This window comes from Candidatus Pelagibacter sp. (assembly GCF_052048095.1).
Classification (GTDB): domain Bacteria; phylum Pseudomonadota; class Alphaproteobacteria; order Pelagibacterales; family Pelagibacteraceae; genus Pelagibacter.
Map to the genome: position 1 here is coordinate 457,351 of NZ_JBNAKG010000001.1, position 57,671 is coordinate 515,021.

53 protein-coding genes, 3 tRNA genes and 1 other RNA gene (2 of these 57 only partly in view) are annotated in these 57,671 nt (G+C 28.0%); 36 read left to right on the plus strand and 21 right to left on the minus strand.

Going from position 1 to position 57,671, the window contains the following annotated elements; all coding sequences use genetic code 11:
* Positions 1-2,872, minus strand: the 5' portion of a protein-coding gene (gene carB, locus ACTT9P_RS02425; protein ID WP_440909104.1) for a carbamoyl-phosphate synthase large subunit. The gene continues 353 nt to the left of window position 1, outside the view; 2,872 of the gene's 3,225 nt are visible here — the first part of the coding sequence; its start codon is at positions 2,870-2,872; its stop codon lies off the left edge, out of view.
* Entirely contained in the window at positions 2,850-4,046 is a 1,197-nt protein-coding gene (gene carA / locus ACTT9P_RS02430; protein ID WP_440909105.1) for a glutamine-hydrolyzing carbamoyl-phosphate synthase small subunit, read from the minus strand. The genes carB and carA overlap by 23 nt, the downstream gene beginning before the upstream one ends.
* A gap of 127 nt (positions 4,047-4,173) precedes the next feature.
* On the opposite strand from carA, the gene ACTT9P_RS02435 reads away from it, so the two are divergent.
* The 5 genes from ACTT9P_RS02435 to ACTT9P_RS02455 all read left to right on the plus strand — a co-directional run bounded on the left by ACTT9P_RS02435 (position 4,174) and on the right by ACTT9P_RS02455 (position 8,501).
* The gene (locus ACTT9P_RS02435) at positions 4,174-4,635 is read left to right on the plus strand and encodes a GatB/YqeY domain-containing protein (RefSeq protein ID WP_440909106.1); all 462 of its coding nucleotides are present in this window, start codon (positions 4,174-4,176) and stop codon (positions 4,633-4,635) included.
* Positions 4,635-6,410, plus strand: a complete 1,776-nt coding sequence (dnaG, locus tag ACTT9P_RS02440) for a DNA primase (protein ID WP_440909108.1) — start codon at positions 4,635-4,637, stop codon at positions 6,408-6,410. Before ACTT9P_RS02435 ends, dnaG begins: the two co-directional genes overlap by 1 nt.
* A gap of 66 nt (positions 6,411-6,476) precedes the next feature.
* Positions 6,477-8,294 carry an RNA polymerase sigma factor RpoD gene (gene rpoD / locus ACTT9P_RS02445; protein ID WP_440909109.1) on the plus strand — a complete coding sequence of 606 codons (1,818 nt, stop codon included), beginning with the start codon at positions 6,477-6,479 and terminating at the stop codon, positions 8,292-8,294.
* Positions 8,295-8,297: 3 nt separating this feature from the next.
* Positions 8,298-8,372 (plus strand) — tRNA-Val (locus ACTT9P_RS02450).
* Between the two features lie 52 nt (positions 8,373-8,424).
* Positions 8,425-8,501 (plus strand) — tRNA-Ile (locus tag ACTT9P_RS02455).
* Positions 8,502-8,510: 9 nt separating this feature from the next.
* On the opposite strand, the gene ACTT9P_RS02460 is transcribed toward ACTT9P_RS02455, so the two are convergent.
* Genes ACTT9P_RS02460 through ACTT9P_RS02470 form a run of 3 tightly spaced genes read right to left on the minus strand, consistent with a single transcriptional unit; the run spans position 8,511 to position 10,412 of the window.
* Positions 8,511-8,990 (minus strand): hypothetical protein, encoded by a 480-nt coding sequence (locus tag ACTT9P_RS02460; protein WP_440909110.1) that lies wholly within the window; start codon positions 8,988-8,990, stop codon positions 8,511-8,513.
* 18 nt (positions 8,991-9,008) lie between these two features.
* Entirely contained in the window at positions 9,009-9,605 is a 597-nt protein-coding gene (locus tag ACTT9P_RS02465) for an MlaC/ttg2D family ABC transporter substrate-binding protein (protein WP_440909111.1), read from the minus strand.
* Between the two features lie 24 nt (positions 9,606-9,629).
* A complete protein-coding gene (locus tag ACTT9P_RS02470; RefSeq protein ID WP_440909112.1) occupies positions 9,630-10,412 on the minus strand; it encodes an MlaA family lipoprotein in 783 nt (260 codons plus the stop codon).
* Positions 10,413-10,479: 67 nt separating this feature from the next.
* Between ACTT9P_RS02470 and ACTT9P_RS02475 the strand changes: the two genes are divergently transcribed.
* The 20 genes from ACTT9P_RS02475 to ligA all read left to right on the plus strand — a co-directional run bounded on the left by ACTT9P_RS02475 (position 10,480) and on the right by ligA (position 32,547).
* A complete protein-coding gene (locus ACTT9P_RS02475; protein ID WP_440909113.1) occupies positions 10,480-11,214 on the plus strand; it encodes an N-acetylmuramoyl-L-alanine amidase in 735 nt (244 codons plus the stop codon).
* A 42-nt stretch (positions 11,215-11,256) separates the two neighbouring features.
* Positions 11,257-11,614, plus strand: an RNA gene (gene rnpB, locus ACTT9P_RS02480) — RNase P RNA component class A.
* A 159-nt stretch (positions 11,615-11,773) separates the two neighbouring features.
* On the plus strand, positions 11,774-12,229 hold the full coding sequence (mraZ, locus tag ACTT9P_RS02485) for a division/cell wall cluster transcriptional repressor MraZ (RefSeq protein WP_440909114.1): 456 nt from the start codon (positions 11,774-11,776) through the stop codon (positions 12,227-12,229).
* A gap of 14 nt (positions 12,230-12,243) precedes the next feature.
* Complete coding sequence (gene ftsZ / locus ACTT9P_RS02490) at positions 12,244-13,704, plus strand: cell division protein FtsZ (RefSeq protein ID WP_440909115.1); 1,461 nt, start codon at positions 12,244-12,246, stop codon at positions 13,702-13,704.
* A gap of 18 nt (positions 13,705-13,722) precedes the next feature.
* Positions 13,723-14,733 (plus strand): 16S rRNA (cytosine(1402)-N(4))-methyltransferase RsmH, encoded by a 1,011-nt coding sequence (gene rsmH / locus ACTT9P_RS02495; RefSeq protein ID WP_440909116.1) that lies wholly within the window; start codon positions 13,723-13,725, stop codon positions 14,731-14,733.
* A complete protein-coding gene (locus tag ACTT9P_RS02500) occupies positions 14,730-15,026 on the plus strand; it encodes a cell division protein FtsL (protein ID WP_440909117.1) in 297 nt (98 codons plus the stop codon). Before rsmH ends, ACTT9P_RS02500 begins: the two co-directional genes overlap by 4 nt.
* On the plus strand, positions 15,019-16,701 hold the full coding sequence (locus tag ACTT9P_RS02505; protein WP_440909118.1) for a peptidoglycan D,D-transpeptidase FtsI family protein: 1,683 nt from the start codon (positions 15,019-15,021) through the stop codon (positions 16,699-16,701). Before ACTT9P_RS02500 ends, ACTT9P_RS02505 begins: the two co-directional genes overlap by 8 nt.
* 2 nt (positions 16,702-16,703) lie before the next feature.
* Positions 16,704-19,565 (plus strand): UDP-N-acetylmuramoyl-L-alanyl-D-glutamate--2,6-diaminopimelate ligase, encoded by a 2,862-nt coding sequence (locus ACTT9P_RS02510; protein WP_440909119.1) that lies wholly within the window; start codon positions 16,704-16,706, stop codon positions 19,563-19,565.
* Entirely contained in the window at positions 19,555-20,640 is a 1,086-nt protein-coding gene (gene mraY / locus ACTT9P_RS02515) for a phospho-N-acetylmuramoyl-pentapeptide-transferase (RefSeq protein WP_440909120.1), read from the plus strand. The genes ACTT9P_RS02510 and mraY overlap by 11 nt, the downstream gene beginning before the upstream one ends.
* On the plus strand, positions 20,637-21,953 hold the full coding sequence (gene murD / locus ACTT9P_RS02520) for a UDP-N-acetylmuramoyl-L-alanine--D-glutamate ligase (protein WP_440909121.1): 1,317 nt from the start codon (positions 20,637-20,639) through the stop codon (positions 21,951-21,953). Before mraY ends, murD begins: the two co-directional genes overlap by 4 nt.
* Positions 21,931-23,055: an FtsW/RodA/SpoVE family cell cycle protein gene (locus ACTT9P_RS02525; protein ID WP_440909122.1), complete on the plus strand. Its 1,125-nt coding sequence runs from the start codon at positions 21,931-21,933 to the stop codon at positions 23,053-23,055. Before murD ends, ACTT9P_RS02525 begins: the two co-directional genes overlap by 23 nt.
* The gene (locus ACTT9P_RS02530; protein ID WP_440909123.1) at positions 23,055-24,113 is read left to right on the plus strand and encodes a UDP-N-acetylglucosamine--N-acetylmuramyl-(pentapeptide) pyrophosphoryl-undecaprenol N-acetylglucosamine transferase; all 1,059 of its coding nucleotides are present in this window, start codon (positions 23,055-23,057) and stop codon (positions 24,111-24,113) included. The genes ACTT9P_RS02525 and ACTT9P_RS02530 overlap by 1 nt, the downstream gene beginning before the upstream one ends.
* On the plus strand, positions 24,110-25,504 hold the full coding sequence (gene murC, locus ACTT9P_RS02535) for a UDP-N-acetylmuramate--L-alanine ligase (RefSeq protein WP_440909124.1): 1,395 nt from the start codon (positions 24,110-24,112) through the stop codon (positions 25,502-25,504). Before ACTT9P_RS02530 ends, murC begins: the two co-directional genes overlap by 4 nt.
* Positions 25,504-26,412, plus strand: coding sequence for a UDP-N-acetylmuramate dehydrogenase (murB, locus tag ACTT9P_RS02540; protein ID WP_440909125.1), 909 nt, complete (start codon positions 25,504-25,506; stop codon positions 26,410-26,412). The genes murC and murB overlap by 1 nt, the downstream gene beginning before the upstream one ends.
* 1 nt (position 26,413) lies before the next feature.
* Positions 26,414-27,325 (plus strand): D-alanine--D-alanine ligase, encoded by a 912-nt coding sequence (locus tag ACTT9P_RS02545; protein WP_440909126.1) that lies wholly within the window; start codon positions 26,414-26,416, stop codon positions 27,323-27,325.
* A complete protein-coding gene (locus tag ACTT9P_RS02550; protein WP_440909127.1) occupies positions 27,303-27,980 on the plus strand; it encodes a cell division protein FtsQ/DivIB in 678 nt (225 codons plus the stop codon). Before ACTT9P_RS02545 ends, ACTT9P_RS02550 begins: the two co-directional genes overlap by 23 nt.
* Complete coding sequence (locus ACTT9P_RS02555; RefSeq protein WP_440909128.1) at positions 27,970-28,668, plus strand: hypothetical protein; 699 nt, start codon at positions 27,970-27,972, stop codon at positions 28,666-28,668. Before ACTT9P_RS02550 ends, ACTT9P_RS02555 begins: the two co-directional genes overlap by 11 nt.
* A 63-nt stretch (positions 28,669-28,731) precedes the next feature.
* Positions 28,732-29,649 (plus strand): UDP-3-O-acyl-N-acetylglucosamine deacetylase, encoded by a 918-nt coding sequence (gene lpxC / locus ACTT9P_RS02560; RefSeq protein ID WP_440909129.1) that lies wholly within the window; start codon positions 28,732-28,734, stop codon positions 29,647-29,649.
* A gap of 45 nt (positions 29,650-29,694) precedes the next feature.
* A complete protein-coding gene (locus tag ACTT9P_RS02565) occupies positions 29,695-30,528 on the plus strand; it encodes an outer membrane protein assembly factor BamD (RefSeq protein ID WP_440909130.1) in 834 nt (277 codons plus the stop codon).
* Positions 30,529-32,547, plus strand: a complete 2,019-nt coding sequence (gene ligA, locus ACTT9P_RS02570) for an NAD-dependent DNA ligase LigA (protein WP_440909131.1) — start codon at positions 30,529-30,531, stop codon at positions 32,545-32,547.
* Here the strand turns inward: ligA and ACTT9P_RS02575 are convergent.
* Both ACTT9P_RS02575 and ACTT9P_RS02580 read right to left on the minus strand, forming a co-directional pair.
* Positions 32,539-34,230, minus strand: a complete 1,692-nt coding sequence (locus ACTT9P_RS02575) for a M24 family metallopeptidase (protein WP_440909132.1) — start codon at positions 34,228-34,230, stop codon at positions 32,539-32,541. The genes ligA and ACTT9P_RS02575 overlap by 9 nt on opposite strands.
* On the minus strand, positions 34,227-36,266 hold the full coding sequence (locus tag ACTT9P_RS02580; RefSeq protein WP_440909133.1) for an ATP-dependent helicase: 2,040 nt from the start codon (positions 36,264-36,266) through the stop codon (positions 34,227-34,229). The genes ACTT9P_RS02575 and ACTT9P_RS02580 overlap by 4 nt, the downstream gene beginning before the upstream one ends.
* A 35-nt stretch (positions 36,267-36,301) precedes the next feature.
* Here ACTT9P_RS02580 and ACTT9P_RS02585 point away from each other — a divergent pair, with 35 nt between their 5' ends.
* The gene (locus tag ACTT9P_RS02585) at positions 36,302-37,816 is read left to right on the plus strand and encodes a hypothetical protein (protein WP_440909134.1); all 1,515 of its coding nucleotides are present in this window, start codon (positions 36,302-36,304) and stop codon (positions 37,814-37,816) included.
* On the opposite strand, the gene fumC is transcribed toward ACTT9P_RS02585, so the two are convergent.
* Positions 37,804-39,192, minus strand: coding sequence for a class II fumarate hydratase (fumC, locus tag ACTT9P_RS02590; protein WP_440909135.1), 1,389 nt, complete (start codon positions 39,190-39,192; stop codon positions 37,804-37,806). The two genes, ACTT9P_RS02585 and fumC, sit on opposite strands and share 13 nt — an antisense overlap.
* 67 nt (positions 39,193-39,259) lie before the next feature.
* On the opposite strand from fumC, the gene ACTT9P_RS02595 reads away from it, so the two are divergent.
* Positions 39,260-39,631: a phosphoribosyl-ATP diphosphatase gene (locus ACTT9P_RS02595; RefSeq protein ID WP_440909136.1), complete on the plus strand. Its 372-nt coding sequence runs from the start codon at positions 39,260-39,262 to the stop codon at positions 39,629-39,631.
* Here the strand turns inward: ACTT9P_RS02595 and nadC are convergent.
* Positions 39,628-40,458: a carboxylating nicotinate-nucleotide diphosphorylase gene (gene nadC / locus ACTT9P_RS02600; protein ID WP_440909137.1), complete on the minus strand. Its 831-nt coding sequence runs from the start codon at positions 40,456-40,458 to the stop codon at positions 39,628-39,630. The genes ACTT9P_RS02595 and nadC overlap by 4 nt on opposite strands.
* 6 nt (positions 40,459-40,464) lie before the next feature.
* The gene (gene nadA, locus ACTT9P_RS02605; RefSeq protein ID WP_440909138.1) at positions 40,465-41,454 is read right to left on the minus strand and encodes a quinolinate synthase NadA; all 990 of its coding nucleotides are present in this window, start codon (positions 41,452-41,454) and stop codon (positions 40,465-40,467) included.
* A 55-nt stretch (positions 41,455-41,509) separates the two neighbouring features.
* Here nadA and ACTT9P_RS02610 point away from each other — a divergent pair.
* Positions 41,510-41,595, plus strand: a tRNA-Leu gene (locus ACTT9P_RS02610).
* A gap of 601 nt (positions 41,596-42,196) precedes the next feature.
* Here the strand turns inward: ACTT9P_RS02610 and ACTT9P_RS02615 are convergent.
* The gene (locus ACTT9P_RS02615; RefSeq protein WP_440909139.1) at positions 42,197-42,865 is read right to left on the minus strand and encodes a hypothetical protein; all 669 of its coding nucleotides are present in this window, start codon (positions 42,863-42,865) and stop codon (positions 42,197-42,199) included.
* 36 nt (positions 42,866-42,901) lie between these two features.
* Between ACTT9P_RS02615 and ACTT9P_RS02620 the strand changes: the two genes are divergently transcribed.
* Together ACTT9P_RS02620 and ACTT9P_RS02625 are read left to right on the plus strand one after the other, a co-directional pair.
* Positions 42,902-43,840 carry a hypothetical protein gene (locus ACTT9P_RS02620; protein ID WP_440909140.1) on the plus strand — a complete coding sequence of 313 codons (939 nt, stop codon included), beginning with the start codon at positions 42,902-42,904 and terminating at the stop codon, positions 43,838-43,840.
* Positions 43,840-44,613 (plus strand): hypothetical protein, encoded by a 774-nt coding sequence (locus tag ACTT9P_RS02625; protein ID WP_440909141.1) that lies wholly within the window; start codon positions 43,840-43,842, stop codon positions 44,611-44,613. The genes ACTT9P_RS02620 and ACTT9P_RS02625 overlap by 1 nt, the downstream gene beginning before the upstream one ends.
* Here the strand turns inward: ACTT9P_RS02625 and ACTT9P_RS02630 are convergent.
* The 7 genes from ACTT9P_RS02630 to ygfZ all read right to left on the minus strand — a co-directional run bounded on the left by ACTT9P_RS02630 (position 44,610) and on the right by ygfZ (position 49,647).
* A complete protein-coding gene (locus ACTT9P_RS02630) occupies positions 44,610-45,020 on the minus strand; it encodes a hypothetical protein (RefSeq protein ID WP_440909142.1) in 411 nt (136 codons plus the stop codon). The genes ACTT9P_RS02625 and ACTT9P_RS02630 overlap by 4 nt on opposite strands.
* Before the next feature lie 217 nt (positions 45,021-45,237).
* Positions 45,238-45,582, minus strand: coding sequence for a hypothetical protein (locus tag ACTT9P_RS02635; RefSeq protein WP_440909143.1), 345 nt, complete (start codon positions 45,580-45,582; stop codon positions 45,238-45,240).
* Complete coding sequence (locus ACTT9P_RS02640) at positions 45,582-46,778, minus strand: S1C family serine protease (RefSeq protein ID WP_440909144.1); 1,197 nt, start codon at positions 46,776-46,778, stop codon at positions 45,582-45,584. Before ACTT9P_RS02640 ends, ACTT9P_RS02635 begins: the two co-directional genes overlap by 1 nt.
* A 99-nt stretch (positions 46,779-46,877) precedes the next feature.
* On the minus strand, positions 46,878-48,095 hold the full coding sequence (locus tag ACTT9P_RS02645) for a S1C family serine protease (protein WP_440909145.1): 1,218 nt from the start codon (positions 48,093-48,095) through the stop codon (positions 46,878-46,880).
* Between the two features lies 1 nt (position 48,096).
* Positions 48,097-48,354: a hypothetical protein gene (locus ACTT9P_RS02650; protein WP_440909146.1), complete on the minus strand. Its 258-nt coding sequence runs from the start codon at positions 48,352-48,354 to the stop codon at positions 48,097-48,099.
* Positions 48,355-48,400: 46 nt separating this feature from the next.
* Positions 48,401-48,625, minus strand: a complete 225-nt coding sequence (locus tag ACTT9P_RS02655; RefSeq protein ID WP_440909147.1) for a hypothetical protein — start codon at positions 48,623-48,625, stop codon at positions 48,401-48,403.
* 131 nt (positions 48,626-48,756) lie between these two features.
* Positions 48,757-49,647, minus strand: coding sequence for a CAF17-like 4Fe-4S cluster assembly/insertion protein YgfZ (ygfZ, locus tag ACTT9P_RS02660; protein WP_440909148.1), 891 nt, complete (start codon positions 49,645-49,647; stop codon positions 48,757-48,759).
* A gap of 43 nt (positions 49,648-49,690) precedes the next feature.
* Here ygfZ and ACTT9P_RS02665 point away from each other — a divergent pair, with 43 nt between their 5' ends.
* On the plus strand, positions 49,691-50,998 hold the full coding sequence (locus tag ACTT9P_RS02665; protein WP_440909149.1) for a dihydroorotase: 1,308 nt from the start codon (positions 49,691-49,693) through the stop codon (positions 50,996-50,998).
* Here ACTT9P_RS02665 and ACTT9P_RS02670 read toward each other — a convergent pair.
* On the minus strand, positions 50,991-51,323 hold the full coding sequence (locus ACTT9P_RS02670; RefSeq protein WP_440909150.1) for a DMT family transporter: 333 nt from the start codon (positions 51,321-51,323) through the stop codon (positions 50,991-50,993). The genes ACTT9P_RS02665 and ACTT9P_RS02670 overlap by 8 nt on opposite strands.
* On the minus strand, positions 51,316-53,217 hold the full coding sequence (locus tag ACTT9P_RS02675) for a propionyl-CoA synthetase (RefSeq protein WP_440909151.1): 1,902 nt from the start codon (positions 53,215-53,217) through the stop codon (positions 51,316-51,318). The genes ACTT9P_RS02670 and ACTT9P_RS02675 overlap by 8 nt, the downstream gene beginning before the upstream one ends.
* Before the next feature lie 213 nt (positions 53,218-53,430).
* Between ACTT9P_RS02675 and ACTT9P_RS02680 the strand changes: the two genes are divergently transcribed.
* From ACTT9P_RS02680 to ACTT9P_RS02695, 4 genes are all read left to right on the plus strand, one after another.
* Positions 53,431-54,198 (plus strand): bacteriorhodopsin-like, encoded by a 768-nt coding sequence (locus ACTT9P_RS02680; RefSeq protein ID WP_440909152.1) that lies wholly within the window; start codon positions 53,431-53,433, stop codon positions 54,196-54,198.
* Positions 54,199-54,284: 86 nt separating this feature from the next.
* Positions 54,285-54,605, plus strand: coding sequence for a 2Fe-2S iron-sulfur cluster-binding protein (locus ACTT9P_RS02685; RefSeq protein WP_440909153.1), 321 nt, complete (start codon positions 54,285-54,287; stop codon positions 54,603-54,605).
* Positions 54,605-55,621 carry an NAD(P)/FAD-dependent oxidoreductase gene (locus ACTT9P_RS02690; RefSeq protein ID WP_440909154.1) on the plus strand — a complete coding sequence of 339 codons (1,017 nt, stop codon included), beginning with the start codon at positions 54,605-54,607 and terminating at the stop codon, positions 55,619-55,621. Before ACTT9P_RS02685 ends, ACTT9P_RS02690 begins: the two co-directional genes overlap by 1 nt.
* Entirely contained in the window at positions 55,618-56,244 is a 627-nt protein-coding gene (locus tag ACTT9P_RS02695) for a glutathione S-transferase family protein (protein ID WP_440909155.1), read from the plus strand. Before ACTT9P_RS02690 ends, ACTT9P_RS02695 begins: the two co-directional genes overlap by 4 nt.
* Before the next feature lie 2 nt (positions 56,245-56,246).
* On the opposite strand, the gene ACTT9P_RS02700 is transcribed toward ACTT9P_RS02695, so the two are convergent.
* Positions 56,247-56,798, minus strand: a complete 552-nt coding sequence (locus ACTT9P_RS02700; RefSeq protein WP_440909156.1) for a TraR/DksA family transcriptional regulator — start codon at positions 56,796-56,798, stop codon at positions 56,247-56,249.
* Positions 56,799-56,880: 82 nt separating this feature from the next.
* On the opposite strand from ACTT9P_RS02700, the gene ACTT9P_RS02705 reads away from it, so the two are divergent.
* Positions 56,881-57,671, plus strand: partial view of a glycosyltransferase family 39 protein gene (locus tag ACTT9P_RS02705; RefSeq protein WP_440909157.1) — the 5' portion only. The gene runs 595 nt beyond the window's last position; the window shows 791 of its 1,386 coding nt (coding positions 1-791); it begins with the start codon at positions 56,881-56,883; the stop codon falls past the right edge of the window.

Sequence of the window (57,671 nt, forward strand, 5' to 3'; positions counted from 1 at the left end):
CATCTTTATGAGAGTTTTTAAGTGATATAAATGCCAATCCTTTAGTAGGTAAAGAATTGTAGGCTGATATTTGGCTTTTTGCGTAGGCAATACCAAAGTCTTTATCAAATCCCATTACTTCACCTGTTGATTTCATTTCTGGACCAAGAAGTACATCACTTTGAGGAAATTTATTAAATGGGAAAACTGCCTCTTTAACTGCGTACATATTTTTAGTTTTTTCTTTTAATGAGAATTTAGACAATTGTTCACCAGCCATAACTCTCGAAGCTATTTTTGCAAGTGGCAATCCTTTTGCTTTAGATACGAATGGAACAGTTCTGCTAGCCCTTGGATTAACTTCGATTACATAAATTTCATCTTTTTTAACTGCAAATTGAATATTCATAAAACCTTTAACTTTAAGTGCTAACGCTAATTTTTTAGTTTGGTTTTCAATTTCTTTAACCAAATAGGGTTTAATTGAAACAGGAGGTAAACAACAAGCTGAATCCCCTGAATGTATTCCTGCTTCTTCTATATGTTGCATAATTCCAGCAACATGAACTTCTTTACCATCTGAAATTGCGTCCACATCAACTTCCATTGCATGATCTAAAAATTTATCAATTAAAATTGGATTATTATCTGCAGCTTTAAATGCTTCTAATACGAAATTTTTAAGCTGGCTTTTGTCATGAACAATTTCCATGGCTCTTCCACCTAAAACATAAGACGGTCTCACCATTAAAGGAAGACCAATTTTTTCAGCAATTTGAATTGCTTGATTATATGTTTTGGCTATACCGCTTTCTGCTTGTTTTAATTCTAATCTATTTAATAAGTTTCTAAATCTGTCTCTATCTTCAGCTAAGTCAATTGATGAGTATTGTGTCCCTAAAATCGGTAATTTATTATCGTGTAAAAATTTTGCTAGTTTAATTGGTGTTTGACCGCCGAATTGAGCTATAACTCCGATTAAATTGCCGTTTTCTTGTTCCTTTTTAATTATATTAAACACGTATTCTTCTTTTAGTGGTTCAAAATATAATCTGTCACTAGTGTCGTAATCTGTTGAAACTGTTTCTGGATTACAGTTTACCATAATAGTTTCAAAACCTGCGTCTTTTAACGAAAAGCTTGCTTGACAACAGCAATAATCAAACTCTATTCCTTGTCCTATTCTATTTGGACCACCTCCAAGAATAATGATTTTTTTCTTAGACGATGGATCTGCTTCACATTCAGTGATTAGTGAAAAATTTCTTTGATATGTAGAATACATATAAGGTGTAAAAGATTTAAATTCTGCTGCACATGTATCAACCTTTTTATACACAGGTAATACATTTAATGCGGACCTTCTTTTTCTAATGGCATCTTCAGAAATGTTTGTGAGCTCAGATAATTTCTTATCTGAAAATCCTATTGATTTTATTTTATTAAATTCTTCAAAATTCTTTGGCAAGCCTTTTTGTTTTAGCTTTATTTCATTGTCGACTATTTCTTTTATTTGCTCCAAGAACCATGGATCAACTTTTGATAAACTATATATTCTTTTAAGATTTATTTTTTTTCTTATTGCTTCAGCAATTAAGAGTATTTTGTTTGGAATATTTTCTTTTAGTTTTTTCTCAATTTGGTTTTTGTTTAAATCAAAAATTCTATCTAAACCAGAAAAACCTGTTTCCAATGACACTAATGCTTTTTGAAGAGACTCTTTAAAGTTTCTTCCTATCGCCATTGCTTCACCAACAGATTTCATTGATGTACCAAGTTCAGCTGGTGACGTTTGAAATTTTTCAAAGGTAAATCTTGGAATTTTAGTTACAACATAATCAATACTTGGTTCAAATGAAGCAGGTGTTACTTTTGTTATTTCATTTTTAAGTTCATCCAAAGTGTAACCAACAGCAAGTTTCGCTGCAACTTTAGCAATTGGAAAGCCTGTTGCTTTAGAGGCTAAAGCAGAAGATCTGGAAACTCTTGGATTCATTTCTATAACAACCATTCGTCCATTTTTTGGATCAATTGCAAATTGAACGTTTGAACCACCTGTCTCAACACCAATTTTCCTTAAGCATGCAATAGAAGCATTTCTCATTACTTGGTATTCTTTGTCTGTTAGTGTTAAAGCAGGAGCGACTGTAACAGAGTCTCCTGTGTGAATTCCCATTGGATCAATATTTTCTATGGAACAAATAATTATACAATTATCTTTTCTATCTCTAACAACTTCCATTTCAAATTCTTTCCAGCCTTGTAAACATTCTTCTACTAAGACTTGGCTTACAGGAGACTCATGAAGACCATTAGATACAATTTTGATAAAATCTTTTTTTGTTCTTGCTATACCACCACCAAGACCACCAAGAGTAAAAGCAGGTCTTATTATTGCAGGTAAACCAATTTGTTTTAAAGCTTTTGATGCTTGTTTAATGTTGTTTACGATTTGTGACTTTGGTAAGTCCAAACCAATATCTAACATATTTTTTCTAAACTTTTTTCTATCTTCAGCATTTGAAATAGCTTTTGAATTTGCTCCAATTAATTCAATTTTATATTTTTTCAGAATTCCTTTTTTTTCAGCATCCATTGCAAGATTAAGAGCTGTTTGACCTCCCATTGTCGGTAAAATTGCATCTGGTTTTTCTTTTTTAATTATTTTTTCTAAAACTTCTAAAGTAATCGGTTCTATATAAGTTTTATCTGCAACATCTGGATCAGTCATAATTGTTGCTGGATTGGAGTTAATCAGAATTACCTTATATCCTTCATCTCTTAATGCTTTACAAGCTTGAGTGCCTGAATAATCAAATTCACATGCTTGACCAATAATAATTGGACCAGCTCCTACGACTAATATTTTTTTAATATCTTTTCTTTTTGGCATTTTTTTTCATTGAGTTAATAAATTCTTGAAACAAATAAACACTATCTTGAGGACCAGGATTAGACTCTGGATGATATTGAACAGAAAAGACTGATTTATTTTTTAATCGTATTCCTTCAATTGAGTTATCAAATAAAGATTTATGAGTTACCTCAATATTTTTTGGTAAGCTTTCTTTAACAACTTCAAAACCATGATTTTGACTTGTGATCTCTACTTTATCATGAATAAGATTTTTAACTGGATGATTTGCACCTCTATGGCCTAATTTCATTTTTTTTGTTTTACCACCTAGAGTTAGAGCTAAAATTTGATGACCTAAACAAATGCCAAATATTGGTAAATTTTTCTTAATTAAATCTTTTACTATTTGAATAGCATATTTTCCTGTAGCAGCTGGATCTCCTGGGCCATTAGATAAAAAAATACCACTAGGCTTAAGCGCTAAGATTTTATCAGCCTTTGTATCACAGGGAACAACAGTAACTTTACATCTAAAGTCTGAAAAATATCTTAAAATATTTTTTTTTATTCCATAATCTATAGCAACAACGTGATATATATTTTTATTATTTTTTTTAAAGCCATCTTCTTTTTTCCAGGTCTTTAAACCTTTCCACGTAAAATTTTTCTTTGTGCTTACTTCTTTTGCAAGATCTAAATTTTTTAATCCACTCCAATTAATAGTGTTCTTGGTTAAGCTATTAAGATTAAATTTACCATTTTTCGAATGAGAAATAGTCCCTTTTGGTGCTCCTTTATCTCTAATGAAGTTAGTTAAACTCCTAGTATCTAAACCTGTAATACCAATAATTTTATTCTTTTTAAGCCACCTATCCAAATGAGATAAAGCTCTATAATTAGAGGGATCAGTTATCTCTGAGTTTATTATCACACCTCTGGTCCAAATTTTATCAGACTCAACATCTTCTTTATTTGTCCCAACATTTCCTATGTGCGGAAACGTAAAATTGATTATTTGACCAGCATAAGATGGGTCAGAAATGATTTCTTGATAACCTGTAAGCGATGTGTTGAAACACACTTCTCCAGTGGCAGTTCCATAGTAGCCTAAACCAATTCCTTTAAATATTTTACTATTTTCAAGAACTAAAACGCCTGTATGTAATTTTGTGATTTTTTTTGAGTTAGTTTTTTTTCTTTTTTTAATCAATTACAACTCATGAGTTAAAGGTAATTACAATAATTGAATTATTATCGCAACCGATATGTATTATAAAACTGTGAAAAAACAATTTTTTCTTTTGACCATTTTTATCTTTCAAGTAGATTAAAAAATTATGTCTTTGAAAGAAACTATCGAAACCGAATATAAAAACGCCCTTAAAGCGAAAGATAAATCAAAAATCTCAACTTACAGGTTAATTCTATCGTCTATAAAAGATCTTGATATTACAAATAGATCAGGTCCAGAAAAAAAAGAAACTGACGATGAAGATATTAAAAAGCTTTTAAAGAAAATGGTTAAACAAAGAGCCGAATCGATAGAGATATATAAAAAGAATAATCGAACAGACCTTTTAGAAGTTGAGCAAAATGAATATGATATTTTAACAAGTTTTCTTCCAAAACAATTAAGTGAAGAAGATACAAAAAAAATCTGTGAGGAGATAATTTCAAAAACAGGAGCAGCCTCTGTTAAAGACATGGGTAAAGTGATGGGCGCTCTTAAAAAAGATTATTCAGATGAGATAGATTTTGCAAAAGCAGGATCACTAATTAAAGAATTGTTAAACAAATAATGAAATATCCAAAAGAGTATCTTGATGAGATAAAATCAAGATTAAAAGTATCAACTGTTGTTTCAAAATCTGTTGAATTAAAAAAAAGAGGGAAGGAATATGTTGGTTTGTCTCCTTTTAAAAATGAAAAGACTCCATCTTTTACAGTAAATGATGAAAAAGAGTTTTATCATTGTTTTGCAACTGCAGAACATGGAAATATTTTTGATTTTGTTATGAAAACGCAGAATTTAAAATTTGGAGAGGCAGTAAGATATTTAGCAAATGTAGCTGGTATGCAGCCATATATGTTTTCAAAACAAGATGAGGAAAGAGAGAAGAAATGGAAAGAATATTCCTCAATTTATTCAAGATATGTTGATTATTATCATAATGAACTTTTAAAAAATGAAGCCCACTCTAGTGTGAGAGAATATTTAAAAAACAGATCTCTTGGAAAAGAAATAGTTCAAAAATTTAAAATTGGGTTTGTAGATTACAATTCTACCTTTCTTGAAAAATATAAAAATGAATTTAATGAAAATTCATTAATGGAAACAGGATTGTTTTATATTGATGATAAAAAAAACAAATTAGTTGAAAGATTTCGTAACAGAATTATTTTTCCAATAAATAATCTATCCGGTCAACCAATTGCTTTGGGCGGAAGAATTATTGAAAAAAAAGATTATTTAGCAAAATACATAAACTCTCCTGAAACATATTTTTTTAAAAAAGGGTCAAACTTATATAATTTAGATATTGCAAGAAAACTTTCCAATAAATTAGAAAACATTTATTTAGTTGAAGGATATATGGATGTTGTAAGTTTAAACAAAAATGATATTGAAAATGTTGTAGCTAATTTGGGAACATCTTTAACAGATAGACAAATTTCAATATTAAACCAGTTTTATAATGATATTGTTATCTGTTTTGATGGAGATGAGAGCGGATACAAAGCTGCATTAAGAGCTGCAGAAAACTCAATTAAAGAATTAAAACCTGAAAAACAAATATCATTTTTATTTTTACCAGAAAATGAAGATCCAGATAGCTTTGTTAATAAAAAAGGTAAAAATGAATTTTTAGAATTTTCAAAAAACAGTAAATTGTCTATCCATCAGTTTATTTTTAATCATTACAAAAAACAAACAAGCAATGATCCATCATCGTTAGCAATTTTTGAAAAAAAATTAAAAAGTATCGCCAACACTATTAAAGATGAATACATAAAAAAGTATGTTCTAGAGTATTTTTTAGAGAAAATTTCAGAACTAACACCTCTCCAATCTTTTAGAAAAAATTCAAATTATATAAAAAAAACCAAGTCTTTAGACCTTACGAAAAAACATTACAAGGAAAGCAAACAATTTAGTGGAGTAGAACTTAAAGAACTATCTCTCCTTTATTTAATTATAAACAATTTAAATTTAGTGAAAGAAAATCTAAATCTTTTTGAGGACGCAAAGTTTTTTTCAGATGAAAATAAGAAAATATATGAACACATAATTGATAAAGCAAAAGCATTAGATGAATTATCTTTAGATGATTTAAATTTAGACAATCAATTGATTACTAAAATTAATCGATTTGCATCAATCAAACATATATTAGCAAATAAAGCAGGTGATGATTTTGAGGCATTAGAAATTCTTGAAGATTTAAAGAGAGATCTTAATAACTATGATTTGGTGTTTAGAATCCAAGAGTTAGAGTCGAGATTTTCAAAGGATTTTAGTGAAGAAACATTCAACGAGCTGAAAGAGCTGAAAAAAAGACAAAATATCAATTAATTTTGAAAAAATAATTAATGGATTTTTAGCTAATTGCCATTATATAAGTCTTTCAAACTTTTTACTGTGGAACGAATAATTACAAAATCTTTTGCTAGATTAATGGGTCGTGGAACTCATAGAGGCTTCATTACTTATGAGGAATTAAGTAAATCACTTGGTAAAAGAAATCTTTCAGATGAAAATCTTACACAAGCATTTATTCATATTTTGGATGAAAAAATATCATTAGTAGAAAAAAAATCTGATTTTAAAGTACTTAAGAAAAAAGATAGTTCTTCAAAAGAAGAAGGTAAAACTATTGAGAAGAGTGATGACCCTATAAGAATGTATTTAAGAGAAATGGGTGGAGTAGAGCTCCTTTCCAGAGAAGGTGAGATTGCTATTGCAAAAAGAATTGAAGCTGGAAAAGATGTAATGTTAATTGCGCTTTCCCAAAGTCCTATTACTGCTCAACAGTTTTTTGAATGGAATGAAAAACTTAATAATGATGAGATTTTAGTTAGAGAAATAATTGATATTGATACTAATTACATGGAGGATGAAAACACAAGCTCAAGTAAGCAAAAAAATTCATCTGACAATGAAGAGAACGGAACGGACGAAGGTGATGATGATTTTAATCCTACACTTGCTGCAATGGAGACTGAGATTAAACCAAAAGTCTTAGCAACTATTAATACGCTTACAAAAGAATACAATAAGTTAATCAAGTATCAAAAAGAGAAATTAGAATGTATTTTAAATTCAACAAATTTCTCTCCATCTAAAGAGAAAAGTTATGAAAAAGTGGTAAATGATATTTTAGAAAATATAAAATCATTACAACTTTCACCATCTGTATTAGAGGAATTAGTTCAAAAACATTACACTGAAAATAAAAAAATAATCTCATTAGAAGGCAATCTTCTTCGAATGGCTATAGATAATAAAATTTCTAGAAATGAGTTTATTAAATTTTATGTAGGAAATGAAATAAACCCTAATTTAAAAAAATTCTTAGATACTAACGCTGTATGGAAACAATTTTTTCAAAAGTATAAAGATGAATTCAAAAACATAAGAGAGAGATTAATAGAGATTAGTAATAAACTTGGTATTTCTGTTACTGATTTTAAAAAACTTGTCAGCAGAGTTCAAAAGGGAGAAAAAGAGTCTAGAATTGCAAAAAAAGAAATGGTTGAGGCCAATCTAAGATTAGTAATTTCGATTGCTAAAAAATATACAAATAGAGGTTTGCAGTTTTTAGATTTGATCCAAGAAGGAAATATTGGATTGATGAAAGCTGTTGATAAATTTGAATATAGAAGAGGATATAAATTTTCTACTTATGCAACGTGGTGGATAAGACAAGCAATTACAAGATCAATTGCTGATCAAGCAAGAACTATTAGAATTCCAGTTCACATGATTGAAACAATTAATAAAATTGTAAGAACTCAAAGATTGATTTTAAGTGAGTTTGGGCGAGAAGCTACTCCAGAAGAGCTTGCACAAAAATTAAGGATGCCTCTTGATAAAGTTAGAAAAGTATTAAAAATTTCAAAAGAACCAGTTTCACTGGAAAAACCAGTTGGTGATGAGGAAGACAGTAGTTTAGGTGACTTTATAGAAGATACAAAAGCATTAGCGCCATTAGAACAAGCTATAAAATCAAATTTAGGTGAAGCAACTACAAAAATTCTATCAACTTTAACTCCAAGAGAAGAAAGAGTTTTAAGAATGCGTTTTGGGGTTGGAATGAATACAGATCATACTTTAGAAGAAGTTGGTTTACAGTTTTCTGTGACAAGAGAAAGAATTAGACAAATCGAAGCCAAAGCTCTTAGAAAATTAAAACATCCAAGTAGATCCAAACAATTAAAAAGTTTTTTAGAAAGTTAATTTGGGCCGTTAGCTCAATAGTAGAGTACTGCATTGACATTGCAGGGGTAGTTGGAGCGTAACCAACACGGCCCACCAAAAATTCTTTATTTGATAACTTTATAAAAATGGTATAACTAAACTTTCTTTTGGGCCTATAGCTCAGTTGGTTAGAGCAGTACACTCATAATGTATTGGTCCCAGGTTCGAGTCCTGGTGGGCCCACCAAAATATAAGTTATTTTTTCTTAATACCTGCTAGCAACTGCAATAGATGAATTTCTTTTTCTGATAATCCTTTTTTATTTAATTCCCTTAAAATATCATTTTTAAGTGTCTTAATTGACATGTAATTTACCACCAAAGGTATCAAGGTAAACATTGCTAAGTAAAAATATTCTTTAAATAATATTAACTGGATTATACATATGAATAGCCACGCAAATGAAGTACCTGTCATAATAATTTTTTGGCTTTTAAGGTCTTTTATTTTAAGAAAATAAAAAAATATAAAAGTTGTAAAAGTCATCACACCAGCAATTAGAAACCAGAGGGTTATAGAAATATCTGAAGTTTCTCCACCAACAAAAGTATCTTCCATAGCTGATTTAACAAACAATAAAATTATAGCTTTGTATAATGAGAAAAATATAAAAATTGATGAATATAAACCAGAAATTATAAATGCTATTTTGGAACTAATCTTCAGTTTTAGCACTATTTAATTAACTTTATTCTATTCGTTCGAAAAATTTTTTAAGTTAGTTAATAGTGCCTCTATATCACCATCTGCACTTTGAATTATAGAATTGAATTCTTCTTTTTGAGTTCTGGCCAAACTCAATCCCTCAATAATTAAATCTCTTATCAGTGGTTTGTCTGGGTTTTTAGTATAAATTCGCCATTCAATTTTTATTTCAGGTCTTTTTTCTGTCGCAACTAAAGTACTAGAAACAATAGTGTAGTTTTCATTAATTTTTTCTTTTGAATTTACTTCAATTATAGGATTTGAATATTCAGCAAGCCTGCTTGAAAAACTTGTCATAAAATACTCATGAAAAATTTCAGAATATTCATTTATTTTATCATCAGAGAGATTTTTTCTATGTTTTCCTAGTGAGTAAAAACCTATACCTTTTATATCCACTGTGTCTGCAGCAATTTTTTTTAACTCAACAATTCTTTGTTCTTTAGAAAGATCACCGCTCAAAGTGTCTGCTGCTCTATTAACTGTAGACTGAACAAACACATCTGGTTCTATAGCGTTAGTATTTAAATTTAAAAGTGAGGTAAAAATTAAGATGCAAAATGCCAAAGAATATTTTTTAATCATGATTATTTATTGTTAAGTTGAAGGTTAGTTTTCAATTTCATCCCAATCAGAATCATCCATTGCCTCGATTATTCCATTAGAATTTAAAATCTTTTGTTGTCTATCTTGCAGGTATAAACTTTTTACTGAAGCATAAAAGTCAACTGCGTTCTTTTCAAGATTATCAAAAGACTCAATATTTTTTGCTCTAAAATCTACTCCTGTAGCTAATCTCGATGCGATATAGTCACTATCTTCAAAATGTTGAGTATTGTTTTTTACAGTTACATTGTACCAAGCGTCACCACCCAATAAATTAACAACTGAACCTGCAGTATCTCTTACAGTTGAAGGACCTAAGACTGGTAAAACTAAATAACATCCAGGACCAACACCTCTAACAGCCAAAGATTGTCCATAATCTTCTTTTTGATATTCTTCGAAACCCATTTTTTCAGCGATGTCAATGAAACCTAAAATTCCAAGTGTAGTATTGATTACAAATCTCCCTGTATTCACACCTGCTTTCTTAAATTCACCTTGTAAAACATTATTTGGAATCGTTACAACACTGCTTAAGTTTTGAAGTGAATTACTAACACCTGATCTTACTGGATTTGGTAACACTCTGTAAGCTTTTGCAACCGGCTCAAATATAACGTTATCTAAACCTTTATTTAAAGCGAATATTGTTCTGTTTATACCTTCGTGACAGTCCTTAATTTCTGCAGGATCGTTCTTTTTAAGAATTTTTTCGTTTGCACCAGCAACAACACTTAAAGTTAAGCTTGCAGCTAATACTGAGGTATAAATAATTTTTTTAATCATTCTCGATCTGTATAATATAATAATTATATATGTAAATTAACAAAATAAGAAAAAAATGGCCTAAAATATGGCATTATTGATAAATAATAATTATTCTCCTAATTTTGATATCAAAAAAAGACTTAAAAATTCAATAAAATTTTTAATCATTCATTACACTGGAATGAAAAAAGAATCGGAAGCAATTTCGAGATTATTGGATTTTAATTCAAAAGTTAGCTGTCATTATTTTATTAAAAATGATGGTGATATAATAAGAATGGTGCCAGACAGCTATACAGCATGGCATGCTGGTAAATCTAAATGGAAAAAATTTGTGTCTCTAAATAAACATTCAATTGGTATTGAAATACACAACCCAGGTCATGATCATGGATATAAATCTTTCAGTCAAAAACAAGTTAAATCTTTATTATCTTTAGTCGAAGACTTAAAAAAAAAATTTTATATTGATAAAAAAAATATCTTAGGTCATTCAGATATAGCGCCTAATAGAAAAAAAGACCCAGGAGAAAAATTTCCTTGGTCCATTTTGGCAAAAAACAACATTATTAATTGGCATAGTCTAAATTTAAATGAATTAAAAAAATCAAGAAAAGTTAGGATAAACAAAAAATTAGAGCAAGAATTTATCAAAAACTTATATAAAATTGGATACTGTAAAATATCTAAACAAAGTAGAGTAAATTCTAATAAAATCTTAACTACCGCTTTTCAAAGAAAATATAGAAACCAACTTATTAATGGTAAGATTGATCAAGAATGCTTTTTAATTTCTAAAAATATCTTGAAAGCTAAATAATCTTAAGTTGAAAATATTTCAAAAAGTACTAATTTAATAGTGCCAGATAAATGATTTACTGCTTTTATTTTTAATAAAAGAGGAAAGTCCGGGCTCCGAAAGGATACAGTGCCAGGTAACCCCTGGCGGGGGCAACCCTAGGGATAGTGCCACAGAAAATAAACCGCCATATCATGGCAAGGGTGAAAAGGTGTGGTAAGAGCGCACCGGTTCTCTTGGTAACAAGGAACGCTGGAAAACCCCACTGGGAGCAAGACTAAGTAGAGATGACGCTGTTGAAAAACTAAAAGCTGTCCTTAGCTAGTCATCAGGGTTAGTCGCTTGAGCTTAAGGGTGATCTTAAGCCTAGACAAATGGTAAATTTAAACGACAGAACCCGGCTTACAGTTTATCTGGCAAATTTGATAAATCTCCAATTTTAAATGTTCACGTTTTAATTCACTTTTTTAATGGCCAAGAATCAATTATTAAATGTATCAACAGGCTATTGACTCTATATTATATATCCCATATTATCCCATAAATTCCCAAATATAGGAATTTATAATAAATATGAGTTATGTTTTTATCGAGTTACGAAAACAATATAGACAAAAAAGGAAGAGTATCGGTGCCTGCAAGTTTTAGATCCTATTTATCTAATCTTGGATATAACGGTGTTATTTGTTTTCCTTCATTTAATCATCAATCAATTGAGGCATGGCCTCAAGATAGAATTGAAAAAATTTCAAATAGTATAGATAATTTAAATCCATTTGATGAAAAAAGAGATGTTTTTGCCACTTCAGTTTTATCTGAAAGTATTAACTTACAGTTTGATAGTGAGGGACGAATTTCTTTAACAGAAAAATTATTAAAACATGCAAAAATTAAAAAAAGCATGACGTTTGTTGGTCAAGGAAAAACTTTCCAGATTTGGGAACCAGCACTTTTTGAAAAATTTAAGGCAACAGCTAGAAAAAAATCAAATTTAAATCGAGCGAGTCTTAAATGGGAGCAGCAATTAAATAAATAACGGGGGAAATAACGATGACTATAAATTTTAAAACACCAGAAATTAAGGAGCTACAGCCTAGACTTTTGGTTCTAGGAGTGGGAGGAGCAGGTGGTAATGCAATAAACGAAATGATTGATAATAATCTTCAAGGAGTAGAATTTATTGCTGTTAATACAGATGCTCAAGATCTTAAAATGAGTAAAGCTAAAACTAAAATTCAATTAGGTCTTAATCTTACGAAAGGTTTAGGGGCTGGTGCAAAATTAGACATTGGTCAAGCTGCTGCTGATGAGTCATTGAATGAAATTGTGAATACTTTGCAAGGTGCAAATATGGTTTTTATTGCTGCTGGCATGGGCGGAGGAACAGGTACTGGTGCTGCACATGTTATTGCAAGAGCCGCTAAAGAATTAAATATTTTAACTGTTGGTGTAGTTACTCTCCCGTTCCTATACGAAGGTCCCTCAAGAATGAGAAGAGCTCAACAAGGTTTAGAAGAACTTAGAAAACATGTTGATACAATTATAGTTATTCCAAATCAAAATTTATTTAAAATTGCTAATGAACAAACTACTTTTGAAGAGTCTTTTAACCTTTCAAATAATGTTTTAATGCACGGTGTTCAAAGTATTACAGACTTAATGGTTAGACCCGGACTGATAAATCTAGACTTTGCTGACGTTGAGACAGTAATGGCATCAATGGGTAAAGCTATGATGGGGACAGGTGAAGCAGAAGGAGAAGGAAGAGCTCTGAAAGCTGCAGAGATGGCTATAAGCAATCCATTAATAGATGATTACACTTTAAAAGGCGCAAAAGGATTATTGGTTAATATAACAGGTGGAAAAGACTTAAAACTTTTTGAAGTAGATGAAGCAGTTAACAAAGTTAGAGCTGAAGTTGATCCAGAAGCAGAATTAATTATTGGAGCGATCACAGACTCTGATTTAGATGGAAAAATGAGAGTATCAATTGTTGCAACTTCATTAGATGGACAACAGCCAGAAGCAAAATCAGTTATTAATATGGTTCACAGAATTCAAAATAGAAACCCTGGTTATTCTGATTTTTCAAATATGGGAACAGCATCTTTTACATTCTCTAATCAATCTTCAAATCCAGTTACACATGGTGCTAATGCATTGAAAATTGATAGTGAAATAGTCGAAGAGCAAAAGAACCTTATGGCTGGAAATGTTTCTCAAGAAATGAACGTTTCCTCAAATATGGAAGCACAAAATATTGTTGAAGAAAGTTCAAAACTTGATGAGGAGACATCTTTTACAAGTGAAGCTTTAAACAATATTGAGCAACCAGAAGAAAATTTAGATACACATTCAAACGGCCTAGAGGAGTTTGGTGTAGATATGAATGAACCAGATTTGTTCAATACATCAGAAAGTAATGAAAAATCAGACGCATTATTACTAGAAGATGAACATGATGAAGACGATCTGGAAATACCTGCATTTTTAAGAAGACAAAAAAATTAATGGTCTTCAAAAAAATAAATGGAAGCCACCATAGTAAAGGATGATATAAAACATTATCCTGTACTGCTTAATGAAATAATTAGCGTTATTACCCCTCAACATGGTGGCACATTTATTGATTGTACCTTTGGTCAAGGTGGTTACACAAAGAAAATATTAAGTTATCCTGAAACAAAAGTCATTTCTTTAGATAGAGATATTGAAACACAAAAAACAGCTGAAGAGATTAAGTTAAAGTTTGAAGATAGATTTTTATATAAAAATTTAAAATTCAGTCAAATTTTAAACTTAAAATTAAAAAATGAAAATATAAAAGGCATTGTTTTAGATCTTGGTTATTCATTTTTACAAATTAAAGATGAAGAAAAAGGACTATCATTTTCATCTAAGAGTGAACTAAATATGAAAATGGGTTTAAATTCTTTTTCAGCGAAAGATGTAATTAATAAACTAGATGAAGATAGTTTAACAAAAATATTTAAATTTTTCGGTGATGAAATTGAAGGAAAGTTTATTTCGAGAAGCATCGTTAAAGAAAGAAAAAAAGGAATAATAGATACACCTAAGCTTGTTCAAATTATCGAAAAAACAAAAAGAAAAAAGAGTTTTAGGATAAATAATTCAACAAAAGTTTTCCAAGCATTAAGAATTTTTGTGAATAAAGAAATTAGCGAATTAATTTTTGGATTAATAAATGCAACTAAAGTTTTAAAAAAAGATGGTGTTTTGGCCGTAGTAACTTTCCATTCAATAGAAGATAAGATTGTCAAGTTTTTTTTTAAAAGTCTGTCAGAGAAAAAAAGTATTTCAAGATATTTACCTGATAATGATAATCAAAATCTGATATTTAATTTAAATCAGAAGAAACCAATTTTACCATCAGCAGAAGAAATTGAAGAAAATCCACCTTCAAGATCTGCGAAGTTAAGGTATGCAAAAAAGATAATAGACATTTATGATTTTGAAACAAATATTATTAATGAATTTAACAATCTTTTAGAAATTGAAAAATTAGGAGATAATTTATGAAAAAATTTTGGGTAATCTCTTTAATTTTATTTTTAATTGTAGCGACAACTTTAGTTAAAAATTCAACAAAGAATATAGAAGATCAAATTTTTACAAAACGAGAAAATATTAGAATTTCAAAAAAAGAGTTAAGTGATTTGATGTTAGAATATAACTATTTAAGTTCAGCTGAAAAATTAATGCAATATCAAACCAAATTCTTTGAAGAGGAATTAATTCAAAAAAAATTAGAGGATTTTCAAGTCATTGAAAACAATATTGAAATTAAAAAGATTTTAAAGATTGATGAATAATAAAATTGATAGATTTGAGATAGAAGATATCCGGTACAATTTTTCTTATAATAAAAAAAGATCTGAAATAAAGATTGATTTTAATAGAGTTGCATTTATTTTTTTTATTTTAATTTTAATTTCAATTATATTTTCTATTCATTTACTTCACCTTGGTTCTAGGCAATCAAAAGTAATAGAAAAAAATAAAAATGATTTACTTATAAGTGAATTATATAGAGCAGATATTGTAGATAGAAATAATAACTTTTTAGTTAAAACTGTAAGATCAATAGATATTGGCATCAACCCTCTCGAAATAATAGATGAGAAAAAATTGTTACTTAATTTAAAATATATTTTTCCTGAAAAAAATTATGAAGAAGTTAAAAAAAGGATAGATAAAAATAAATTTTTCAATTTTGAAAAGAAAATCTCTGAAGAAAATTATGAGCAGTTGATGAAATTAGGAGATAAATCAATAAAACCGAGAGAAAGCATAACCAGACTTTATCCTCAAAAAAATTTATTTAGTCATATTTTGGGACAAATAGATGATGACAATATTGGCATTTCTGGTTTGGAGAAATCTTTTGATGAGGATCTTAAAAATAGACTTGAACCTCTCAAATTAACTGTAGACACGGATATTCAATATTTAATCAGAAAAGAACTAGAAAAATACAATGAAATTTTTAAAGCCAAAGGTAGTGCGGCAATACTAATGGACATTAATTCTGGTGACATTTTGGCTTTTACTTCATTGCCTGACTTTGATTTGAATAAACGAAAACAAATTATAGACAAAAATTATATCAATCGAGTTAGCAAAGGAGTTTATGAATTTGGCTCTGTTTTTAAGACATTTACTATAGCAGCAGCAATTGATGAAAAATTAATTGAACCTGAGACTGTATTCACAGATTTACCCAAAACACTTATGTGTGCTGGATTTCCAATAAGAGAATACGATCAAAAAATTTCACCAAATTTAACTGCTGAACAGATTTTAATAAAATCTGGAAATGTTGGATCTGTAAAAATAGGACAAAAAATTGGAGTAGATAATTTCAAATCTTTTTTAAGTAAAATTGGTATTTTAGAAAAAATAGATTTTGATATTGATGAAGTTGGAAAACCTTTAGAGTTTAATTGGGGAAAATGTCCTTTAGCAACGGCTTCATTTGGACATGGTATTACCACTACTTTAATCCAATTGGCCAAAGCTTATTCAATAATTGCAAATGGTGGATATTATATTGAACCAACTTTAATCCAAAAGAATAATAAGAATAAGAAAAAAAGAATTCTAGATGATGAAACTTCAAAAAAAGTTTTGAAAATTTTAAGAAAAATTACTGAAGAAGGTACCGCAAAACAAGCTAATGTTAGTGGTTACGAAATAGGTGGCAAAACAGGAACTGCAAATAAAATTTTAAATGGAAAATATGTTAACAAAAAAGTGAACACATTTGTTTCTGTTTTTCCAACATCTAAACCACAATTTGTAATGGCGGTCATGTTTGATGAAACTGCAATTAATAAAGACTATGTATATCATTATAGAGATGGATCAGGATTTAAACTTAAGGGCACACCCAGAAACACAGCAGGTTGGACAACTGTTGAAGCAACTGGACAAATTATGGATAAGATTGGGCCTATTTTAGCCACAAAGTACTTAGAAGTTAATTAACAATGTATCTTAAGGATTTTATCCCTAACTTGAGAAAAGAATATCTAAATTATTCTTTTACAAATATTGCGTTTAATAGTTCACAAATAAAAAAAAATTATATTTTTTTTGCAATTAAAGGAAGCAAATTTGATGGTCATAATTTTATTGAGGACGCAATCAAAAGAGGATCAAAAATTATTATTTATGAAAAAAAATTTACAGGTTTTAAAGATGGTGTTTTGTTTATTTGCTCTAAAAATATAAGAAAATTACTAGCTGAATTTTCATTTAAGCTAAATAATAATATTCCTAAAAATTTAATTGCAGTTACAGGCACCAATGGAAAGTCTTCAGTTGCAGATTTTTATTTTCAAATACTTAAATTAAATAATAAAAAGGTAGCCTCAATTGGAACATTAGGAATTAAAACAGATAATTCCTTTCATAAGTTATCAAATACAACAATTGATGCTTTAGACTTAAGTAAAAAATTATCTAATCTTAAGAAACAAAAAATTAATAATATTATAATGGAAGCATCATCCCATGGTCTTGATCAAAATCGTTTAGATGGATTGAAATTTAATATTGGAATTTTTACTAATTTATCACACGATCATTTAGATTATCACAATACTATGAAAGATTACTTAAATGCCAAATTGTATTTATTTAAGAATTTAATGAATAAAAAAAAGTTTGTCATAACTGATGAGTCAATTCCTCAATACAAATTAATAAAGAAGGTTTCTAAACATAAAAATCTAAGTTTAATTGATTTTTCTGAAAAAAATAAAAAATCAAAAATATTTTTACAAAGTATCAATTATGATGGAGATAAGCAAATTCTTCAGCTTAAAATTAATAGCAAAATCTACGTAGTTGAAATAAATTTAATAGGAAAGGTACAAATTAAGAATTTAATTTTAGCAATTATCGCTGCAGCTCAAAGTGGATTATCTTATGACAAAATATTTAAGATTTTACCTTATATAAAATCTATAAATGGAAGATTAGAAAGAGTTGGTGTTATGAAGAATAACTCAAAAGTAATTTTAGATTATGCTCACACGCCAGATGCCTTAAGAACTGTTTTAACTAATATAAAAGATCAATTTCCACAAAGAAATGTCGTGTTATTATTTGGCTGTGGTGGAGATAGAGATAAGCTTAAGAGACAATTGATGGGTAAGATTGCTTCTCAATTTGCAGATAAAATTTATTTAACTGACGATAATCCTAGAAATGAAAATCCTAATTTAATCAGAAGCCAAATTAAAAAAGGAATTAAAAGCGAACATATCTTTGAGTTAAGTGATAGAGGAAAGGCGATTGATAAAGCAATTAAAAATTTGCAAAGTGGTGAAATTCTTTTAGTTGCGGGTAAGGGACATGAGGAAACTCAAACTTATAAGAATAAAATCAATTTTTTCTCAGATAAAAAAGAAATTTTAAAATCTATAAAACAAAAAAATAAACTTTTATCGAATGATCTAAAGCTAAATATTATTCAAGAAAAATCAAAAACAAAAATTTCAGATAAAAAAATAAAATTAAATAAAATTACAATTAACTCTAAAGAGGTGAAGAAAAATGATATTTTCTTTGCAATTAAAGGTAAAAAAAATGATGGTCATAAATTTTTAGCTGATGCTTTAAATAAAAAAGCTTCGTTAGTTGTAGTTAATAAAACTCAAAGAAATATTAAATCATCAAGACAAATTAAGGTTAAAGATACTTTAAATTTTCTCACAGATATATCTCAAGAATATAGAAAAAATCTAAAAACAAAGTTGATTACAATAACAGGAAGTAGCGGAAAAACTTCTTTAAAAGATTTGTTAGGCTCAACATTAAAAAAGTTTTACAAAACTAGTTTTTCTAAAAAATCATTTAATAACAAATTTGGAGTACCTTTAAGTTTAATCAATATTAATCAAGGCGATAAATTTGGAGTACTTGAAGCAGGTATGGATAAAAAAGGAGAAATTGATTTCTTAACTAAAATAATTCAACCAGATGTAGGCGTGATAACAAACATTAGTTATGCGCATATAAAAAATTTCAAAAATATTAATGGAATTGCCAGCGCCAAAGGAGAGATCATTAATAATATTAAAAAAAATGGACATATAGTTTTAAACAGAGATGATAAATTTTTTAATTTTCATGAAAAATTAGCAAAAAAAAGAAAACTAAATATTCATTCATTTTCCCTTAAAAATAAAAAAGCTAATGTCTTTCTAAAAAGAATATTAAAATCAAATAATAGATATAAACTTCTTATTGATATTAATAATCAAGAAAAAACTTTCTTTGTAAAAAATAATTTTACAAATCTAATAAGTAATATTCTAAATGCACTTTCAATAATGAATATTCTTATTGATGTTACAAAATTAAATCAAAATATTTTTCTTAATATAAAAAATACTGAGGGCAGAGGAGATGTGACAAAAATTAAATTAAATAACAAGAAAATAAACTTGATTGATGAAAGTTATAATTCAAATCCACTTTCTCTTAAATCTTCTTTAATGAATTTTAACAGTATGAAGGTTAATCCAAGTAAAAAGAATATTATTTTAGGCGATATGCTTGAATTAGGAAAACATTCAAAAAGACTTCATAAAGATATGTCAAAAGTTATTAATAAAATTTCATTTAACAAATTACATGTAATGGGAAAACATATTTTGGAAACTTATAAAAGATTACCAGAAAGTAAAAGAGGCAAGATTATTAAAAATGATTCGGAGTTAACTAAACTTATGTTTTTTGATTTTAAAAATAATGATTTTTTGATGGTAAAAGGATCTAATTCTACGGGTTTATTTAATTATTTAAGTAAACTAAAAAAGAAAAACAATCATGCTTTATAGTTTTATTTTAAATTTTGTAGATACATTTACATTTTTAAATGTATTTAAGTATTTAACTTTTAGAACTGGGTTATCTGTCTTTACTTCATTAATAATTGTATTGTTTATAGGTAATCCTTTCATAAAATTTTTTTCTAGCAGAAAAATTACTAATCCAATCAGAGAAGATGGACCAGAAGAACATATAATTAAAAAAATAGGAACACCAACTATGGGAGGATTAATAATTTTAATTGGCTTAATACTTTCAGTTTTAATGTGGTCTGATTTGACAAACATTTATGTTTTATTTTCTTTATACATAGTAATTTCATTTGGGGCACTTGGTGCATATGATGATTATCAAAAAATTAGACAAAAAAACTCCTCTGGAATTTCATCAAAAACAAAAATAACTATTCAAATTGTATTGGCTATTATTGGAATAATGTTCTTAGTAAAATACTCAGATAATAACAATTTGTCTGATTTATATTTTCCATTTTTTAAAAATTTAGTAATTAACTTGGGTTGGTTCTTCATACCATTTGCTGTTTTTGTTATTGTTGGCTCATCAAATGCTGTTAATTTGACTGATGGACTAGATGGTTTAGCAACTGTTCCAGTTATTCTTGTTGCAGCTTGTTTTGCATTTATAAGCTATATAACTGGAAACATTGTGTTTTCCGAGTATTTGCAATTAACTTACATTGAGGGAACAGGTGAAATTTCAATTTTTTGTGGGGCTATAATTGGATCTTGTTTAGGTTTTTTATGGTTCAATGCTCCACCAGCAAAAATATTTATGGGTGATACAGGATCGTTATCTTTAGGTGGCTCGTTAGGAGCAGTAGGAATTATAACTAAGCACGAAATTGTTTTAGCAATTACTGGAGGGTTATTTGTTCTTGAAGCAGTTTCAGTTATGGTACAGGTAATTTCATTTAAACTAACTGGTAAAAGAGTTTTTAGAATGGCTCCAATACACCATCATTTTGAAAAAAAAGGTTGGCCCGAATCTACTGTTGTGATCAGATTTTGGATAATTTCCATAATATTAGCTATGATTGGATTAGCTACACTTAAATTAAGATGATCGTTAATAAGAATTTTTTTTTTAATAAAAAAATTTTAATTTATGGACTTGGCAAAAGTGGACAGGCTACTCTAAATTTTCTAAAAGATAAAAAGAATTCAATTTATGTCTTTGATGATAACTTAATTTTAAAAAAAGATTTTAGAAAAAAATCTCTTAATTTTAATGAGATATTAAAAAATAAATTTGATCACATTATAATAAGTCCTGGAATTGATATAAAAAAATGCAAATTAAAACAATTTCTTAAAGTTAATCAAAAAAGAATAATTACTGATTTAGATATTTTTTATTTTTTTTATAAAAATAAATCAATTACAATCACCGGAACAAATGGTAAATCTACAACTGCAAAAATTCTCTATCAAGCTTTCAAAGATCAAAATAAAGATGTACGTTTAACTGGTAATATTGGTAAACCAATTCTTTCAGAGAAAAATATAAAAAAGAATACTTTATTTGTTATAGAGGCCTCATCTTATCAACTTGAATATAGCAAGTATTTTAAAACTACACATGGTGTTATTTTAAATATTACACCCGATCATTTAGATAGACACGGTACTTTAAGCAAATATATAGATGCAAAATTTAAACTTATCAAAAATCAAAATTACGGTACTTACTCGTTTTTGAACTATGATGACAAAAACATTAAAAAAAAAATTAAGTCTATCAAATTAAAATCTCAAATTGTTAAAATTCAAACAAAAAGTTTAAAAGATTCATCTTTATTGGATAACTTGAAAAATGACTATTTTAAGTCTAACGGTAATCTTGAAAATCTCATTATAGTTTTTGAAATAATTAAAAAATTAAAACTTAAAAAGATTAATTTTTTCAAAACTTTAAATAAATTTAAAGGCTTAAAATACAGACAACAAATTATTTATGATGACAATAAAGTTAAGATAATTAATGACTCTAAATCAACAAGTTTTGCTTCCTCTGAATCAGTTTTAAAAAATTTAGAAAATATATACTGGATTGTAGGTGGAATACCCAAAAAGAATGATCAATTTTTATTGAAAAAAAAATATTATAAAAATTTAAAAACTTATGTTTTTGGGAATAATATAAAAATTTTTAAAAATAAGTTTAATAATAAATTTAAAATAAAATCTTTACCCGATTTGAGAAAATTATTAGATATTTTAGTTTTTGATATAAAAAAGGATTTAAGTAAAAAAAAGGTTATTTTCTTTAGTCCCGCCGCAGCATCATTTGACCAGTTTCAAAATTTTGAGAAACGAGGTGAATATTTTAACAAGTTAATCAAAACAAAATTTGATGGTAAGTTTAAGTTTAATTAGAAAACATTATTACAGTTGGTGGAAAAATTTAGATAAACCAATTTTTTCAATAATTATAATATTGTTTGTAACTGGTTTATTTTTTTCTTTGGTTTCAACTTCTCTTGTTGCCTCAAATAAACTTAATACGAATGATTTTACATTCTTTTTTAAACACTCAATATTTATTATTTTAGGCTTATCTATAATTTTATTTTTATCTTCAATTGATAAAAATAAATTATATCAATTTTCAATATTTATGTTTTGTATTTCAATGGTGCTATTAACATTAGTACCGGTTATGGGTGTTGAGGTAAAAGGATCAAAAAGATGGCTTGATTTTATTTTGTTGCCAAGATTTCAACCTGTTGAATTATTAAAACCATTTTTTGTAGTTATTGTATCCTTAATATTATGCAGTAAATATCAACTAAATTTAAGTATTAAATATTTAATATCTCTGTTAGTAGCATTAAGCGTTTCTTTATTGCTTGTAATACAACCTGATATTGGTCAAACATTATTAATCTCTTCTTGCTGGGCAATTTTAGTTTTTGTGTCTGGTATTAATATTTATTTTTTTTTGATCTTTGCTTTGTTCTCTGTATTGTCATTTTTATATCTAGTAGTTTTTGTTCCTAAATTTACTTATATAAAAATGAGAATTTTATCTTTTTTTAATTCTGAAACAGGAACTCATAATTTTCAATCTGATAAAGCAATAGAATCAATTAGCAGCGGAGGTTTCTTTGGTAAAGGTCTTGGAGAAGGTGTATTAAAAAATAGAGTACCTGAAGCACATACAGATTATATTGTTTCGGTGATCTCCGAAGAATTTGGAGTGTTATCGATTATTTTTATATTATTTATATTTCTAATTTTTATTTATTTTGTATTTAAAAAAATTCGATTTGAGAATGATGTAAAAATAAAATTAATTTTAACTGGTTGTATAAGCCTTATATTGTTTCAAGCATTAATTCACATTGGTGTAAATATAAGATTATTTCCTACTACAGGAATGACATTACCGTATTTAAGTTATGGCGGTTCTTCAATTATAAGCGTTTCTCTTTTATCTGGGATTATATTAAATCTTACTAAAAGAAGGATTAATTAGTGAAAAAGAATATTTTATTATCAACTGGGGGCACCGGAGGTCATATTTTGCCTGCATTAAGTATTCTTGAACACTTAAAAGAAAATTTTAATTTAGAAATAGTCACAGATAAAAGAGGAGTAAAATATTTCCCAAATGATCAAAGGTATATATTAATTAATACGCCACGATTAAAAAATTTATTATTATTACCCTATAATTTATTATTAGTTTTTTTTTTAATAATTAAATCAATAAACGTTATTAAAAGAAAAAATATAGAAATTGTAATTTCTATAGGTGGATACATGTCTCTTCCAGTTTGCTTGGCTGCCAAAATATTAAATAAAGATCTTTATTTATTTGAACCTAATTTAGTATTAGGTCGAGCTAATAGATTTTATTTAAACTTTGCAAAAAAAGTTTTTGTGTATCAAAAAGAATTAAAAAATTTTCCAGAAAAGTTTGCAGATAAAAAAATTATTAGTAAACCTTTGATAAGAAAAGACTTTTATAAAGTCGAAAAAAATTCAAAAAAAGACAATGTTTTTGAAATTACTATCTTTGGCGGAAGTCAAGGTGCAATTATTTTTGATAATTTTATCAAAGAAACTTTAATTAAGATTAATAAAAAGATTAAAGTTAAAGTAAATCATCAGACAAGTTTAGAAAATATTGAAAATCTAAAGAACTATTATTCAGCTAATGATTTAAATTCTTATGTATTTAATTATGAAAATAATTTTTTTAATTTGATTAAAAATTCTGATTTATGCATAACTAGAGCAGGAGCATCTTCTCTAGCAGAGATAGCAACTTTAGGGATTCCTTTTTTAGCAATACCATTAAAAAATTCAGCAGATGATCATCAAATGGAAAACGCCAAATACTATGAAAAAATTGGTTGTTGTTGGATACTTAATCAGAATGAGATGAATCAAAAAGAAATTGATGATTTACTTTTTAAAATCATCGAAAATGAAGATGATTACAATACAAAAAAAAATAACTTAAAACAGTTTAATGAGAATAATTCTTGGAAAGAATTAAATAATAAATTAATTAATATATTTGCATGAAAATAGAACTTGCTAAAACAGAAAAAATTCATTTCGTTGGCATTGGCGGAATTGGCATGAGTGGCCTTGCTTTAATAATGAAAAGAAAAGGCTTTAATGTCCAAGGAAGTGATATTTCTATTAATAAAAATATTGAAAGATTAAAACAAAATAAGATTAATGTTCATATTGGACAAAAAAAGCAGAATATTAAAAATTCAACAATAATAGTTATTTCATCTGCAATTAAGAAAAATAATCCAGAATTCATAGAGGCTAAAAAGAAAAATTTACCAATCTATAAACGAGGGGAGATGTTGGCTCATTTAGTATCTTTAAATAAAAATATTGTAGTAGTAGGCTCTCATGGCAAAACAACTACAACTTCTTTAGTTACCTCTATTTTTCAAAAATCTAAAATTGATCCAACTATCATTAATGGTGGTGTAATTAATTCAATTAAAAATTCTGCAAAGCTAGGAAAAAGTGATTGGTCTATTTTAGAAGCCGATGAGTCTGATGGAAGTTTTGTGAGTATTTCACCTACTTACTCAATAATCACTAATATTGATAGAGAACACATGGATTTCTATAAATCAATGAATGATTTAAAAAATTACTTTATTAATTTTATAAATAAAGTTCCTTCAATTGGAAAATCTTTTATTTGTTTGGACGATAAAATAAACAAAGAAATTATTAAAAAGTTAAAAAATAAAAATTACTATACATATGGTTTTCATAGAAATTCAAATTTTAAGATATTAAATGTAAAACGAAACATAGATTTTACTGAGTATGATTTAAGTATTAATTTGCCAAATAAAAAAAAGATATTAATTAAAAACATCAAAATACCATTATTAGGAAATCATAATATTTTGAATTCTGTAGCGGCTTTAGCGGTGGCGATGACAGTGGGAATACCTGTTACAAAAATTAAACTTGGACTTAAAAGTTTTAAAGGAGTTCAGAGAAGATTTAATAAAGTATTTACCTATAAAGGAATAGATTTTTATGATGATTATGCTCACCACCCAACTGAAATAAAGGAAGTTTTGAGTGGAGTAAAAGAAGTTTATAAGGGATTTAAAAAAGTATGCATCTTTCAACCTCACAGAATTTCTAGATTATCTGATCTAAGAAAAGATTTTTCTTTAGCATTTAAAAACGCTGATGAAGTAATTCTCTGTCCAATTTATACAGCAGGAGAAAAAATAAAATTGAGTTTTAATTATCAAAATTTTGCAAAAGAAATAATTAAAAATTCAAATGTAAAAGTATTTATGGTTGAAAATCAATTTCAAATTGCAAAATTTATAAAACAAACTTTTTATGGTAAAAAAATTGTCATTGGCATGGGTGCTGGTTCTATTTCAAGTTGGATGAAAGAATTATCAAAACTAATTTAATGGATTTAGAAAATTACAAAAATCAATTAGAAAAATTCAGTGAAAATATTAAATTTAATTATGATTTGAAAAAAAGAACCTGGTTTAATATTGGGGGTAAAACAAAAATTTTTTATAAAGCTGAAAATCTCAAAGAATTGATAGATTTTTTAAAAGTAATAAATGAAAAAGAAAAAATTTTTGTATTAGGTTCGGGGTCAAACACACTTATCACAGATGACATTTATGATGGTGTAGTTGTTAAGTTGGGAAAAACGTTCAACAATATCTCTCTACATTCAGATGAAACTATCATAGCAGGTGCTGCGGTATTAGATAAATCTTTGTCTGAATTTGCGATGGAAAATTCGATCGGGGGACTAGAATTTTTATATTGTATACCTGGGAGTGTTGGTGGTGGAATTAAAATGAATGCCGGATGTTTTGGGACAGAGTTTAAAGATATTCTTTTATCAATTCAAGTAATTACTAAAAATGGAGAAGTATTAACGATACCATCAAATAAAATAAATTTTGAGTACAGAAATAATGATTTGTCTGAAGATTTTATTTTTTTAAGTGCAACATTTAAAGGAATAAAAGATGATCCAGACATAATTAAAAAAAAAATGGAAGAGATGAAAATTAAAAAAGAAGAAGCACAACCATCTAAAATTAAAACAAGTGGTAGTACTTTTAAAAACCCAATAGCTCAAACCAATAAAAAAGTATGGCAATTAATAAAAGAGTCTGTTCCAGCTGGTAAATGTTTTGGAGATGCGTGTATATCAGAAAAACACTACAATTTTTTTGTTAATAAAGGCAATGCTTCATTTGAAGATATGAATAATTTGATTAATTATGTATCAGAACAAGTATTTAATAAAACAGGCATTAAGATTGAAAAAGAAATAAAAATTTTAAGGTAAATTGAAAAAAAAAATTTTAATAATTTCTGGTGGAATTTCAAAAGAAAGAACAATTAGTTTAGATACTGGTAAACAAGTTGCTAGAGAATTAAAAAAGAAATATTTAATTAAAACATGTGAACCAGATCATAATCTTAAAAATAATATCAAAAAATTTAAACCTCATGTCATATTTAATGCTTTACATGGCCAATTTGGTGAAGATGGTTACATTCAAAGTATATTAGAAAATTTTAAAATTCCTTATACACATTCTGGTGTTATATCCTCAGCGATTGCAATGGATAAAGAAATTTCAAAAAAAATTTTTATCAAAAATAAAATATTAACACCAAGGTATATAAAATATTCATACGATCATAATGACAAAGAACTATTTAGCGTGGTAAAAAAAAAATTGAAGTTTCCTGTCGTGGTGAAACCAATTAATGAAGGATCTAGTGTTAATGTTTTTATTTGTAATGTTAAAAATTTTTTAAAAAAGGTTAAACTTTTAGAAAATTACAAAGAAATACTAATAGAGGAGTTTATTCCTGGAAGAGAAATTCAGGTAGCGATTTTAGGCAATAAAAAACTTGGCGCAATAGAACTTAGACCCAAAAGGAAATTTTATGATTACGATGCAAAATACAAAAAAAATGCAAATACAGAACATATAATCCCAGTTGATTTGTCTAAAACAAATTTACAAAAAGTTTTAGATATTTCACTTAAAGCTCACAAATTAATTGGGTGCAGAGGAGTTACGAGGTCAGACTTTAAATTTTATAAAAATAAATTTTATCTTTTAGAAATAAATACTCAACCAGGAATGACTAAATTATCATTGGTACCAGAAATTGCAGCTTTTAAAGGTATGAATTTTTTTGAATTGCTAAAATGGATTATAAATGATGCGTCCATTAATAGATAAAAAAATTTTTTTTTATATTTTAATATTTTTATTTTTTGGTTCTTTGCATAGTCAAAACTTTAATTCAAAAAAAATTTTTAATATTAAAGATATCAATATTAGTGGTTTGAATTACGATATGATTTATTCAACCTCAGAAGAATTAAACAATCTTAAAAATAAAAATATAGTTGAAATAGACAAAGATACGATTGTAAATATTTTAAACAAAAATCCATTAATAGATGATTTTTTTATTTTTAAAAAATATCCATCCACTTTAGAAATATCAGTTTATCCAACTACTTTTTTAGCTAATATAAATATCGATGGAAAAAATCATTATATTGGATCAAATAAGAAATTTATTGAATCAAAAAAAGTTGACAGTAATATTCCAATAATATTTGGCAAACCATCTATTGATGAATTTTTTTATGTAAAAAAAAATATCTTTAACAATTTTTTGGATTTAAAAGAAATTTCTAAGTTATACTTTTTCCCCTCTAAAAGATGGGATATTGAATTTAAAAATGGAAATTTATTAAAACTACCTCTTAACAATATAGATAAAGCTATTTCGGATTATTTAAAAATTCACAATTCAGAAAATTTTAAAAATATAAAAATGTTTGATATGAGAATTGAAAATCGTTTGATCTTAAATGAACTCTGAAGAAATTAATTATACTATTTTTTCTGTTAAAGAAAATGAAATCCAAATTTCAGTTTTAGAAAATTCTGAAAAAATAATTTTTAATAAAAAAATTGAATTTAGAGAAAATTATGAGGATTTTTTAAATGATAATATAAATTTTTTTGAACAATCAATTAGAGAATTAGAAAAAAAAATTGGATATTTATTAAAGTCAGTAAATATTATTTTACCTCAAAAAAATTTTCTTGAAATAAATTTATCAATTAAAGAAAATGTCAGAGATGGCATAGTCTCAAAGAAAAATATTGAAAATGTGTTGTTTAATTTAAAAAACCAAATTTCTGAAAATAATCAAAACTATTATATTAATAATATTAGAATTAATTATTTTAAAGTAGCAGATATAATTTATGATAATTTTAATTCGATACCTGAGTGTAAAGATTATATTATAGACATCTCCTTTTCTTGTTTGCCAGACAAATTAAAAAATTTTTACAAAACATTTTTTTTAAATTTTGAAATGACTGTTTTAAAAATTTTTTCAACAAACAATCTTTCATTATATGAGGACGAAAATAGCCCAGATCATACTTTATTAGCGGCAAAATTGCTCCACGATGGTCACGCTAATGATGTCTATTTAGTTGAAAAAGATAATGATAAAAAAGGTTTTTTTGAAAATCTTTTTAATTTAATTAGCTAACTGTATTTAACTGTAACATTTATTGTTTTCAAAATTTTTACTCTCTATGTTTTAAAGTCACAAATGTCTCTAAATCAAAAAACAATTAAAAATGAAATCAATTATAAAGGAATTGGCTTACATAGTGGGAGAGAAGTTACATTAAAATTAATCCCTGCAAATCCTAATCATGGAATTGTTTTCAAAAGAATAGACTTAGATAAGGATAATCTTGTTATCCCAAATTTTGCAAATGTAACAAACACATCTTTAAATACCACAGTTTCAAATGAGGCTGGAGTATCAGTTTCAACAATTGAACATTTGTTTGGAGCTTTGTTTGGCATGGGTATAGATAATGTACTGATTGAAATTGATAATGAGGAAGTTCCAATTTTAGATGGCTCTGCAAAAGAGTTTGTAAAAAAAATAATAGATACTGGTTTAGAGGAGTCTGCAACACCAATAAAAATTATAAAGATTAATAAGTTGGTTGAATTTAAAGAAGGCACAAGATCAATAAAAATTGAACCAAGTAAATTAAGTTTAGATATCGATTTTGAAATTAAATTTCAAAACAAAATTATAGGCACACAACAAAATAAGATCAAAGTTTACGAAGACAACTTAAGTGATGTTTTTAATTCACGAACTTTTTGTTTGTATGAAGATATAGAAACAATAAAAAAGCATGGTTTAGCAAAAGGCGGAAGCTTAGATAACGCGATAGTAGTCAAAGATGAAGAGATTTTGAATGATAGTGGTTTAAGAAATGAAAAAGAATTTGTTAATCACAAAATATTAGATTGCATTGGAGATTTATATACTTCCGGATATAGAATAATTGGTAATGTGACTTGTTCACAAGGTGGTCATTATCTTACTAATCAACTATTAAGAAAAGTATTTGAAAATAATGAAAATTTTTCAATTATTGAAATCAAACAAAAAAATCTTCCACATACTTTGATTAATAAAAACATATTAAAGTCAATCGCGTAGACAAAATCCTTTTTTAATAATAAAAGTTTCTAAATTATTATCTAAATGAAATTCAAAATTTTTTTATTATTAACATTGTTACTAATATCTGCATGTTCCTCAAAAGATGAAAAAAAATTAATTGAAATAAAAGAAAAAGAAATAGATTTACAATTATTGGAGGCTTACAAAGAAGGTCTTGAAGCTTTGGATGGTGGTGATGTCTTATTTGCTGCTAAAAAATTTAATGAAGCTGAAGATGTTTTTCCTCAATCAGATTGGGCACCTAAATCTGCATTAATGGCTTCTTATGCATATTATTCGCAAGATTATTATTTTGATGCAGAGGAGGAGTTAAAAAGATTTATAAGAAAATATCCAACTTACAAAGATATTGATTATGCATATTACCTGTTAGCTATTACATATTACGAACAAATTGTTGATGAAAAAAAAGATTTAGAATCGATAAAAAATGCAAAAGAGACTTTTGAATTAATCATAAAAAATTTTCCTGATACTGACTATGCGTTAGACTCGAAATTTAAACTAGATCTTATTAGAGATACCTTAGCAGCAAAAGAAATGTACATAGGAAGATATTATTTGAATAAAAAAAAATGGATAGCTGCAATCAACAGATTTAAAACAGTTGTAGAAATATATGATACAACTATTTTTATTGAAGAGGCTTTACATAGGTTAGTTGAGACATATTACATTTTAGGTTTAGAAGGAGAAGCTGAAAAATATGCAAACCTTTTAGGATACAATTATTTATCTTCAAGATGGTATGAACAATCTTATAAAATTCTCAATAATGATTATCAATTTAGACAAATTAAAAAAAATAAAAAAGAAAATATTATAAAGAGAAAATTTAAATCTATTTTTGAATAAATGACTAATAGATCAATTATAGAAAAATATAATAAGAAAATTGAAAATCTTCAAAAACATAACAGATTATACTATGATAAAAATTCACCAAAAATATCTGATGCCGAATATGATGCTCTCAAAAAAGAAATCTTAGATTTAGAAAAACAATACGAATTTCTTGAAAGTGATAATTCACCATCAAAAATTGTAGGTTTTAAACCCTCAAAAAACTTTAAAAAAGTAAAGCATCGTATACCAATGTTATCTTTATCTAATGCTTTTGATAAAGACGATTTAGTTAACTTTTTAAAAAAAATTAAAAATTATTTAAGTTTAGATGAAAATGAAGTGATTGATTTTTCAGCTGAACCTAAAATCGATGGAATTTCAGCTTCTTTAACTTATAAGAATGGCAAATTTATTTTAGGACTGTCTAGAGGTGATGGTAAAGAAGGTGAAGACATTACTGAAAATTTAAAAACAATAAAAGATATTCCAAAAATAGTTGATCAGAAGGGTTTTCCAAATGATATTGATGTTAGAGGCGAAGTTTTTATAAGAAATGATGACTTCAAGAAAATGGACTCTAAGTTTGCAAATCCAAGGAATGCAGCTTCTGGATCTTTAAGGCAAAAAGACTCTAAAGTGACATCAAAAATTCCTCTCAATTTTATTGCTTATACTTTTGGCCACACAGAGAATTTAAAAATAAAATCACAAACCGAATTTATTAAGAAACTAGAAAAGTGGGGGTTCAAAATAAATCCTTTTAATAAAAAAATTAATAACATAGACGATCTGATAAAAAATCATCAGTCTTTAGAGCAAAAAAGACAAAGTTTAGATTTTGATATTGATGGGTTAGTTTACAAAGTGGATAATTTTTCATTACAAGAAAGATTAGGATTTGTTGCTAATGCTCCAAGATGGGCCATAGCTCACAAGTTCTCTCCTAATAGTGCAGTTTCAACAATTGAGAATATTGAAATTCAAATAGGTAGAACTGGAGCATTGACCCCAGTGGCTAAAATTAAACCGGTTAACATTGGAGGAGTTGTGGTATCTAATGCAACTTTACACAATGAAGATGAGATAGTTCGAAAAGACATAAGAATAGGAGATACAGTTTTAGTTGAAAGAGCAGGAGATGTGATACCACATGTGGTTTCAGTAGATATAAAAAAAAGAGGTAAAGATTCTAAAAAATTTTTGTTCCCTATCAACTGCCCATCATGTGGATCAAAAACAATTAAAGAGTATAACGCTGTTACAAAAAAAGATGATGCTGTTAGGAGATGTACTAGTCAGGGTTATGATTGTGAGAAAATGTCTATAGAAAAACTAAAGCATTTTGTTTCTAAAGAGGGATTTAATATCGATGGATTTGGTAAAAAAATTGTTGAAGATTTTTGGAATAAAAATTTAATTAGATATCCTCAAGATATATTTAGTCTAAATTTCGATGAAATTAAGAAATTTGAAGGGTGGGGAAATCTATCAGCTTCGAATTTGAAATATTCAATAGAAACAAAAAAAACTATCAGTTTTGAAAGGTTCATTTTTGCTTTAGGCATAAGACATATAGGTTTAGAAAACTCAAAGTTAATTTCTAAATATTTAAAAACACCTCAGAAATTTTTTGATCTATCAGAAAGTAAAATTAATGATCTTTTAAACATAGATGGAATTGGTGAAACACAAACAAATTCATTATTAGGCTTTTTCAACAATAAAACTAATAAAAAAATATTATCTGAACTTAAAAAAAAATTATCTATTAATAATGCTGAAATTAGTATCCAAAATGGCAAGTTATCAAATAAAACTTTTTTAGTAACGGGTAAACTTTCTGGAATAAGTAGATCAGAGATTAAATCTTTAATAGAAAAAAATTCAGGAAAAATTCTAAGTAATGTAAATAAAAAATTAGATTTTTTAATTACAGGTGAGAAACCAACAACAAAAAAAGTTAATTTAGCAAATGAGTTAGGAATTAAAATTATAAATCAAGACGACTTATTAAAAATGCTAAATTAATCCTGCTAACCATTTTCTTTCTTTAGGTTTAAGAAATTTTGAATAAAGTGCATATATTTCTAAGTGATATTTAAATAAATAATTTTCTTCTTCTTTATTAAGAAAATCAAAGTTAATTAAATCAGTATCTATTGGAGCAAAGGTGAGATTTTTAAAACTAAGTTTTTCATTTTCACTAGTGATATGAACTAAATTTTCAATCCTTATTCCAAAAGAGTTTTCTTTATAATAGCCTGGCTCATTACTTAGTATCATTCCCTCAATAAGTTTAATCTTATTATATTTCGATATTGATTGAGGTCCCTCATGGACGTTAAGAAAAAAACCAACACCATGACCAGTACCGTGAGCATAATCTAGATTTATATCTTTGAGATATTTTCTCGCCCTTTTATCTATTTGTTGTCCGGTATTTTCTTTTTTTAAGTTAGATAGATAAACTGCAATATGACCTTTTAATACTCTGGTAAATATATCTTTTATTTTTTTTGAAGGTTTATTAAAGCATATGGTTCTTGTAACATCCGTTGTTCCATATTTGTATTGGCCACCTGAATCAAATAAAAAAATATCATTCTTATTTATTTTTTTACATTTTTTTTTTTCTGCCCTGTAATGAATTATCGCTCCATTGGATCCAGCTCCTGCAATTGTATCAAAACTTGGGTAAAGATAATTTTTACTTTTTTTTCTAAATTTTTCTAAAATATTTACAGCATCTACCTCATCTAATTTTTTTGAAGTATTCTTAATCCAATAGATAAATCTAGTTAATGCTAATCCATCTTCAATGTGAGCTTTTTTCATAAGATCAATTTCAATTTTATTTTTGATTGATTTTAAAAAATATATAGGATCTTCTAATTTCTTTATCTGATGATGGTTGTTAATTATTTCTTCAATCATTAGCGAACATGTCTTTTGATCAATATTGATTTTTCCTTTCTTTAAATTTTTTATTAGAGTTTCAAAATGGTTTAATTCACAAAATTCACTTTTCTTAATCGTTTTTTTATTAATTAAGTTTTTGATTTTTGATTTTTCAGAAATCAAAAATTTATTTCTTTTTCTATCAATTAGTAGGTAACTATTCGGCAGGGGAGAATTTGGATGATCGTGACCTCGAATGTTCAAAATCCAAGCTACGTTTTCAGGAGCTGTAATCAAAATATAATCTAATTTTTTTTTATTTAAAAACTGTACAATTTTATTTATTTTAGATGTTGTGCTTTCACCAGTAAATTTTTGATCAAGTGAATAAAAAGGATTTAATCTAAAAGTTTTTTTTCTAAAAATTTTATCAATTAAATTTTCTTTTATTGAAATCATTTTTATTTTATTACCAAATAATAAATCTAAGTTTTTATTTGTGAAAAGCTTTGGGTCGATGCCAAGACGTATTTTTTTAAGAATATTTTTTGGTAAGCTTCTAGTTATATCAACGATTTTGAATGTTTTTCCAGATTGTAACTTTGCCTGTAAAGTATATCGCCCATCAACAAATAAGTAGTTCTTAGTTTTTGTTATAATTGCAATTCCAGCAGACCCTGAAAATTTTGTTATATTTTGAAGTCTATAATTTTTGTCAAAAGATGAAAAAAATTCATCATTTTTAGGAATAACATAACCATCAATGTCAAATTTTTTAAATTCTTTTTTTAAGAGATCTATTTTATTTTTCATTTAATTCTTTTTTGATATCTTAGCCATCCTGGGCTACGTGTTTCATATTCTTCATCAAAATCTTGATTAAAATCAAAATCTGTATCTTCAATAAAATTTTCTTCATTGAAAGTGTTATTCTTTTCTAAATAATCATTTGGTAATTCATCAATAAATCGTGAAGCCAAACTATCAATCCAATCACCTTGATAAAATCTGCTCATGGAAAAGGAAATATATGCATTATTTTTTGCTCTTGTTATACCCACATAAGCTAATCTTCTTTCTTCTTCCAATCCGTTTTGTCCTTTTTCTTCAATAGATTTTTGATGTGGAAATAAACCTTCTTCCCATCCAGGTAAAAACACTACATCGAATTCTAATCCTTTAGCGGCATGCATAGTCATCATATTTATTTTTTGACCTTCCCAATCTTGATCTATTGATGTTGCTAAAGATACATGCTCTAAAAAACCTTCAAGATTATCAAATTCCTTCATTGCACTAATTAATTCTTTGATATTTTCTAATCTATTTTCATTATCTATGTCTTTCTTATTTTTAAGCATTGCTGAATAGCCAGATTCGTCAAGAATAATTTGAAATAGCTTAACATGATTTATTTTTTTAACATTCAAATCATATCTCCATTTATCAACTAAACTTAAAAAACTACTAAGGCCAATCTTAGTTTTTGGTTTAATCAAATCTTGTTGAATTAATTCTTTAGCTGATTTTTCTAAACAAATTAAATTTTTTTTAGAATTTTCATGAATTTGTTTAATTGTAGTTTCCCCAATAGATCTTTTTGGATTGTTCACAACTCTTTCAAAAGCTAAATCATCTCTTTCTTGAAAAACTATTCTTAAATAGGCAATACAGTCTTTTATTTCTGCTCTTTCATAAAATTTTGTCCCACCCACAATCCTGTAAGGTATTCCAATCTTTAAAAACCTTTCTTCAAATTCCCTTGTTTGAAAAATTGCTCTGACTAAGATTGCAATATTGTTAAATGATGTTTTACCTTTAAGATTTTGTTCGATTTCATCTGAAATGCCTATCGCCTCTTCTTTACCATTTTTAAAACAATTCAGTTTTATCAGTTCACCATCATCTTTTGTTGATTTTAAAGTTTTACCAACTCTATTTTGATTATTTGATATGAGTTTTGAGGCTACTGTTAAAATATTTTGCGAAGACCTATAGTTTTCTTCTAATCGAATAACTTTTGTATTTTCATAAATTTGATCAAATTCTAAAAAATTTTTTATTTCTGCACCTCTCCAACTATAAATTGACTGATCATCATCACCAACACAACATATATTTTTATTTTCTTCTGCTAAGAAATTTAACCACTTACTTTGTATGTAATTAGTGTCTTGATACTCATCTACCAGAATATATTTAAAATTATTTGAGTAAATATCTCTGATATCTTTAGATGTTTCAAAAATTTTGACTGTGTGAAGTATTAAATCTCCAAAATCACATGAATTGAGATCTACAAGTTTTTTTTGATAAATTTTATATAATGGTAATATTGTTTTCTCAAAAACATCTTTATGATTTACAGATACATCATCTGGATAAAAGCCTTTATTTTTCCAACGATCAATCACACTCAAAATAAATCGAGGAGATAGTTGTTTGTTATCTATGTTCTCAGATTTGCAAATATTTTTTATCAATCTTATTTGATCATCTGTATCAATTATTGTAAAATTAGAATTTAAATTTACTGCGGAGGCATGTTTACGAAGTAATTTAGCACAAATAGAATGAAAAGTGCCCAACCAAGGCAATCCTGTCGCCTCAGTTTTTAAAATTGTACTTACTCTAGACTGCATTTCTCTTGCTGCTTTATTTGTGAATGTCACTGCCAGAATTTGATTTGGAAAAGCTTTTTTTTGATTGATAATGTTGGCTATTCTGGATGTTAGCACTTTAGTTTTGCCAGAACCAGCGCCCGCTACTATAAGAAGTGGTCCATCAAGATGATTAACAGCTTCTTTTTGAGCATTATTTAAATTTTTAAGATAATCTGAGTTTATCATTTCAATTTATATATTATAAAGTCATCAAAATTTATATGAGCAAATTTTCGCTAAATTTACTTAAAAAAACTACAAATCAATTTAATGATTTTATTCAAAATTTATTCAGCAAATATGAATCGTCTATCTTTAACAAATTAAACTATAAATTTTTAAAAACAAATTTTTTACAAGAAAATAAAAGAGATAAAACAATTTTTGGAATTGTATTTATAATTTTTTCAATCCTGGGATATTTATCATTACCTATAATATTTGACGATACTTTGATGAAAAATAAAATTAAATATGAAGTAAAGAATTACTTCAATTTAGATTTTGAAAATTATGATGGTTTAGAATATAGAATTCTACCCACTCCTCATTTTTTGCTTAAAGAAAAAAAATTACTATTTAAAGCAAATGATATTGCCATTGTAGGAAAAGCAAAATTTAAAGTTTCTTTAAATTTTTTAGCACACAAAAACTTTAATGTAAGAGAAGTTATTTTAGATAAAGCTAAATTTAATTTAAATACAAAAGAATTTAAATTTTTTGATGATATCTTAGATTTTAATCTTCTTGAAAGCGTAATAAAGATTAAAAATTCAAATATATTTTTTGAAAATGATACTGAAGAAGTATTATTTATAAATCAAATTAAAAACTTAAAAATTTTCAATGATAAATTTACTTTTGAAAATGTTTTAGTCTCTGAAAATGAAATTTTTAATACACCTATGTCAATGGAAATCAAAAATAATACTATGACAAAGGTTATTACATCAGATTTTGACTTTAGTAAATTGAACCTTTCTTTATTTAATGAATTAAATTACAAAACAGAATTAAAAGAAGGTCAATTAGATCTTACTACATATATTTCTAAAATAAATTTCGAGTATGAATTATTTGATGAAAATCTCAAATTCTTCTCTAATGCAATAAGAAGCAGAGATAATATCTTTAGTGGTAATATAAAATTTAAACCCTTCACATCAAACTTTGATATCAATTTAAATTTTGAGGATTTACTAAATTCTTTAAAAGATGACTCTATATTTTTAGAATTGATTAATTCTGGTCTTTTAAATAATGAAAATTTAAATTCAGATATAGATATAAAAATCAAAAATTTTGGTGTTTTTAGTAAAATTAAAGAACTTAATATAATAGCTAGTATTGATAGAGGATCGATAAATTTAAATGATACTTTCTATAATTGGAATGATGCTTTTGATTTAAAATTATTAGACTCAAATTTATTTATTGATGAAAGCTCAATATTTTTAAATGGTAAATTAGATTTTAATTTTTCAGACACAAATAAAGTTTACAGTAACATTCAAACACCAAAAAATTTTAGAAAAGAAATAAATAATTTAACATTAAATTTTAAATTTGATTTAATTAATAAAATTGCTGAATTTGATAATTTAGTTGTAAATAAAAAAGAAATACCGCAATTGAATGAAATTTTAGAAAACTATAATAATAATGTAATAAAGTTAAATTCTGCGATCAGTTTTAAGAAATTTATAAATGATATGTTGAGTTATTATTCTGGATAAATCATTTTTTTTGGATCAACTATTTTTAAGTATTGCTTTTTATCAATTAATCCAGTCTTAAGTGTCTCTTCCATTAATGTTGTATTATTCTTTAAAGCAGTTTTTGCAATTTTGGCTGCATTATCATAACCTATGTGAGGTGCAAGAGCCGTCACTAGCATTAATGAGTTATCCAAATATTCTTGTATTTTTTTTTTATCTGCTTTTATTCCTTTAACGCAATAAAGTGCAAAATTTTTTGTACTATCAGCTATTAAGTCAATGGATTGTAAAATGTTGTGTGCTATCATTGGTTTAAAAACATTCAGCTCAAAATGACCATGTGATCCTGCCATTGTTACCCCACTATGATTTCCAATAACTTGAGCACAAACCATAGTTACAGCTTCGCATTGAGTAGGGTTAACTTTACCAGGCATAATTGAAGAACCAGGTTCATTTTCTGGTAACAATAATTCTCCATATCCTGCTCTTGGTCCTGAGCCTAAAAATCTTATATCGTTAGAAATTTTCATTAGCGCTACTGCACATGTATTTAATGTGCCAGAAAAATTAATGATCGAGTCATGCGCTGCTAATTCTGCAAATTTATTATCAGTAGGTTTGAAAGGAATTTTTGTAAACTTAGAGATCTCTTTAACAATTTTTTTATCAAAATTCTTCTTTGAATTTATTCCAGTTCCAACTGCAGTTCCACCTTGTGCTAAATATAAGATTTCTTTTAATGCAATTTCTATACGCTGAATTGATTTTTTTAGCTGTGAGTGATAACCGGAAAACTCTTGACCTAATGACAAGGGTGTTGCATCTTGCAAATGTGTTCTACCTATTTTAACGATCGATTTAAACTGAATTGATTTTTTCTTTAGTTCTTTTTCAAGTATTTTCAAATTTGGTAAAAGTTTTGATAATGTTTGCATCGCAATTGATATGTGCATTGCTGTAGGAAAAGTGTCATTTGTGGACTGAGATTTATTAACATGATCATTAGGATGAACTGGTTTTTTTGTTCCTTTTTTTCCACCAAGCATCTCAATTGCTCTATTAGCAATCACCTCATTGACATTCATATTAGTTTGAGTTCCTGAACCTGTTTGCCAAACTTTTAAAGGAAAATTTTCATCCAATTTGCCTTTGATTACTTCATCGGCAGCTTTCACTATAGTTTTAGCGATTCTTTGATCAATAAGTTTATCTTTTGCATGCACCAATGCAGCTGATCTTTTAATAATTGCTATAGATTTAATTATAGAAGGATTAACTAAAATTTTTCCAATATTAAAAAACTTATTTGATCTTTGAGTTGATGCACCCCAATATTTATCATTCGGTACGTTGATACTACCTATACTGTCAAATTCTTTTCTAAATTTCATTGAATATTAATAAATTTATTTAATAATAAAGATATACAATAAATTTATTTAAACACATAGGAACAAAATGACAAATTTTAAAAAAGTAGGAATTTTTATGAATACCTTTGGACAAGAGGTAAAAAATAAAGCTTCATTTAGTACCGACAAAATTAATCAGCTTAGATGCGATTTAATAGAAGAGGAATTAAATGAATTAAAAGAAGCTATGAGTAACAAAGATTTAGTGGAAGTTGCTGACGCATTAACTGATTTGCTATATGTAACTTATGGAGCAGGGCATGCTTTTGGAATTGATTTAGATCAATGTTTTGATGAAGTTCAAAAATCTAATATGAGCAAATTAGGTGAAGACGGCAAACCTATTTATAACGATGCTGGAAAAGTTATGAAAGGCCCAAATTATTTTAAACCAAACCTATCTAAGTTTATCAATTAAATTTCGAGCTTATAATCAATTGATTTTACACTATGTGTTAGGCTTCCAATTGAAATTCTGTCAATTTTAATATTTTTATATTTCGAAATATTTTTTTGATTAATATTACCAGATACTTCTATTTCATGTTTGTTTTTGATTATTTTTATAGCTTTTTTAATGTCATCAATACTCATATTGTCTAATAAAACAGTTTCAAAATTTAGACCTATTATCTTTTTTAATTGTGAAAGATTATCAACTTCAACAGTGATCTTTTTTCTTTTTTTATTTTTAATAGCCAATGAAACAACATCATAGATATTTGAGCTAGCAATATGATTATCTTTAACCAAATATTCATCACTTAAATTAAATCTATGGTTAGTCCCACCACCAACTTTGACCGCGTATTTTTGAACAACTCTCATATTGGGAATAGTTTTCCTAGTGCAACAAATTTTTATTTTTCCAATCTTCTTTTTTAGCATATCTGTTTTGGTAGCAATTCCAGAAAGATGAGATAAAAAATTTAAGGCAACTCTTTCGCCCATTAAAATATTTTTTGCATTTCCTTTGATATTTGCAATTTTGGATCCTTTTTTCACCAAAGAACCTTCATTTTTTAAAATCTTAAATTTTATTTTGTTATCAATTAGATTGAATGTTTCTTTTGCAAAGCTAACACCTGCAATTAATGCATTTTCATTTGCAATTATATTACAATTTATAATCTTATTATTATTTAAAAGATCTGATGTTACATCTCCATCAGGAAACAAATCTTCATTAAGGGCAAGCTTAACTGTATTTTGAATAAATTGTTTGCTTAAAACTATTTTTGACACAAAACTTTATCTGCCAATTTCAACCATTTTTTCAACTGATGTCCTAGCTTTATCTATAGTTTCTTTATCCATAATTATTTCACCAGTTTCATTTTCAAGACAATCTAAAATTTTCGGAAGAGTAATCTTTTTCATGTGAGGACAAAGATTGCATGGTTTTACAAAGTCCACATTAGGATTTTCAACTTGAATATTATCACTCATAGAGCATTCAGTAACCATCATAACTTTTTTAGGCTGGTTATCTTTTACGTAATTAATCATGCCAGAAGTTGATCCAGCAAAATCGCTAGCTTTTATAACATCTGGTGGACATTCAGGGTGAGCAATTATTTTAATTCCTGGATTATTTTTTCTTATCTCAATAATTTCTTTCTCATTAAATTGATCATGGACAATACAAATTCCTTTCCATGAAATAATTTCAACATCAGTTTGAGATGCTACATATTTTGCTAGATAATCATCAGGGAGAAAAATTACCTTTTTAACACCTAATGATTTTACAATCTTAACTGCATTAGCAGAAGTGCAACAAACATCAGTTTCAGCTTTAACTTCTGCGGAAGTATTCACGTATGAAACAACAGGAACACCTGGATATTTTTCTTTTAACAACCTAACATCTTTTCCTGTAATTGATGAAGACAAAGAACAACCAGCATTCATATCTGGGAGTAAAACTTTTTTATTTGGACTCATTAATTTTGCTGTCTCAGCCATGAAATGTACTCCTGCCATAACAATTATATCAGCAGAAGTTTTAGATGCTTCAACTGCTAAAGCTAGCGAGTCAGCAGAAAAATCCGCAATACCATGATAGATTTCAGGTGTTTGATAATTGTGTGCAAGTATCACTGCATTCTTTTCTTTTTTAAGTTGATTAATTTTATGGATATAAGGTGCGTGGATTGACCATTCAATTTCTGGTACCACTTTAGAAATTTTTTTATATATAGGATCTGTTGCTTGTTTTACTTCTTGTGTAAATTCCATATTTAAATTTATCAATTTGAATTCATATTGTCATTGCTTTATTGTGGGTCATATTGCGGCCATGCTGAAATTGGTAGACAGGCACGGTTGAGGGCCGTGTGGACTTAGTCCATGAGAGTTCGAGTCTCTCTGGCCGCACCATACATCTTGAAACACTGCCGTTAATCCTAGCTTATCCTAAGTCGGATCTGTGATCAACTGTGTTCAACTGTGTTGGAATTGGAGTCGTTATTGTGTTGGTTCAGAGAGTCAATTGTGTTGGAATAGAGGTACCAAACGAAACCTGATTTTTGACTCTAAATTTTTGGGGTACCCCTTTTTTTATATTTGGGACTCCTAGTATTTACCCTGTAATGCATAATCGACAAATTTATAGCTGCTGAAAACTTTTCCATTTTGCAGGGCTCAGGCATCATGGGCCAAGGATCAACTTATAGGTTACCTCGAATTATTTAAATGTTTCCTTAAATTTTTTTAGAGAATATTAGGTTTTTCAATAATTTTTAAAATTTTTTAAGGTGACTTTAGGGTTACTCTTCCGAGTTTTCCCTGCCTCTTATCCCTCCCCAATACTTTCTCATTACATTGCAAACTAGGGTGTAGAGAGATCCATCAAAAAATATATTCAGTCTAGCAAGAAAAAATTTTTTTTTGACAGATCATGAAATTAGCTATGTAGCCATGTAAGCGAGTGGAGGAGTGGGCCCTGGATCTGGCGGCAAGGGACTAAAATTATTTAAAATTAACTTTCTTTACAGGAATACTCAAATCTAACAAATCTCCCTTTATGTTTTACTAAAACTTTTTCCCAAGGGGCAACTTGTAAATCTACCATTTCGAGAGGATCACCAAAATCAAGTTTTTTAGATAACAACTTGTATACATTATCTGACCATTTAATTAAGTCTTCATCGTGTGTTTCTATGATATCATCTACGTTAGAAACTTTAAAAAGATTTTCCCAATCATCATAGATGTGATTTTTAACAGAATTTCCTGCACTTTTGTCATTTTCACTATTATCAACCCAATAGTCAATATAAATGGAATTTTTCATTTCTTTTGATTTGGCCAGAACTTGTAAAGAAATAGATGAGCCAGTAGGTAAAGTTGGAGAATTTGGTTCAAAAAATAAAAAAATTTGAAATTCTTGTCCTTGAAATTTTGATTTAAATGTTTTTACTGCTGATATTGATGGACCATAAACTTCTTCTGCTTCCTCCCATCTGTAAACCATAAGGTTATTATTTATTTTTTTAAAACCAAACTGAAATACATTATTATTCTTATTATTACATTCATAATGTGTATCAAGAGAACCTTTGACAGAAGATAAATAATCTAGAGAATTTTCAGCAAAAGAAATTTTGTTAAATAGAAATATAGAAAGAATTATTAAGGTATATCTCATTATGAATTATAAGTATTTTTATATATGATATGTTAAATGATGAAAAGATTTATAGTTTGCTTGATTTCAAGCATTTTAATATTTAACTCATTTACCACAACTGTATTGGCAGGTAGTATAATTGAGCAAACTAAAATTCATCAAATTACTAGTTGTAAAAAGTATCTAATTTCTAATTTTGAACTATATATCGAGTGTCTTAATGAAGAAGTGTTTATTTCAAGTCATTTTGCAAATTTATCAAAAAATAAGAAGAACGACATTCAGAGCCTCTTAGCTATATCAAATATTTTACAGGAAAATGTAGAAGATGGTTTTATATCAAATAAAAAAGTTCTTACTATTTGGAATCAAATATTAGAAAGCTCTTATAAAGCCAAAATAAAAAAAAAAGAACTTCAGAAAGTTTTAGAGCAAACCACATGTATGGACACAGAAAGTTATAATCTTTTTATAAAATGTTTTGCAAATGAATTTAGAAATTTTGAAATATATCAAAAATCAGACTTATTAAATAAGAGACGTATAGAAACTATTGTAAGCAATGCTCTCAGCTTGACTAAACATAATTCTAAAGTTTATGCTTTTGCCAAGAATGAAAGTTTAAAAGGCACAACATATACTCCTGATCAAGGATTTAATTATTTTATTACTTATATGAATTATTTGGGAACCGACTATTACAAAAAAGTTAAAAGCGATGTTAATTGGAATAAAGTTATAAAGTTTATAATCATTGCAATTATAATTGCTTATTTGTCAAAAAGTTTAATGAAATCAAGTGGAGGACAATCTTCTAGTGGTTCAAGTTCTGCGTCATCATCAACAGCAAGCACTAGTTCTGGAGGATGCAGTTCAGCTCTGGTGGCAAAATGTACTTCAATTTTTCAACAAAATATTTTTAGAAATGCACCTGCTACAAGTGTATTAAAAAAACCTTGGTTTAAATATGGATTTTCGAAAGGATTTTTTTAATGAGAATTTTGTTAATACTTTTTTTCGCTTTAATAAATATAGAGGTATGGGCTGAAGATTTTAAGTGGAAGTTAAAAAAAACTGTAGAACATGAAAATTACTATGAGAATTATGGTACAGGAATTAAAAAAACAAAAATTGATGGTAAAAATAAAAAATTAAAATTTGAACTACGAGAATTTTTTCCAATAGAAACAGCTAGAAATTCAAAAGAAGAACAATGTAAAGATTTTAGAATCCAAGAAATAACTTATAAGAGTAAGATGATTGAACAAAGCTACTCCTTAAATGATTGTCTACCATGTATTGATAAAGGTGCAGGCTATATGTGTGCTTATCCATATTTTCAAGTATTCTACTTTTATGAGGATTATGGAATTTTTGATCCAACTTACGCAGCAATATCTGATAATTTAGATATCACCAATGATGGTGCAAAATTAGTTTACATATCCATAAATATTGGATCTAGAGAACAAGTAAGGTTTTCAGAATTGAAGACAGATCTTGAAAGCTTAGGAGTAGGTAAGGCACACTTGTTCAAAAGCCAAATTTTTAAATACAATACTCGGCTAAGAAAAATTGAATCCGAAAAATCAAAATTAAAAAATACTCAAAACCAAGTTTTTGAAATGGTGTTTACAAGAATTAAAGATAATACATTGAACAACATTGCTAATAAAACTAAATTAAATATTAGAGAAAAAGATTTAAAGATTTTATTTAGTGCAGAACCTTCACTGTCTATTACAAAATTTCAAACTAGGGACTAAAGTTTTTTACAATTTTCTTCTGAGATAAAAACGTTTCCGTTATTATCATCTATTAAACCGTCAGTATTTAAAGTGGTCAAATCTACAATTTCAAACGGGACACCAAAACCTAATTGCTTTGAAATTATTTTGTAAGCTTTCTCACTCCATTTATGAAGTTCGGCATCATAAGTTTTCGTGTCTAAGGAATACCATTCAGAAAGTAATTTATCATTTTCAAGTTTTACAAAATAGTTAATTCTATTCCATTCTTTATTTTTATTTATAACTACCCCTAAAACTAAACCGTGTCCCAAGTTGAATTCAGGTGGTAATGGCTTAAAATCCATAAAGATATTTAATTTTATATCATTAAATTCTTTACTAAATTTCTTTACGGTAGATGATACTAATGCATATGCATTCATTTCTTTGTCAAAAATATATGCAAAAAGTTTGTTGTTAATTTCTTTGTAAGCAAAAATTTCAGATTTTTTTTTGTCATCAAGTCTTGTGCATTTAAGTTCAAGATCTAATTCTTTACTTTTTTTTTAGCCATTACATAATCAAGACTAGTTTCTGCTAATAAAATATTAGGTAACAAAAATAATATGATTATAACAAAGGTCTTATTCATTTTAAAATCTATGATGAATAGATTGTTGATATAACACTAAAAAATAATGTTCCAAAGAATGCAAAGTAAAATTGGTCATTAAAAATTTTCTTAAATTTAGTTTTCAAACCTGTTGTTAAAATAGCACTCAACCATGGATAGCCTAAGTAGCCTATAGAGCTAGCAATTGATCTAGAACCATTAGCATCAGTAAACAATAACGCCACTGCATAAATAATACAGAATATAATTAAATTTTTTTTATTAATATATTTTTTAGAATTTTTGATTTTAGAAAATATAGCAATCCCTAAGAAACCAAAACCTATTGCTATTAAAAAACCAATTAAAACAATTAAAATTAATTCAGTCATTATTTAATATCCATAACCTTTTCAAATAATACGTCTGAATGTTTTTTCTTCTTTTTCAATTCATCAAATACTGTTTTTGTATTCATGCAAAATAACTGTAAAGTTGAAGGCCTTCCAATTTTTGCAAGTTCCTTAGTATTTTTAATATTAAATTTTTGATTAGTAATTGAAACTCCATTTGCTTTTAGGAAATTTGACAACGTAGATGATGCAACAGCAAAATTAACATTTTCAGGAATATATTCTGATTTTTCTAACATATATAATTTGTTAAGACCTGAAGATGCCACACCAACAACTTGACCATCCATATTCATAACAGGGCCACCACTATTTCCAGGTTGAATAGCAGCATCAATTTGAATTTCTGAATAATTGTTTCCTGGACCACTTAATGAGCTTACAATTCCTCTTGTTAATTTAACACTTGTGCTTAATGCATCTGCTAATGGATAACCAAATGCTATAATATCTTCTCCAAATTCTGCACCATCAGATTTAATACTTAAGTAACTTGCGCTTTTGTAATCACCTTTAATTAAACCAAGATCATTTATTTGATCTGTTTTCAAAATATTAAAATATTTTAGTTCACCATTAATCTTAGAGACAACTTTTTTACAGATACCAACTACATGGTCATTAGATACAACATGTCCTTCCGCACTAACAAAAAAACCAGTACCAGATCCAATTATATATAGCTTAGCTTTATCTTCTTTCTTTTTTCTTTCTTCCTCTTCTTGTTTTTTTTTAGCATCAGCAATACGTTTCTTTTCTTCTTCAATTTTTCTTTTTTCCTCTGCTATTTTCTTTTTTTCTTCTTCTATTTTTGTTTTATCTGCAATGGTAATATCTAAATCATTTTTTCCATAAAATTTTCGATATGATGACAATTCTTGATTATCAAATACAACTTTTTTAATTATTTCAGTATTAACTTTATGTAATTTAAAAAGTGCTTTAAGAGTATTTAGATCATTAATAGATTTGTTTATTGAATCATTCAAATATCCATAAGCAAATTCTTCAGAAGTAAGTTTTTTTGGATGATTTCGACAGGCGTACTTTCTAATTTCATATTTTGTACCCCATCCTATAAAATCGTTTTTACAAAAAACAGCACTATGACCATTGGTAGGCAATGAAAGACCTAAGCTGGTTATTGCAAATAAAAAAATTAACAAACGTTTCACAATCCAAGATTACCAAATCCTGAACGTTGACTCAATGATGCAAAAACCCAGGTACAATGGGTTTCAAACCCAAATTACTCTAAACTCTAAATAGTTAAATTAATTCTTTTTAGTGTATTTGCTAAAAAAGGCTTTTCTTGAATTTTGTTTTTTTACCATCTTTTTCAATTCTCTTCCTGTCATCCAGCATTCAATATATGTAGTTCCCTCATTTATTAACTCAGAAAGATTTGGATTAAAAAAACTAAAAGTTGATGGTGTTTCAAGTTTAATTTTATTGGCTTTAGCAAAAGTTTTTAATGTTGAATTTTTAATTCCAAAATTAAAACTCTCAACACCTGCTTGCTTACCATAAGCAGCTACTGCGACACCCACTACTTCACCATCTTCATTCATAATTGGACCACCACTGTTTCCTGAGTTCAAAGCTGCGTCTGTTTGAAATTCAGAGTAATTATCTCCATACCCTGCAAGAGCAGTAATGCTTCCTTTTGACGTTTTAATTGCAGAGCTGACGTTCTTACCAAGAGGAAAACCTGCGATGATTACGTTTTCTAACAACTCAGGATCTTCATTGGCTACCATATAATAGGTGTCTACATTTTTTTTGATTTCTAAAATTGCCAGATCATTCATCTTATCAACGGCCAAAAGATTGGCTAAGTAAGAATTATCATTGTAAAAGACTTTAATATCCTTACATCCTTCTATTACATGATGGTTAGTTACTAATTTTCCATTTTTAGAAATAAAAAAACCAGTACCCGATGATGCTGGGACAATCTCATTATCTTTTACGTTTATTCCACCATCTTCTTTCTGTTTTCTTGCTAAAAAAATATCGTTTTCCCTTGAAGCTATTTTTTTTATTTTTTCGTCCATATCTTGTTGCAATCTTTTATTAATTCTTTGAATTGTATTAAAATAATCTCTTGCAAGGCTTTCGTTACTTGGATCCATTATAGCAGAAGAGGCATACGTTTTTGCAATTCTAAACCTATTTTGATAATATGCATAAAATACGTTTGATAGATCACTAAAAGCTAAATCATGTCTTAATGCATGGTTTTCTAACTCATTATATATACAGTCAGCAATATCTATTACCTGTGAAATCCCCCCACCTTTAATACGGTTAGAAATGCAGTAATCAAATACTTTGGAGTTTAAATCTTTTTCAAAATTATTATATTTTTCTATAATTAAATTATACATTACATATTTCTCTTTGTTTACTATTCCACCTTTTTTTTCTAAGGCTGAAACTTTGTTAAATATTAATAAATTTAAGATTAAGATTACTAAAATCTTTTTCATATCATCTACATTCAAAAGTTTGTACCGCTATTCCTAAAGCGTCTTTCGTTTTAGTTGTTTTGACAGGTTCTTTATCGAATTTTTTGCAATGTTCATTTGCAGGTTCGTAAATAGAGTTTACTCCAAGGATTGTGTCATATTTGATAGTAATTGATTTAGAATTTGATTGCACAACTTCATATTTACCACCCCATCCAACTGGTGCATTTGCACAAGAAGTTAATAGGAACAAAAATAATATTAAAAATATTTTTTTCACAATCCAAGATTACCAAATCCTGAACGTTGAGTCTATGTATTGAAGATTAAGTATTTTTTTTCTTCCACGCTCTTATTTTTACCCCTAAATAAGCAAAGTTATTCTGAACTATTCTTCTCATTTCTTCATAATCACAAAAGAAATATTTCGGCATTTCCTGCGTTACTTCAAAAGCATCTTTTGCTCTAGCCTGGTGAGCTGAAAAATCATTCATTATTCTTTTTAAAACTTGCTCTGGCGTTCTAGGTTTTAAATGTGATTGTTTTGCCATTGTACCCCCTTTCTAACTCTCACTGTGTTGTGAGTGTGTTGGTTTATGGCAGACGTTTAAAAAAGTGTTGCTGTTCTAGGCCCAAAGACCATGTGCCAAGGAGTTCGAGTCTCTCTGGCCGCACCAATTCACTAAATTTTGATCCATTTAGGTAAATTTATTTCAATTGATGAGTTTTTAGTTTTAAATTTTAAATTTGATTTAAAATTATCATCTTTAAATTTAATTAATCCAAAAGGATATTTTTGGTCATTAATCAAGATTTTACCAATTTCTTTTTCATTATGAAAAATAGGCTCATCTTTTTCTATATATCCATCAATAACTTTTAAAGGCAAAAGTCTTTTTGAAAGCTTATCTTTTAATTTTATTCTAGCGGTGTTTTCTTGGCCTACATAGCAACCTTTTTTGAAATCAATTGCATTTAATTCTTCGAGATTACATTCGATACCAAATAATTTATTTTGAAGGTCATTTAGGTTCTTTGGAACAATCCCTAAATCAAAACTTTTTTCATAATATTTTTCAATATTATCATCCTTTAAACCAAGTTTTTTTAATGAAAGATAGAGTTTTTCAAGATTGATAATTAATCTTGCTCCGAGTTCAGAATTTCTCGGATCTAAAAATATTGGATCCTCTCTAAATTTAATTGTATTTCCTGGCTCTTCTTTTGCTTCATCTAAAGATAGAAACTTATTTTTATCAAATGAAACAACAACAAACTCGTTACTAAGATTTAAGATATCTATTTTAGATCTTATTTTATAGATATTTAACTGTTTGAATAAATTTTCAGCCTGAGATTTTTCACAGTCTAGAAAGTAACCAAGTTTATGTTTTATAACAAAAAACTCATATAAAAATTTTCCTTGAGGCGTAAGCAAAGATGCAAAACTGCTTTTGTTTTCTGTAATTTTATTAATGTCATTGGTAATTAGATTTTGAAGAAAGCTTTGAGCATCTTCTCCACTTATATAAAGTAATGCTCGGTCCTCTAAAATGTAAACACTATTATTCATATTTGATTGATTGACAGAAATAATATAATTACTTTTCCTAGAAATGTTAGACCTAATAATAAGAAATGGTAAATGCTATATTGATGGCAAATTAGAAACTAAAGATATTGCCGTTAAAGATGGTAAAATTTTTAAGATCGGTGAAATCAACGAAGAAGCAAAAGAAATCTATGACGCTAAAAATCAAACAGTCTTACCAGGCTGTATAGATACTCAAACGCATTTTAGAGAACCAGGCTCAACAGATACTGAAGATCTGCACTCTGGGAGCAGAGCAGCTATAGTAGGTGGAATTACTGCTGTGTTTGAAATGCCAAATACAAACCCGCCAACTTCAAATAAAAGAGAATTTCAAAGAAAGTTAGATCTCGCAAAAAATAGAATGTATTGCAACTATGCTTTTTATTTTGGTGCAACAGCTGATAACGCAGATGAGCTTGCAGATTTAAAAAATCTTGAAGGTTGTTGTGGTATTAAACTTTTTGCTGGATCATCAACGGGCAATCTTTTGGTAGCTGAAGAAAAAGATATTGAGACTGTATTTAAAAATAGTTCAAAAGTAGTTTCTGTTCATTCAGAAGATGAGGAAATATTAATTAGAAATAAAAAATTAATTAAGCAAGGTGATGTTCATACACATCCTGTCTGGAGAAGTGATGAATGTGCAATTTCATCAACAAGACGAATTGTAAGAATTGCCGAACGTTATAAAAAGAAAGCACATATACTTCACGTTACAACCAAACAAGAAGTAGATTTTTTATCTCAACACAAAGGTAATATTACTTTTGAAATTACCCCACAGCATTTAACAATTTACGCACCAGATTGTTACAATAAACTTGGAACGTATGCACAGATGAATCCACCCTTAAGAGACAAATCTCATTATGATAGATTATGGTATGCTGTTAAAAATAATTTGAATGATACTATTGGTTCAGATCATGCGCCTCATTTAAAAGTAAATAAAGACAAAGAATATCCCAACTCACCATCTGGAATGCCAGGTGTTCAAACTTTAATGCCAATAATGTTAAATCATATTAATGAAGGAAGATTGTCTTTGGAGCAATTAATTAATCTAGTTTGTGAAAACCCAGTTAAAATTTTTGGAATTAAAAATAAAGGTTTTATTAAGGAAGGTTATGATGCTGACTTTACCGTAATTGATATGAATAAGATTATAAAAATAGAAAATAAAAAAATTGAAAGTAAATGTGGATGGTCTCCTTTTGATGGTGATGAATTCAAAGGTACTCCAGTTGCAACTATAATTGCCGGAAACATTAAAATGAAAAATGGTGAAATCATTGGAGAACCAGATGGAACTCCTCTGCAATTTAATTAAGCTTTACCGCAAAACTATTTACTAAAATAACTCCTATAACAATTAAAAACAAACCAGCTATTGCTTGCCAAGCTAAAGTTTGTTTAAAAAAGAAATAACCTAAAATAGCTATGGTAAACACACCAAGACCACTCCATGTAGCATAAACAATCGCTATTGGGATCTTGTCCATTACAAAAGTCATCAAATAAAATGAAGTTAGATAAAATAATGCTAAACAAAATGTAGGTATTATTTTTGTAAAGTTATTTGAAACAGGCAACAACATTGTACCGGCTACTTCACAAAAAATAGCGACCAACAATATAGCGTAGGTTTTAACCATTATTTAAGATTTTATTATCTATCAGATCTTGTTTTATCTCATCAAGTATTGCTGGATCATCAATAGTAGGCGGCATTTTATATTCTACATTGTCAGCAATTTTTCTTATTGTTCCTCTTAATATCTTACCAGATCTTGTTTTTGGTAATCTTTTAATAACTATAGCAACTTTAAATGCTGCTACTGGTCCAATTTTATCTCTTACCATTTTGATACATTCTTTTGAAATAGTCTCATTATCTTTATCTACACCCGCTTTTAAAACTAATAATCCAATGGGTAATTGGCCTTTTAATTTATCCGCAATTCCAAGCACAGCACACTCAGCCACTGATTGATGTTCTGATAATACTTCCTCAATGGCACCAGTTGATAGCCTGTGACCAGCTACGTTAATAATGTCATCAGTTCTGGACATAATCCAGATATAACCTTCATCATCAATATGACCAGCATCATAAGTTTGATAGTAACCAGGATAATTACTCATGTAATTTTCCTCATATCTTTTATCGGCGTTCCACAGAGTTGGGAATGTTCCAGGTGGCAATGGAAGTTTAACTACAATATCTCCCATTTCATTTGGTTTAGCCAAAGTTAGATCTGATTTAATTATTTGAACATCATAACCAGGGACAGCTTTACAAGCAGAACCATATTTTGTTTTCATCATCTCAATTCCAGTACAATTTGAACTTATTGCCCAACTTGTTTCAGTCTGCCACCAATGGTCTATTACCGGAACTTTTAATAAATTCTCTGCCCATTTAATTGTATCAGGATCAGCTCTTTCACCAGCAAGAAATAAACTTTCGAAACTATCTAAATTATATTTTGAAAAAAATTTTCCTTCAGGATCTTCTTTTTTAATAGCTCTAAAAGCTGTTGGTGCTGTAAAAAGAGATTTAACATTATACTCAGAAATAATTCTCCAAAAAGTTCCTGCATCAGGAGTGCCTACAGGTTTACCTTCAAATAAAATTGTTGTGCAACCTTTAAATAAAGGTGCATACACAATATACGAGTGACCAACAATCCACCCAATATCACTTGCAGACCACCATATGTCGTCAGCATCAATGTTGTAAATATTTTTCATAGTCCATTTCAGTGCAACTATGTGGCCACCTACATCCCTTACGATCCCTTTAGGAGTGCCAGTTGTTCCTGAAGTATAAAGAATGTAAGCATAGTCATTAGAGTTTATTTCAACACAATCATGATCATTTGCATCAGACAGAGCTTCGTCCCAACTAATTTCCATTGGCTCATTTAATTTTACTTCGTTACCATCCCTTTGAAATAAAATCATCTTACTTATCTTGTGACTTGCTTGTTTAATTGCTTCGTCTACTAAAGGTTTGTACTCAACTGTTCGACCAGGCTCAAAACCACATGAAGCTGTCACTAAAAGTTTAGCCTTACTGTCATCAATCCTGCTTGCAAGCTCATTAGAGGCAAAACCACCGAAGACAACTGAATGAATTGCTCCAATCCTAGCACAAGCTAGCATTGCTATTACCGCCTCAGGGATCATAGGCATGTATATGATCACTCTGTCACCTTTTTTGACACCTTGATTGACTAGTGCACCTGCAAATTTTGAAACTTTTGATCTTAATTCTTCATAAGTGAACTTACTTTTGTTGCCAGTAATTGGACTATCGTAAATTAATGCTGTTTTGTTGCCCTTGCCTTGATCAATGTGAATGTCTAAGGCGTTATAACAAGTATTTGTAACCCCATCTTCGAACCATTTATAGAAAGGTGGATTAGATTTATTTAAAATTTTTGTTGGTTTTTTAAACCAAAAGATGTCATCAGCCGCTTCTTTCCAAAAATTTTCCGGTTCTTTGATTGATTTTTCATAAATTTTATTAAATTTATCTGACATATTAAATTTGATTCGAATTTGTGTATTTTTAAGGTTTTTAACTTTAAAATTGTATTTAAATTTAAAAAATAAGTAAAATCAACGAAAATTAATCAAATTAATCCTTCTATAATCTGTTTTAATTTGCTATTTAACCCCAACTTTTGCTTAGGGTTACCTAAGCTTAGTTTATATAAACTAATAAATAAAAACTAACGAAAGAGGGAGTTTTTTATGAATAAACTTAAATTGTTTGCTCTTACAGCTGTTGCTCTTATGGGTGTTACAGGTGTAGCAAACGCAGAAACTGTCATGTTAGCACAGGATGATTTCGTAGGAATTTCATTTTGGCTAGTGTCTATGGCATGTTTAGCTTCTACTGTATTCTTTTTCCTAGAAAGAAGTTCAGTACCGGCTGGATGGAGAGTTTCTATGACAGTTGCTGGTCTAGTAACTGGTATTGCATTCGTACACTACATGTACATGAGAGATGTATGGATCATGACTGGTGACTCACCAACTGTATACAGATACATTGACTGGTTAATTACAGTACCTTTATTGATGCTTGAGTTCTACTTTGTATTATCAGCAGTAAATAAAGCAGATTCAGGAATTTTCTGGAGACTGATGATTGGTACATTAGTAATGCTAGTAGGTGGATACTTAGGAGAAGCTGGATACATCAACGCTACACTTGGTTTCATTATCGGTATGGCTGGTTGGGTATACATCTTATATGAAGTATTCTCAGGTGAAGCAGGTAAAAGAGCTGCTAAGAGTGGAAACAAGGCACTTGTTACTGCTTTTGGTGCGATGAGAATGATCGTTACTGTAGGTTGGGCGATCTACCCATTAGGTTACATTTTTGGTTACCTAACAGGTGGTGTAGATGCTAACTCACTAAACGTGATTTACAACGCAGCTGACTTCTTGAATAAGATCGCTTTCGGTCTAATCATTTGGGCAGCAGCTATGCAACAACCTGGTAGAGCTAAGTAATAAGTTTTACTAAGTTAAATTTTTAAGATAGGGCAGGTATGTAACCACATACTTGCCCTATTTTTTTTTAATACTATATTCTAGACATGACTAAGATAAATTATATCACGCACGACAATCAAACTCATTCAATTGATGTCCAAAACGGACTGACAGTGATGGAGGGTGCGGTGCAAAATGATATTCCAGGAATTGATGCTGACTGCGGTGGTGGAATGGCATGTGCAACCTGCCATGTGTATGTAAAAGAAGAATGGTTAGACAAGCTACCTGCAAAAGAAGATGGTGAAGAGGATATGCTTGATATGGCTTTTGAGCCAAAACAAAATAGTAGACTAAGTTGTCAATTAATTGTGTCAGATGAATTAGAAGGTTTGACAGTAAATATTCCATCAAAGCAAGGATAATGATCAAAACAGATGTATTAATTATTGGCGCTGGTCCAACAGGTTTGTTTTGTGCTCATCAATTAGGTTTGATCGGATTGAAGTGTGAAATAGTTGATAACCTTGATAAGGTTGGTGGTCAGTGTATTGAGCTTTATCCTGATAAACCAATTTATGATATTCCAGCCGTTCCAGAATGTACGGGTGAAGAATTAACAAACAATTTAATTAAACAGATAGAACCGTTTAACGTCAAATTTCATTTAAACGATAGAGTTGAAGAAGTTAAAAAAAATGGAAACATTTGGAATGTAAAAACAAGTAATCAAAAGGAATTTGAAGTTGCATCAATTGTAATTGCAGGTGGTGTTGGTTCATTTGAACCAAGGAAATTTCCTACAAAAGATATAGAGAAGTTTGAAGGTAAAAATTTATTTTACTCAATAAAAGATAAATCAATATTTAAAGGAAAAAATATATCTATATTTGGTGGGGGAGACTCAGCTTTAGATTGGGCGATGGAGTTATCAAATGAAAGTAATGTGAATTTAATTCATAGAAGAGATGGATTTAGCGGTGCAGAAGCAAGTGTACAAAAAGTTAAAGATCTTGCGAGTTCAGGAAAAATAAATCTTTATACTAAATATCAATTAGACTCTATTCAAGGTAATGGCTCAATAGAAAATATAAAAATTAAACATGATGAAGGTGAGATTAAAGAATTAAAATCTGATTATGTGTTAGGTTTTTTTGGTTTAATTATGCAGTTAGGACCAATTTTAGAGTGGGATTTAAATATTAATAAAAAAACAATTGAAGTTAACACAGAAAACTTTGAAACGAATAAAGAAGGAATATTTGCGATAGGAGATATTTGTTCTTATCCAGGTAAACTAAAACTTATATTGTCAGGTTTTCATGAAGGTGCACTTGCAGCAAGAGGTTGCTTTAAATATGCAAGACCAGATGAAAAATTAAGATTTGAATTCACAACTACTTCTAAAGCAGCACAAGAAAGACTTGGTGTAAAAAAGTGATTGAGCTTCTAACAGCCAATACTCCTAACGGGAAAAAGATTAGCATTATGTTAGAGGAAATTGGTTATGATTACAAAGTTACTTTTATTGATATTGGTAATGATGATCAATTCAAACCTGAATTTAAAAAAATAAGTCCGTTCAGTAAAATACCTGTGATTAAAGATGCTAAAAACAATCAAACTATTTTTGAGTCTGGGGCAATATTAATTTATTTAGGTGAACAAAGTGGAAAATATTATAACGAAAAAGATAGAACAGAAATTAATCAATGGTTAATGGCTCAAATGGGTTATGTGGGTCCTATGCTCGGACAGCATCATCAATTTCATCATTATAATCCTGGCAAAAGTGAATTTGGTGAACAACGTTATTTTAAAATATCTAAAAGAATTTATGAGGAGTTGGATACAAGATTAGAACAATCAAAGTTTTTAGCAGGAGAGAATTATACCATCGCAGACATTGCAACCTTCCCTTGGATTGCAAGACATGAGTGGCATGATATTGGACTAAAAAAATATAAGAACTTATCTAGATGGTATTCCGAAATAGCTTCAAGACCAGCAGTAATTAAAGGTTTTGATTTAATGAAAAATGGCGAAGAAGTTCCTAAAATTTAGACTTAGTCGTCTGCGTGAACTTTTTCTTCTTTTTCGTGTTTCTCTTGAGCAGCAATTGTATATTTAGCAACTGGTCTAGCCATTAATCTTTTTAGACCAATTGGATCAGCTGTATCTAGACAGAAACCATAAGTTCCATCTTTAATTCTCATTAAAGCTTTATCAATTTCTGAAATTAATTTTATTTGTCTATTAATTGCTTTCATTTCCACATTTTTATCTAAATATGAATTTGCTTGATCGACAATATCAGCAGATATACTATTATCATCCATACTTCCGTTGTATAGAGCTTGGTTATTAGCTTTAACTAAATCCTTTCTCCATTCTGTTAATCTCATTCTAAAAAATACCAAATGTTTTTCACACATATACTTTTCAGTATCTTTTGGTTCATAAGTTTTTGAGATTTTAACTGGCCCTTTTGGTGCAACTATCTTTTTAGGTGCAGCTTTAGGTTTAGGAGAAGCTTTTGGTTTAGCAGAAACTTTAGTTTTTGGTTTTACTTTAGTTTTTGTAACTTTTTTCTTTTTTGTTTTAGTTGCTTTAGGCATTCTGTAAATTTTGAATTGTGGGAGTATATTCAGCAGATTATTAGTGTCAAGAAAGACTAATTATTGTAAAAAAAGCTAGTTAATGACCAGATACTACAAAAATATAGATAAATTATTTTATATATTTTTATTTTTCCACTTGTTGTTGTGGACCATTATACCATCAGTAACTAACATAAACTTACCTTTAGATACAATCGAGGCATTAGCATGGAGTAGTAATTTAGATTGGGGATTTAACAAGCATCCACCAATGAGTGCCTTTTTTCCAGAAGTCTTTTATAGAATTTTTGGTCCAAATGATTGGTCGTATTATTTATTAAGTCAGATATTTGTAATTATAGCTTTTTATTTTGTTTATAAATTCTCTATTGAAATCTTTAAGAATAAACCATTAAGTTTAATTTCTGTTTTGTTATTAGAGTCCATTTATTTCTATAATTTCACAACACCTGAATTTAATGTCAATGTTTGCCAATTACCGTTTTGGTCTTTAGTTGTTTATTATTCTTGGAAAATTTACACTAATAAAATTATCACTTTTAAAGATTGTGTTTTATTAGGTCTTTTTTCAGTATTAGGTTTTTTATCTAAATACCTTTTTGTTTATTTATTATTTTCAATAAGTTTATTTTTTTTATTTATTATATTTTTAAAAAAAGAAAAAAAATTTGATTTTAAATATGTCATTATTTTAGAGGTATTTTTTGTTTTATTAGTTCCGCATTTTATTTGGTTAACTGAAAATAACTACATTACGATTACTTATGGATTAGCAAGAACAGGAATGGAAGAAAAACAATTATTGGATCATATTAAGTATCCATTATCTTTTTTGTTAAAGCAATTTGGAATTTTAATTCCATTTTTCTT

Bases quoted from the DNA above. Each gene is read 5' to 3' on its own strand.
- ACTT9P_RS02435 (WP_440909106.1), top strand. From the start codon at position 4,174: ATGTCTTTGAAAGAAACTATCGAAACCGAATATAAAAACGCCCTTAAA.
- dnaG (WP_440909108.1), top strand. From the start codon at position 4,635: ATGAAATATCCAAAAGAGTATCTTGATGAGATAAAATCAAGATTAAAA.
- ACTT9P_RS02465 (WP_440909111.1), bottom strand. From the start codon at position 9,605: ATGATTAAAAAATATTCTTTGGCATTTTGCATCTTAATTTTTACCTCA.
- ACTT9P_RS02470 (WP_440909112.1), bottom strand. From the start codon at position 10,412: ATGATTAAAAAAATTATTTATACCTCAGTATTAGCTGCAAGCTTAACT.
- ACTT9P_RS02475 (WP_440909113.1), top strand. From the start codon at position 10,480: ATGGCATTATTGATAAATAATAATTATTCTCCTAATTTTGATATCAAA.
- mraZ (WP_440909114.1), top strand. From the start codon at position 11,774: ATGTTTTTATCGAGTTACGAAAACAATATAGACAAAAAAGGAAGAGTA.
- ftsZ (WP_440909115.1), top strand. From the start codon at position 12,244: ATGACTATAAATTTTAAAACACCAGAAATTAAGGAGCTACAGCCTAGA.
- rsmH (WP_440909116.1), top strand. From the start codon at position 13,723: ATGGAAGCCACCATAGTAAAGGATGATATAAAACATTATCCTGTACTG.
- ACTT9P_RS02500 (WP_440909117.1), top strand. From the start codon at position 14,730: ATGAAAAAATTTTGGGTAATCTCTTTAATTTTATTTTTAATTGTAGCG.
- ACTT9P_RS02505 (WP_440909118.1), top strand. From the start codon at position 15,019: ATGAATAATAAAATTGATAGATTTGAGATAGAAGATATCCGGTACAAT.
- ACTT9P_RS02510 (WP_440909119.1), top strand. From the start codon at position 16,704: ATGTATCTTAAGGATTTTATCCCTAACTTGAGAAAAGAATATCTAAAT.
- mraY (WP_440909120.1), top strand. From the start codon at position 19,555: ATGCTTTATAGTTTTATTTTAAATTTTGTAGATACATTTACATTTTTA.
- murD (WP_440909121.1), top strand. From the start codon at position 20,637: ATGATCGTTAATAAGAATTTTTTTTTTAATAAAAAAATTTTAATTTAT.
- ACTT9P_RS02525 (WP_440909122.1), top strand. From the start codon at position 21,931: ATGGTAAGTTTAAGTTTAATTAGAAAACATTATTACAGTTGGTGGAAA.
- murC (WP_440909124.1), top strand. From the start codon at position 24,110: ATGAAAATAGAACTTGCTAAAACAGAAAAAATTCATTTCGTTGGCATT.
- murB (WP_440909125.1), top strand. From the start codon at position 25,504: ATGGATTTAGAAAATTACAAAAATCAATTAGAAAAATTCAGTGAAAAT.
- ACTT9P_RS02550 (WP_440909127.1), top strand. From the start codon at position 27,303: ATGATGCGTCCATTAATAGATAAAAAAATTTTTTTTTATATTTTAATA.
- ACTT9P_RS02555 (WP_440909128.1), top strand. From the start codon at position 27,970: ATGAACTCTGAAGAAATTAATTATACTATTTTTTCTGTTAAAGAAAAT.
- lpxC (WP_440909129.1), top strand. From the start codon at position 28,732: ATGTCTCTAAATCAAAAAACAATTAAAAATGAAATCAATTATAAAGGA.
- ACTT9P_RS02565 (WP_440909130.1), top strand. From the start codon at position 29,695: ATGAAATTCAAAATTTTTTTATTATTAACATTGTTACTAATATCTGCA.
- ligA (WP_440909131.1), top strand. From the start codon at position 30,529: ATGACTAATAGATCAATTATAGAAAAATATAATAAGAAAATTGAAAAT.
- ACTT9P_RS02575 (WP_440909132.1), bottom strand. From the start codon at position 34,230: ATGAAAAATAAAATAGATCTCTTAAAAAAAGAATTTAAAAAATTTGAC.
- ACTT9P_RS02580 (WP_440909133.1), bottom strand. From the start codon at position 36,266: ATGATAAACTCAGATTATCTTAAAAATTTAAATAATGCTCAAAAAGAA.
- ACTT9P_RS02585 (WP_440909134.1), top strand. From the start codon at position 36,302: ATGAGCAAATTTTCGCTAAATTTACTTAAAAAAACTACAAATCAATTT.
- fumC (WP_440909135.1), bottom strand. From the start codon at position 39,192: ATGAAATTTAGAAAAGAATTTGACAGTATAGGTAGTATCAACGTACCG.
- ACTT9P_RS02595 (WP_440909136.1), top strand. From the start codon at position 39,260: ATGACAAATTTTAAAAAAGTAGGAATTTTTATGAATACCTTTGGACAA.
- nadA (WP_440909138.1), bottom strand. From the start codon at position 41,454: ATGGAATTTACACAAGAAGTAAAACAAGCAACAGATCCTATATATAAA.
- ACTT9P_RS02615 (WP_440909139.1), bottom strand. From the start codon at position 42,865: ATGAGATATACCTTAATAATTCTTTCTATATTTCTATTTAACAAAATT.
- ACTT9P_RS02620 (WP_440909140.1), top strand. From the start codon at position 42,902: ATGATGAAAAGATTTATAGTTTGCTTGATTTCAAGCATTTTAATATTT.
- ACTT9P_RS02625 (WP_440909141.1), top strand. From the start codon at position 43,840: ATGAGAATTTTGTTAATACTTTTTTTCGCTTTAATAAATATAGAGGTA.
- ACTT9P_RS02630 (WP_440909142.1), bottom strand. From the start codon at position 45,020: ATGAATGCATATGCATTAGTATCATCTACCGTAAAGAAATTTAGTAAA.
- ACTT9P_RS02635 (WP_440909143.1), bottom strand. From the start codon at position 45,582: ATGACTGAATTAATTTTAATTGTTTTAATTGGTTTTTTAATAGCAATA.
- ACTT9P_RS02645 (WP_440909145.1), bottom strand. From the start codon at position 48,095: ATGAAAAAGATTTTAGTAATCTTAATCTTAAATTTATTAATATTTAAC.
- ACTT9P_RS02655 (WP_440909147.1), bottom strand. From the start codon at position 48,625: ATGGCAAAACAATCACATTTAAAACCTAGAACGCCAGAGCAAGTTTTA.
- ygfZ (WP_440909148.1), bottom strand. From the start codon at position 49,647: ATGAATAATAGTGTTTACATTTTAGAGGACCGAGCATTACTTTATATA.
- ACTT9P_RS02665 (WP_440909149.1), top strand. From the start codon at position 49,691: ATGTTAGACCTAATAATAAGAAATGGTAAATGCTATATTGATGGCAAA.
- ACTT9P_RS02670 (WP_440909150.1), bottom strand. From the start codon at position 51,323: ATGGTTAAAACCTACGCTATATTGTTGGTCGCTATTTTTTGTGAAGTA.
- ACTT9P_RS02675 (WP_440909151.1), bottom strand. From the start codon at position 53,217: ATGTCAGATAAATTTAATAAAATTTATGAAAAATCAATCAAAGAACCG.
- ACTT9P_RS02680 (WP_440909152.1), top strand. From the start codon at position 53,431: ATGAATAAACTTAAATTGTTTGCTCTTACAGCTGTTGCTCTTATGGGT.
- ACTT9P_RS02685 (WP_440909153.1), top strand. From the start codon at position 54,285: ATGACTAAGATAAATTATATCACGCACGACAATCAAACTCATTCAATT.
- ACTT9P_RS02690 (WP_440909154.1), top strand. From the start codon at position 54,605: ATGATCAAAACAGATGTATTAATTATTGGCGCTGGTCCAACAGGTTTG.
- ACTT9P_RS02700 (WP_440909156.1), bottom strand. From the start codon at position 56,798: ATGCCTAAAGCAACTAAAACAAAAAAGAAAAAAGTTACAAAAACTAAA.